The sequence below is a fragment of the Pseudomonas arsenicoxydans genome (assembly GCF_900103875.1).
Taxonomy (GTDB): Bacteria; Pseudomonadota; Gammaproteobacteria; order Pseudomonadales; family Pseudomonadaceae; genus Aquipseudomonas; species Aquipseudomonas arsenicoxydans.
In genome coordinates this window covers 4843056-4900726 of sequence record NZ_LT629705.1, presented here as the reverse complement: position 1 = coordinate 4900726, position 57671 = coordinate 4843056, and the positions used below count along the sequence as shown (strand labels likewise).

At 60.2% G+C, this 57671-nt stretch carries 39 protein-coding genes and 2 pseudogenes (2 of these 41 cut by a window edge); 18 read left to right on the top strand and 23 right to left on the bottom strand.

The features are described from left to right. Positions 1-188: the beginning of a cytochrome-c oxidase, cbb3-type subunit I gene (gene ccoN / locus BLQ41_RS22775; protein ID WP_090184668.1), read on the bottom strand. Its footprint begins 1240 nt before the window's first position; 188 of the gene's 1428 nt are visible here — the first part of the coding sequence; the start codon lies at positions 186-188; its stop codon lies off the left edge, out of view. Positions 189-567: 379 nt separating this feature from the next. On the opposite strand from ccoN, the gene BLQ41_RS22765 reads away from it, so the two are divergent. The 3 genes and pseudogenes from BLQ41_RS22765 (at position 568) to BLQ41_RS22755 (ending at position 3773) form a co-directional block, all read left to right on the top strand. Beyond that, positions 568-2241 carry a nitrite/sulfite reductase gene (locus tag BLQ41_RS22765; protein ID WP_090184665.1) on the top strand — a complete coding sequence of 558 codons (1674 nt, stop codon included), beginning with the start codon at positions 568-570 and terminating at the stop codon, positions 2239-2241. Next, positions 2238-2718: pseudogene (locus BLQ41_RS22760) on the top strand (DUF934 domain-containing protein). The gene BLQ41_RS22765 and the pseudogene BLQ41_RS22760 overlap by 4 nt, the downstream one beginning before the upstream one ends. A gap of 86 nt (positions 2719-2804) precedes the next feature. Beyond that, positions 2805-3773 carry a hypothetical protein gene (locus BLQ41_RS22755; protein ID WP_090184663.1) on the top strand — a complete coding sequence of 323 codons (969 nt, stop codon included), beginning with the start codon at positions 2805-2807 and terminating at the stop codon, positions 3771-3773. Between the two features lie 77 nt (positions 3774-3850). Here BLQ41_RS22755 and BLQ41_RS22750 read toward each other — a convergent pair whose 3' ends face one another. The 6 genes from BLQ41_RS22750 to BLQ41_RS22730 all read right to left on the bottom strand — a co-directional run bounded on the left by BLQ41_RS22750 (position 3851) and on the right by BLQ41_RS22730 (position 11352). Continuing rightward, complete coding sequence (locus BLQ41_RS22750) at positions 3851-6208, bottom strand: tetratricopeptide repeat protein (protein WP_090184660.1); 2358 nt, start codon at positions 6206-6208, stop codon at positions 3851-3853. 167 nt (positions 6209-6375) lie between these two features. After that, positions 6376-7371 carry a DUF3829 domain-containing protein gene (locus BLQ41_RS22745; RefSeq protein ID WP_090184656.1) on the bottom strand — a complete coding sequence of 332 codons (996 nt, stop codon included), beginning with the start codon at positions 7369-7371 and terminating at the stop codon, positions 6376-6378. Beyond that, a complete protein-coding gene (locus BLQ41_RS22740) occupies positions 7368-8741 on the bottom strand; it encodes a J domain-containing protein (RefSeq protein ID WP_090184654.1) in 1374 nt (457 codons plus the stop codon). Before BLQ41_RS22740 ends, BLQ41_RS22745 begins: the two co-directional genes overlap by 4 nt. A 170-nt stretch (positions 8742-8911) precedes the next feature. Then, on the bottom strand, positions 8912-10312 hold the full coding sequence (locus tag BLQ41_RS22735) for a DUF1254 domain-containing protein (RefSeq protein WP_090184651.1): 1401 nt from the start codon (positions 10310-10312) through the stop codon (positions 8912-8914). Positions 10313-10338: 26 nt separating this feature from the next. Next, entirely contained in the window at positions 10339-10512 is a 174-nt protein-coding gene (locus BLQ41_RS30560; protein WP_157695038.1) for a hypothetical protein, read from the bottom strand. Positions 10513-10926: 414 nt separating this feature from the next. Beyond that, positions 10927-11352 carry a YciI family protein gene (locus tag BLQ41_RS22730; RefSeq protein WP_090184648.1) on the bottom strand — a complete coding sequence of 142 codons (426 nt, stop codon included), beginning with the start codon at positions 11350-11352 and terminating at the stop codon, positions 10927-10929. Between the two features lie 222 nt (positions 11353-11574). Between BLQ41_RS22730 and BLQ41_RS22725 the strand changes: the two genes are divergently transcribed. The 11 genes and pseudogenes from BLQ41_RS22725 (at position 11575) to BLQ41_RS22675 (ending at position 29391) form a co-directional block, all read left to right on the top strand. Continuing rightward, on the top strand, positions 11575-14193 hold the full coding sequence (locus BLQ41_RS22725) for an S-type pyocin domain-containing protein (RefSeq protein WP_090184645.1): 2619 nt from the start codon (positions 11575-11577) through the stop codon (positions 14191-14193). Beyond that, positions 14183-14458 carry a bacteriocin immunity protein gene (locus BLQ41_RS22720; protein WP_090184642.1) on the top strand — a complete coding sequence of 92 codons (276 nt, stop codon included), beginning with the start codon at positions 14183-14185 and terminating at the stop codon, positions 14456-14458. The genes BLQ41_RS22725 and BLQ41_RS22720 overlap by 11 nt, the downstream gene beginning before the upstream one ends. A 99-nt stretch (positions 14459-14557) precedes the next feature. Next, the gene (locus BLQ41_RS22715) at positions 14558-16117 is read left to right on the top strand and encodes a bacteriocin immunity protein (protein WP_090184639.1); all 1560 of its coding nucleotides are present in this window, start codon (positions 14558-14560) and stop codon (positions 16115-16117) included. Between the two features lie 10 nt (positions 16118-16127). Further along, positions 16128-16249: pseudogene (locus BLQ41_RS31045) on the top strand (polyketide cyclase); the annotation flags it as partial. A 132-nt stretch (positions 16250-16381) separates the two neighbouring features. Further along, entirely contained in the window at positions 16382-16882 is a 501-nt protein-coding gene (gene tpx, locus BLQ41_RS22705; protein ID WP_090184636.1) for a thiol peroxidase, read from the top strand. A 179-nt stretch (positions 16883-17061) separates the two neighbouring features. Next, positions 17062-18381 (top strand): MdtA/MuxA family multidrug efflux RND transporter periplasmic adaptor subunit, encoded by a 1320-nt coding sequence (locus BLQ41_RS22700; protein ID WP_090184633.1) that lies wholly within the window; start codon positions 17062-17064, stop codon positions 18379-18381. Further along, entirely contained in the window at positions 18378-21473 is a 3096-nt protein-coding gene (locus BLQ41_RS22695) for an MdtB/MuxB family multidrug efflux RND transporter permease subunit (protein ID WP_090184631.1), read from the top strand. The genes BLQ41_RS22700 and BLQ41_RS22695 overlap by 4 nt, the downstream gene beginning before the upstream one ends. A 100-nt stretch (positions 21474-21573) precedes the next feature. Further along, a complete protein-coding gene (locus BLQ41_RS22690; protein WP_090184628.1) occupies positions 21574-24681 on the top strand; it encodes an efflux RND transporter permease subunit in 3108 nt (1035 codons plus the stop codon). Beyond that, a complete protein-coding gene (locus BLQ41_RS22685) occupies positions 24678-26159 on the top strand; it encodes an efflux transporter outer membrane subunit (RefSeq protein WP_090184625.1) in 1482 nt (493 codons plus the stop codon). The genes BLQ41_RS22690 and BLQ41_RS22685 overlap by 4 nt, the downstream gene beginning before the upstream one ends. Before the next feature lie 312 nt (positions 26160-26471). Next, complete coding sequence (locus BLQ41_RS22680; RefSeq protein ID WP_090184621.1) at positions 26472-28553, top strand: putative bifunctional diguanylate cyclase/phosphodiesterase; 2082 nt, start codon at positions 26472-26474, stop codon at positions 28551-28553. 91 nt (positions 28554-28644) lie between these two features. Then, positions 28645-29391 (top strand): SDR family oxidoreductase, encoded by a 747-nt coding sequence (locus BLQ41_RS22675; protein ID WP_090184618.1) that lies wholly within the window; start codon positions 28645-28647, stop codon positions 29389-29391. Positions 29392-29541: 150 nt separating this feature from the next. Here the strand turns inward: BLQ41_RS22675 and mapR are convergent, their stop codons facing one another. The 3 genes from mapR to BLQ41_RS22660 form a co-directional block, all read right to left on the bottom strand. After that, a complete protein-coding gene (gene mapR, locus BLQ41_RS22670) occupies positions 29542-30951 on the bottom strand; it encodes a GntR family transcriptional regulator MpaR (protein ID WP_090188774.1) in 1410 nt (469 codons plus the stop codon). 130 nt (positions 30952-31081) lie between these two features. Then, positions 31082-32512, bottom strand: a complete 1431-nt coding sequence (gene ccoG, locus BLQ41_RS22665) for a cytochrome c oxidase accessory protein CcoG (protein WP_090184615.1) — start codon at positions 32510-32512, stop codon at positions 31082-31084. Positions 32513-32706: 194 nt separating this feature from the next. Continuing rightward, the gene (locus BLQ41_RS22660) at positions 32707-32940 is read right to left on the bottom strand and encodes a DUF3203 family protein (protein ID WP_090184612.1); all 234 of its coding nucleotides are present in this window, start codon (positions 32938-32940) and stop codon (positions 32707-32709) included. 123 nt (positions 32941-33063) lie between these two features. On the opposite strand from BLQ41_RS22660, the gene BLQ41_RS22655 reads away from it, so the two are divergent. Continuing rightward, positions 33064-33567 (top strand): MgtC/SapB family protein, encoded by a 504-nt coding sequence (locus BLQ41_RS22655; RefSeq protein ID WP_090184609.1) that lies wholly within the window; start codon positions 33064-33066, stop codon positions 33565-33567. Positions 33568-33721: 154 nt separating this feature from the next. On the opposite strand, the gene BLQ41_RS30730 is transcribed toward BLQ41_RS22655, so the two are convergent. Then, positions 33722-33886: a hypothetical protein gene (locus BLQ41_RS30730; protein WP_167360501.1), complete on the bottom strand. Its 165-nt coding sequence runs from the start codon at positions 33884-33886 to the stop codon at positions 33722-33724. 207 nt (positions 33887-34093) lie between these two features. On the opposite strand from BLQ41_RS30730, the gene BLQ41_RS22650 reads away from it, so the two are divergent. From BLQ41_RS22650 to glgB, 3 genes are all read left to right on the top strand, one after another. Further along, complete coding sequence (locus BLQ41_RS22650; protein ID WP_090184606.1) at positions 34094-36091, top strand: alpha-1,4-glucan--maltose-1-phosphate maltosyltransferase; 1998 nt, start codon at positions 34094-34096, stop codon at positions 36089-36091. Between the two features lie 218 nt (positions 36092-36309). Next, a complete protein-coding gene (gene treS, locus BLQ41_RS22645; protein WP_090184604.1) occupies positions 36310-39651 on the top strand; it encodes a maltose alpha-D-glucosyltransferase in 3342 nt (1113 codons plus the stop codon). A 2-nt stretch (positions 39652-39653) separates the two neighbouring features. Then, positions 39654-41885 (top strand): 1,4-alpha-glucan branching protein GlgB, encoded by a 2232-nt coding sequence (gene glgB / locus BLQ41_RS22640; protein WP_090184601.1) that lies wholly within the window; start codon positions 39654-39656, stop codon positions 41883-41885. A gap of 229 nt (positions 41886-42114) precedes the next feature. On the opposite strand, the gene BLQ41_RS22635 is transcribed toward glgB, so the two are convergent. The 12 genes from BLQ41_RS22635 to treZ all read right to left on the bottom strand — a co-directional run. Continuing rightward, positions 42115-43188: an autotransporter domain-containing protein gene (locus BLQ41_RS22635; protein ID WP_090184598.1), complete on the bottom strand. Its 1074-nt coding sequence runs from the start codon at positions 43186-43188 to the stop codon at positions 42115-42117. A gap of 444 nt (positions 43189-43632) precedes the next feature. After that, complete coding sequence (locus BLQ41_RS22630) at positions 43633-44433, bottom strand: endonuclease/exonuclease/phosphatase family protein (protein WP_090184594.1); 801 nt, start codon at positions 44431-44433, stop codon at positions 43633-43635. A 119-nt stretch (positions 44434-44552) separates the two neighbouring features. After that, on the bottom strand, positions 44553-45311 hold the full coding sequence (locus BLQ41_RS22625; RefSeq protein ID WP_090184591.1) for a PIG-L deacetylase family protein: 759 nt from the start codon (positions 45309-45311) through the stop codon (positions 44553-44555). A gap of 124 nt (positions 45312-45435) precedes the next feature. Next, entirely contained in the window at positions 45436-46095 is a 660-nt protein-coding gene (locus BLQ41_RS22620) for a glycosyltransferase (protein WP_090184588.1), read from the bottom strand. Next, positions 46092-46691, bottom strand: coding sequence for an SAM-dependent methyltransferase (locus BLQ41_RS22615; protein WP_090184585.1), 600 nt, complete (start codon positions 46689-46691; stop codon positions 46092-46094). Before BLQ41_RS22615 ends, BLQ41_RS22620 begins: the two co-directional genes overlap by 4 nt. Continuing rightward, positions 46688-47446, bottom strand: a complete 759-nt coding sequence (locus BLQ41_RS22610; protein WP_090184582.1) for a PIG-L deacetylase family protein — start codon at positions 47444-47446, stop codon at positions 46688-46690. The genes BLQ41_RS22615 and BLQ41_RS22610 overlap by 4 nt, the downstream gene beginning before the upstream one ends. After that, positions 47443-48432 carry an acyl-CoA dehydrogenase family protein gene (locus BLQ41_RS22605; protein ID WP_090184579.1) on the bottom strand — a complete coding sequence of 330 codons (990 nt, stop codon included), beginning with the start codon at positions 48430-48432 and terminating at the stop codon, positions 47443-47445. The genes BLQ41_RS22610 and BLQ41_RS22605 overlap by 4 nt, the downstream gene beginning before the upstream one ends. A 1-nt stretch (position 48433) precedes the next feature. Further along, positions 48434-50593: a glycogen debranching protein GlgX gene (gene glgX / locus BLQ41_RS22600; RefSeq protein ID WP_090184575.1), complete on the bottom strand. Its 2160-nt coding sequence runs from the start codon at positions 50591-50593 to the stop codon at positions 48434-48436. Between the two features lie 244 nt (positions 50594-50837). Continuing rightward, entirely contained in the window at positions 50838-51164 is a 327-nt protein-coding gene (locus BLQ41_RS22595; RefSeq protein ID WP_090184572.1) for a DUF2934 domain-containing protein, read from the bottom strand. Positions 51165-51185: 21 nt separating this feature from the next. Further along, positions 51186-53963: a malto-oligosyltrehalose synthase gene (locus BLQ41_RS22590; protein ID WP_090184569.1), complete on the bottom strand. Its 2778-nt coding sequence runs from the start codon at positions 53961-53963 to the stop codon at positions 51186-51188. Continuing rightward, positions 53960-56038 (bottom strand): 4-alpha-glucanotransferase, encoded by a 2079-nt coding sequence (gene malQ / locus BLQ41_RS22585; RefSeq protein ID WP_090184565.1) that lies wholly within the window; start codon positions 56036-56038, stop codon positions 53960-53962. The genes BLQ41_RS22590 and malQ overlap by 4 nt, the downstream gene beginning before the upstream one ends. Next, positions 56035-57671, bottom strand: partial view of a malto-oligosyltrehalose trehalohydrolase gene (gene treZ, locus BLQ41_RS22580; protein ID WP_090184561.1) — the 3' portion only. The gene runs 160 nt beyond the window's last position; only the last 1637 of its 1797 coding nucleotides appear in the window; the start codon falls outside the window, past its right edge — the gene reads right to left on this strand; the stop codon is at positions 56035-56037. The genes malQ and treZ overlap by 4 nt, the downstream gene beginning before the upstream one ends.

Genomic DNA, 57671 nt, shown 5'->3' with positions numbered 1-57671 from the left:
CTGGTGTGCAGCGGACGCAAGCGGCCGAAGGTGGTCCACGGCAGGTCGAGGTTCATCTCGGGCCACACCAGTTGCGAGGCGATCCACACACCCATCGCCATCCCCACGACACCCCAGACGATGGTTGCCACGACGAATTGGCGCACGACCTTGTAGTTGTAGGCCTGTGTAATTGTTGCTGTGCTCATGGTCAATGCTTCCACGGTTGCAAAGTCTTGCCAGGCCACCCGGACTGGCATGCCGTCAACTGTAGAAACCCTGCCGGAAACAAAACAGGCTCAGAAAAACCGAGTTTATGCGGATCAGATATGAGCCGCGCCTGCGGTCTTCTGACGCAGCCTGATACGGTTTTTTCGTGTTCAGGTGAATCTGTAACGCGCTGCGCCGTGGGTTCATAGTCACTGCCTCAAACGAGCCGAAGAGCCCGATCCGCCACCACAATCCCTGTGGGAGCGGGCTTGCCCGCGAAGGCGGCGGCACAGCCAACAGTGATGTCGCCTGAGACACCGCTTTCGCGGGCAAGCCCGCTCCCACAGGTTCCATGCCAGACCCTGATGAGGTAGCCACATGTATCAGTACGACGACTATGACCGGGCCCTGGTCTTCGAGCGGGTTGCGCAGTTTCGCGATCAGGTCGAACGCTTCATGGCCGGCGAGCTGAGCGAAGAAGAGTTCCTGCCATTGCGTTTGCAGAACGGCCTGTACATGCAGAAGCACGCCTACATGCTGCGCGTGGCGATTCCCTACGGCACGCTCAATGCCGGGCAGATGCGCACGCTGGCGAACATCGCCCGCGACTACGATCGCGGTTATGGCCACTTCACCACCCGGCAGAACATGCAGTTCAACTGGATCGAGCTGGCTCAGGTACCGGACATTCTAGAACGCCTGGCACAGGTCGAGATGCACGCGATCCAGACCTCTGGCAATTGCGTGCGCAACATCACCACAGAAGCCTTTGCCGGGGTGGCGGCGGACGAGCTGATGGACCCGCGTCCGCTGGCGGAAATCCTGCGCCAGTGGTCAACCATCAACCCGGAGTTCCTGTTCCTGCCGCGCAAGTTCAAGATCGCCATCTGCTCGGCGGAGCAGGACCGCGCGGCGATCATGATGCATGACATCGGCCTCTACCTTTATCGCGATGACCACGGGCAAATGCTGCTGCGGGTCATCGTGGGCGGCGGGTTGGGGCGCACGCCGATCCTTGGTTTGCAGATTCGCGAGGGTTTGCCGTGGCAGCATTTGCTGTCCTATGTCGAGGCGGTGCTGCGGGTCTACAACCGCCACGGCCGGCGCGACAACAAGTACAAGGCGCGGATCAAGATTCTGGTCAAAGCCTTGGGTATCGAAGCGTTCGCCAAAGAAGTTGAAGAGGAGTGGCAGTACCTCAAGGACGGTCCGGCGCAATTAACCGACGCCGAGTATGAGCGCGTCGCCAGTGCCTTCGTGGCTCCGGACTACCGATCGCTGTCTGATACCGACCTGGAATTCGGCACTCGCCTTGCCGACAACCCGGCGTTCGCCCGCTGGGTCTCTCGCAATGTGCAGCCGCACAAGGTCGCGGGTTACACCAGCGTGGTGCTGTCGACCAAACCGGGCATCGCCTCGCCGCCGGGAGACGTCACGACCGAGCAGATGCAAGCCGTGGCCGAATGGTCGGAGCAGTTCGGTTTCGGCGAGATTCGCATCGCCCACGAGCAGAACATCGTCCTGCCGGATGTGCCCAAGGCCGATCTCTACACGCTGTGGCGCCTGGCCTGCGAACAGGGGCTGGGCTGTGCCAACATCGGGTTGCTGACCGACATCATCGCGTGCCCCGGCGGAGATTTCTGCGCCTTGGCCAACGCCAAATCGATCCCGATTGCGCAAGCGATCCAGGCACGCTTCGACGATCTCGATTACCTCCATGACCTGGGTGATATCAGCCTGAACATCTCCGGCTGCATGAACGCCTGCGGCCACCACCACATCGGCAACATAGGCATCCTGGGCGTCGATAAAAACGGCAGCGAGTGGTACCAGATCACCCTCGGCGGCAGCCAGGGCAAAAACAGCGCGCTGGGCAAGGTCATTGGCCCGTCCTTCAGTGCTGCCGAAGTGCCCGAAGTCATCGAGCGCCTCATCGCCACATTTGTCACTTACCGCGAGAGCGAAGAACTGTTCGTCGACACCTTGCAGCGCATCGGTCTTGAGCCGTTCAAGGAACAGGTTTATCCCAAGCTGCTGGAGGTGCCGGCATGAATAATCTGCTGCGACTGGAAGACGGTGTGGCGCGGATTGTCGCTGACGATCCGTGGGTGCTGGTCCGGGAGCCGGAAGGTGAGTTGCCCGCCGGCCCATTGATTCTGCCGCTGACCCGCTGGCTGCAAAATCCTGGGCAACATGCGGTATGGCTCGGGCCGGACGATGAGGTGGAAAGCCTCAAGCCATGGTTTGAGCAACTGCCCTTGATCGCCCTGGACTTCCCGAGTTTTCGTGACGGTCGCGGCTACAGCCAGGCGTACCTGCTACGCACTCGCCTGGGCTGGAGCGGCGAATTGCGCGCGGTGGGCGATGTGCTGCGCGACCAACTCAGCCAATATGCGCCAATGCGGTTTCGACAGTTTTGCCGTGCGCGAGGACAAATCCGCTGAGGACGCGCTGAAGGGGCTGGCGGGGATGAGCGTGTTGTATGGGCGTTCGGTGATTGAGCCGAGGCCGTTGTTTCGGCGGCGATAAGCCTCACGATCTTTTGCTTGGGCCACTGATGGCATTTTGGTAGAGTCCGCGCCTCATCAGGGAGCTGGTAAAGAAAGGAGTCTGGTTTGAGCGTGGCCAAAAGGATTTTGGGGCTGATCGCGTTGTCGCTGATGCTGGCCTTGTGGGGCAGTTACGTTTACCTGTTTCAGGAAAATCGCGACGGGCAACTTGGGGGCGCATTTGACAGCAGCGCCTGGTGCGGCACGCCGCCGGCCAGCGATGCCGCAGCGCTGGGCAAGGATCGTTTGACGTTGCGCATCACCAATAATGTACATGGCGATTTCATGCTCTCGGGTGTCGTCATCGTCTCCGAGCGAACCTTTGATCGCTATGACCTGGGCCGCAATGAATTGCGCCTGCGCCTGGAACCTTTGCCTTGGTCTTATGGCGTCACGCCGGTGTTCCTCGAGCAGGTCCGGATCAAGCCGCTGAGCCGCAATCCGGCATCCCCCGACAAGAGCGCCTACGCCGAGCTTGAACCGCGCCCGATCGGGGTTCAGGGCAGGGCGACAGACTTTCCGTTCGACAGCTACCGCTATGGCTACAAACCGGTGCTGTATTACCTCAAGGGCAACGAGCGCATTGACCTGAAGTTCAAACACATCACCACCAGCATGGAGATGTCGAACACCTTTACGCCGATCCAGAAGTACAACCGCGCCGAGTACATCGGTGAGAAAAGTGTGTTGGTGCGCGAGGAAGACTACAAGCCCTACGCCGCCAATGAATGCGCGTTCAGCGTCGAGCGCAAGGGCTCGTTCAAGGTGATCGTCTGGCTGTTACTGCTGGTGATCTGCCTGCCATTGCTGCACGTGTTTTACCGGGACGAACCCGGTATCGACTTCCTGGCAACGTTGGTGGGCGTTGGGGCGATTCGGGTGTTTTTGCTGGGGCCGCCGAATGACTTCCAGCTGTACAAGATCGACTTTTTGTTAGCCGCAGCGATTTTGCTGGTGGGCACGGTGTCGTTGATCAAGGCGATGCGGGCCAATAGTCGGCGCGAGTTGGCGATGAAGAGTGGTTCGTCGTGGTGATTCATATCTGAAAGCGCGTCGGCGCCATCGCGGACAAGTCGGATCGCCCGCGATGAGGCCTTCGGATCAGTCGCAGATTATTTCAGCGCCGGGTCCCCCGTGTTCATTTTCTTCCAGTCCTGCAACAACACTTGCGCCTTCGGCTCCTGCCCGCTGTGCAGGTAGTACTGGATCAGCGCCAACCGCGCATTGCGATTAGCAGGCTGTATTTTCAGCAATCGTTCCAACTCGGCGCACGCTTCATCAACCTTGCCGCTGTCATGCAGCGCCACCGCCAGCACGTAACCGTACTGGCCGTTCTGCGGCTCCAGTTGCGCCGCTTTGCGCAAGGACGGCATGGCTTGGGCCGATTTCCCCGCACGTACAAGGGACAAGCCTTGGGTATGCTGCAAAAGGGCGGCGTCGGGGTGTTCCTTGAGGCTCTGCGCCAACAGCGTTTGCGCCTCTTGACCGCGTCCGTTGGCTTCCAGCCATTGCACCAGCGTGACGAGAGCCGGGTAGAAATCCGGATCACGCTTGAGCGCGTTACGCAGCAGCGCTTCCACTTCTCCACTGCGACCGCTGGCCTGATACAGCATCGCCAGATTGAGGTTGGCCTCGGCGCGTTCCAGCAGGCTTTTTTGCACAACCTCGTACTCGGCGATGGCCGCTTCCCAGTTCGCCTGGGCGCTGCCAAGACCGTTACGGGCGGCGCCAAGCAGATCCCGAGCCGCGCCAATGCGTACAGCCTTCACCGGATCTTTCAGCAACGGCGCCAGCAACGGCGCACGTTCCGGTGGCGGCAGCAACGCGCTGATCGCCCGAACCGCGCTCTCACGCACTTGCGGTGCGGAGTTGCCAAGGTCTTTGGTCGCCAGTTTCAACGCCTGTTCGCTCGGGTACAGCGCCAGTTCACTGAGCAGCGTCGCGCGCTGGATCGCGGGCAGATTGCTGCGCTGCAATTGCTCGTACAAGGCTTGCGCTGCGCCGGGCTGGCCGTTGCGGATCAACCACAGGCTTTCGTCATAACGTGGGGCGGTTGGAACCTGCGAGCTGCTGCTCCACAGCTTGAACTGCTCGGTGACCTTGTCGCCGGCCTTGCCCTGGTGACAGGTCAGGCAAGCGTCCGGTGTACCGAGTTTTTTCGCCCGCACCGGGTTGGGGATGCTGAAGCTGTGGTCATGCCGAAAGTCGTTACCCATGTAGAACTTGCCGGGCATGTGGCAATCCACGCATTGCGAGCCGGGCTGGCCCATGGTGTGGCGGGTGTGTTCGATGGAATCGTAGTTCTTGGCTTGCAACCCCTTGCCGTCGACACCGGCCACCGAGGTCTTGCCGGCGCTGTTGTGGCATTGCAGGCAAACGCCGTTGCCCGGCGCCTTGAGCTGGGTGCTGTGGGGATTGTGGCAGTTGCTGCAGCGCACGCCCTTGTCGAACATTTTGCTTTGAGCGAAGGAGCCGTGCTCGAACACCTCGTCCTTGATCTTGCCGTCCAGCGCGTACAGCTCGCGGGTCAAGGGGCTTGGCAGGTAATCGTCCATCAGGCGTTTGCCGACGGTGTAACCATCGTCCAGCGGCGCGCGACGGGAGTGGCAGCGGGCGCAGGTTTCGATTTCGACGGTGGCGTCCTTGTCCTTGAGGTCCACCGCAAAACCCGCGTGGATCAAGTCAGTCTTTTTCGCCGTCCATTCCAGGTGATTGGAGGCCGGGCCGTGGCACGCCTGACAGCCGACACCGAGGCTGTTCCATTGACTGTCAAAGGTGTTTTTGGCGGCATCGAAATTGCGCTTGTAACCGGTGGTATGGCATTCGACGCACATGAAGTTGGCGTTCTGGCTCGGTTTGCTCCAGTGCAGCGGATTCTTGAAATTCACGCCCTGGCCTGGATAAAGGTGAAACCAGCGATGTTTCTCGGTATCCCAGGCCACGCCCAGCGCTTGCAAGCGTCCGTCACCGACCTCGATCAAGTATTGCTGCAACGGCGCGATACCGAAGGTATAGGCGACCTTGAAGTCGGCATTCTTGCCGTCGATGCCCGGCGTGTTGACCCAGAACCCGTCGCCTTTGCGCAAGAAACGGCTGGTTTCGTTTTCTGCCTTGAACGTGACGTTATTGAAATCACCCAGCATCGTTTCGGCATTGGCCGGCTGCATCGCCAATTGGTGATGGGAGCCTTGCCAGTCTTTCGTCTGCTGGCTGTGGCAGCCTTGGCATTGTTGCTCGTCGACCATCTTCGCCGGCGCCAGGGCGACGGGTTGTGGCTTGGCCGGTTGAGCGGCCGGCGCGCTGACGGGCACGGGTTTGAGCGGCACTGGCGAACTGCTGAGCAGAAACCAGCCGATCGCCGCCACCGCCACCAGCAATAGGCCGATGGTGACGGGAAACAGATAACGATTGATCTGGGGTGTTGGCGAATCAGGGGTCGGCTGTGCTGCTTTATTTTTATGTGTCGGCATTGCGACGTCCGTAGTCCAGGTGCGTTTGCCCTCAGGCGCGCGTTCAAGCCTATTGCAGCTTTGTCGCAGGATCGGTGTCTGTCAAATGGCGGCTATGAGTGAAACTGCGGCGAACAATGAATATTGTGTGTTTTCAACAACTACTCCAGTGTCGATAGACCCAATCCTCAATACTCAGCCCGTCCCAGTCGGTTGTAATAGCTGATCAGCGAGTCATACGCTCGTGTCACCGCAAAAAAGTCATCACTCAATCGCTGTGGTTCAGCCTTGTTCTGCCAGTCCTGGTGCAGAGCATTCAAGGCATCCAGATACGTCTGCGTCGGCCTGGCAATGTGCGACCAGAGATGACTGGGGACTTCGTTACGTTTTTGCGTTTCCGGCAACTGAGATTGGTTGAACTGCTGGCGATAATCCCAGGCCAGTTGCAGTTCAGCAGTGGTTTTGGCGAGGGCCTGTGGTGTCAGGGTTCGATTTTTCACGCCCTCGGTGACCAGGTTCAGGGTGTCTCTGGCCTGGATCATGTAAGCCAGCAAATACCAGTGAATGTCCTTGCCCAGACGCGCTTCGATCAGATTGAGTTGCGCACGTCGCTGTTCAAGGTCCAGCGCTTCGACATGTTGTCTGAGCAGCGTCGACGCCGTGAGGTAGTCCTCGGCCTTGGGTCTGAACTGGTCGGCGAACACAGGCTGCACCTCGGTGATGACTGTCGAAAAGCGCGCCTGCCGGTAAAACGTGATTTGCTGCGTCAGTGGCATCACTTGCTCCAATGCCTGCGCGTAGGCATCGGCTTTTAACCCCAACGGTGGGTCGTACTCGAGCAGCTTGAGTTTTTCGCTGATTTTGGGCGAGCAGATATCCCTTTGAAGGTAGGACGCATCACTGGCACCGTTGTCGTCGAAGTCATGCAGGCTACTAAGCCAGTCACGTACCGGTTGCTCAGATTGCTTCGGCGATTTGTACAGTTCGTATGCCACTCGCCAATGCACGTCGACACGATTGATGCAGTCGATCACCGGGCTTAGCGCATTAGCTTGAGCGGTGAGCGGCGCGTCGTGTTTATCCAGCCACAAGTCGATGCGGGCGACGAACTTTGAGGAGCCGGCCAGCCCCATCAAGATAAACATCACGACGGTGGCTATAGGGAACAGCCATTTCGGGTTCATGGCTGTTTCTCCTGGCCGTACCACTGCTCAACGGTGGCCGGTGCGTTGCATTCGCTGGCGGTAACCGGCATGCGGCTGCACAAGCGTTCGGTCCACTGTTGCAGGCCCTGGTTGCGATTGACCGTGCCTTGGCTTGAGATCACTTTGAACACGCCGAGTACTAAAACCAGGACCAATATGCCCGCGCCCATCAAGCAGCGTTTGAACAAGGGGCTGGCGTGCTGCCAGGAAACGAGCGGCTTGAGCTCTCGCCGGCGTATCAGCCCGACGGTTGCCAGCGTGGTCACGTAAACGAGGCTGCCAACCACGCCATAAACGTTGCCGATGCCTGCTGTCATGACTGCACAGGGAATCAGGTCGCGAAGCACGCCAAACGGCAGCGGCGCGCGCCAGGGCGAAAGGCGCGCACTCAATCGATCGTCCAGCAGCCAGAAGCGATAGGCGACTTGATCCGTCAGCCAGTTGAGCACCCAGCCGCCAGCGGCGAATATCATCGACCAGAACACCGTGACCCCGATCAATGCGCCCAGCCGCGTGCCCAACGGCGCAAATTGGATAAAGGAGCCGACCAGGCAGGCGAGGACAATGCCCAGGTACATCGGCCAACTGTTGTAGACGTATTCCCAGTCTCGCCAGAAGAACGGCGTGCCGCCGGGCAGATTGGCGCAGATATCAGGATGATTGGCGTGCAACGCAGAACTCAGCTTGCGGCATTGCACCCAGTCTTCGTCGCGCAAGCGTCGGGCCAGGGCACGGCGCTGAGTGAACGTCAGCGGTGCCAATAACAGGCGTGCGGCGCGATGCTGCGGCGTGGCGGCGGGTTCTGCAGCCAGGCACTGGTGCCAGGCCAGAAAGATCGGTGCTTCACGACGCTCGGCGATACGCTGAAGCTGTTGCTGCAACTGTTCGATCAGGACTTCATCCAGTTCCAGCCGCTGTTGAAAGCTGAACCAGTGAAAGGTCTCGACCGCCCACTCGATCAGGTCTTCGCAGGTGTCAGCGTGCTCGACGCAATGCCTTAGCAACGCATCTTCCAAGACATCGACGGCGCCATGTTCTACGGCGGTGGCATACCGTTGTTCGAGCTCGGCACGGCTGACGTTGTGCAATGGGCGCGTGACCACCTGCAGTGCATCAACCTCGACCACTGACAGGCCACTCAGGTCCCACGATTCCTCAACGCTGGAGTCTTCCTCGCTCAAGCGCTCCCATTCCTTGATGTTCAGCGCTTGTTCGTAGGCCTCACGCAGACGCTGAAAACCTTCCGGGTCTTCGTCTGGACGCGTCTGTTTGAGCAATGCCGCGTATTGGCGTTTGATTTGGCGCGTATCGGCGTCGGCCGACAGCCCAAGGACGGTCCAGCAACTCATTGCGTGTGCAACTCCATGAAAACCTGCGACGCGGCAACATCCCTGTAAATGGGGCGTAGTGGCAATTTGATTTTGCGCACACTACCTGTTTCGCGTCGAAAAGTCCTCGGGGCTCACCTTCAATCATTTAAAAACCAGCGTTCACAAGGCTTGGCCATGACTGGCTGCGCCTACTGTTCTTGTTTGACGAGTATCAGCGGCGGAATTTTCCACTGGCCACTGCTCACTTCCGGTTTTGGCAGGTACAGGCGCAAGACACCGTAGAACGGACCATTGGGTGCCGGCAGCCAATTGCTTTGCAGGTCGTTGGCCGGTGCCTTGTTCTGCAGGTACAGCGTCAGACCGCCGTCGGCGTCGCGCTTGAGATCGGGCAACATTCGCGAGTTGATCAGGTAGCGATTCAGCGGATTGGCCACCAGCAGCTTGTTCTTGCCGTCGTACATCGTCAGCGACCAGAACGCGTCGGTCGGGGGCAGGGCGCCCTTGTCGAAATGCAGGGTGTAATCGTGTTTCGAAGCGTCGACCGGTTGGTCGTCCTTGTCGACGAAATAACCGATGTAATCCGCCTCTTCGGCGGAGTTGCCGAAAATCCCCAGGTTGGCGCCGGCGTAGCGGTACAGGTAATTGCCGTTGAGGTGATCGCGGCTGCCGAAGAAGTCGCCGCTGCTGACCTGATGGGTATCGACCTTGTCTTTTTTGAATCGGGCGAATTCGGCCTTGGCATCGCTGATGCCGTCTTCCAGGGCCTGGCGCTGTTCAGCGGTGTAGTTGTGCAACTTGAAAGGCTTGCCGGCTTCGATGCCGATTTTCTTGAAGCGCGCGAGCAAGTCCTTCTCGGCGTCCTGCGCCGGGGCGAAAGCCAGCATGAAGTTCAGATAGCGGAACAGATCTGGAGTGTCGCTCATGGTCGGCGTCGGTTTCGGCCAGGCGATCTTCGGTGCCGACGGCGGGGCCTTATGTTTGACGTAGTGGCTGAGCGTCTCGATTTTGTAGCCCTTCTGGATCTGCTTGACCTTGGCCAGGTCCTTGTCATCGAACAGCTGCGTGCGATACAGGGCATAGGCGATGTTGGTTTCGCTGCGTAGCAAGCGGTCCATGTTCACCGGTTGCTGACCTTGCCAGTTGGGGCCGGCGATCATGAAATGGCCGCCGTTGTTGCCTGTGCTGCGCGTACCCAGATAAGCAAAGTTCTGCGTATGGGCGTCGATCAGCTGCACCGAGTAGTAACGGTTTTCGTCGACTTTCGGCAGGGTCAGCACCAGCGGTTCGGCGCGCAGGTCCATCCAGATGAACGAGTAGGGAGTGTCTGCGTTTGGCGTGACAAACGCGGTGTCCTGGGCGGTGAACGCCTTGGTAGTGTTGCCGATCTTGTTTAACGGCGCCTTGAAGTTCGAACTTTTCTTGTCCACGGCCTGGGTGTACAGGGTCTTGTACATCTCCACCACCGGGAAGCCGTACAGATAGGCTTCCTTGGCGATGCCCCGGGCTTCTTCGGGTGTGGCGGTGAAGTCGGCCCAGACGCTGGTGCTCAGGGTGAGCGAGAGTGCAGTGAGCAACAGGCGTTTATTCATAGAACATCCTTACTGAATCCTCGGCTTCATTCCACGGACGTGATGACGTCGAGTGCCCCGCTTTTGTCAACGTGAGCGTCGGCCGGGACGTATTGCTTCACCGAGATGTCGCTATTGTTTTTAGAATCCTGAGCTCCGACGCCGCAGCTGGCGAACATCGTCATCAGGCTGAAACCGACCACACGAATGAGAAGACGCATAGGAAACTCCTTATTTACCGAAGGTGATGTTGGTCGCGCAGAATCGTGGGAAGAGCGGCAGGCCGTCGCCTTTGTGCTCTCGTGGCTCATTGGACGACTCGGCACTTGGTGGCCGTTACTGCGTAATTTCTTTCCTATCAAGCCTGTAGGACACGTCTGATGAAGTTAGCAGCTAACACCGGGTTCGCCAGTCGAAGAGGGAGCTTCCTTGGTTTTTTGTGGAAGTTTTGGTTTTTTCTTGTGTGATAAAAAGTTAAAGAAAATCATGGGGTTGGGTGGTGGATGAGACAAAAGGCATGAAGATCAAGAGATCGCAGCCTCGTTTCACTCGACAGCTCCTACAGAAAGTACGCATTCCAATGTAGGAGCTGTCGAGTGAAGCGAGGCTGCGATCTTCTGATCTTATGAAAAAACTCAGGGCTTCTTCATTTGCGACCGCACCCACTCTTCCTGCTCGCGCAACTGCGGGGTGAACTCCGCGCCGAAATCATCGGCCTCGAAGATCTGGCGTATCTCGATTTCAGCTTCGGTGCCCGGCATCGGGTTGGGGCAGCGCTTGACCCATTCAATTGCTTCCTCCTTGGACTTCACTTTCCAGATCCAGTAGCCGGCAATCAGTTCCTTGGTTTCGGCGAACGGGCCGTCGATGACGGTGCGCTTGTCGCCCGAGAAGCGTACTCGGGCGCCTTTGCTGCTCGGTTGCAGGCCGTCGCAGTCAACGAGGATGCCGGCCTTGGCCAGTTCCTCGTTGTAGTTGCCCATCGCGCTCATCAGTTCTTCGCTGGGCATCACGCCGGCCTCGGAGTCCTGGCTGGCTTTAACAATGATCATGAATCGCATGGTCTTATCTCCGCTGGAGGGTGGGTGATTCACTGTGTAGTCGAATGACCGTTTGTTGAATCGACAACGCCGCTAAAGAAAGCAATCCGAATGTGCAGATTAGCTTTCGGCTCACCGCTCAGATAGCTGCCCACCTGGCTGGAAATCCCACGCGATAACTATGTACCGCACCAGACCACTGCTGCGCCGACATGCTGTGCCCTACAGACAAGGAGTGACTGTATGGCACCACAAATATTCAACGATGGATCCTCAGGAAGTGTCGTCATCAGGTCGGGACCGCCCGCCTCAAGCGGTGGTTCCGGTGGAGGGGCTGGCGGCGGAGGGGTTTCAGGCGGGTTTGGCAGAACCAACAAAAAACAGCAAAAGGCCCGAAAGCGCGCCATAGAAGCCGCTCGTCAGGCAAAGGAAAAAGAGCGTTTGCAGGCTGACGCCCAAGCTCAAGCAGCGGCGGCTCAGGCTCATGCCCAAGCAGCTCAAGCCCAAGCTCAAGCCGCCGCGGCGCAGGCTCAAGAGTTGTCTCGCCTCCAGGCTTTGCAGCAGTTTCTCGCTGGGCTGGCCCAGCGTCATGACGCCATCAGAGCCGAGGTAGACCGCAGCTTTGCGGCCAAGGCCGATCAACTCGCGCCATTCCTAGAGCATGAAATCGCGGGTGCTCGACGACCGCCTGAAACGGGTTCGAGCGAGCGTTGGCAGCTCTACACCATCACCAAGGGAAAAAACGAAATCGACGGGCTGATCGCCCGCAAAACCGCAGAGCTCAATGCAAAGAATGCGATTGCCAGATCCTTCGATGGGCACGATCCATTCACCCGTACTTCGAGCGATTACCTGACACGACTGGGGGCGTTCGGCCAAGCGCTCAATGACGGCCACCAGATTTGGGAAAACGCCTACAACGCGGCCCACGAAGCCCGGCTGCTATCCGCGCAGATAAACGCGCTCACGGCTAAATCCAATGCACTGGCCAGACACCATGCCGAGCAGACCGTTGTCTGGCGTGAAATAGAAGCAGCCTGGGAGCGTAACCGGCAGTATGCCGAGCAGCGTGAGGCGCGTGTTCGATTCAAGCAGCAGGCCGATGAAGACGCGCGCGTTGAGCGGATCAGGCAGGCCAACACACTGGATGTTCCGCTGTCGACAGCGGCCGCTGGCGGGATGTTCCTGACCCGCGAGGGTGTGCTCGTTGCTCAGGACGCGGCGGCGGTCATTGAGGCCGCGTCTAGAGCAGCAGGCAGGCTCCTTGGCGATTTTGTTCGCATCGCAGCCAGAACGGGACCGGTATTCGTTACCGCAATGGTCTACTCGCCGACGCTAGGCAATGGGGAGCTGACACCCGAGCAACGCAGGCGTTTGTTCCATTCGGTTGGCGTTCCGGCACAAGCACTGGGTCTTTCTGACAATAGCGTTCTGCAATCGATCGCTGATGCGGGTGGGTCGGTGGAAGTGGCCTATCGGCTCAGGCCCGAAACGGTGCCAGAAGGCACCGCGATCATTGCCGTCAGTACTGGAGGCGAGATTGGCGCACAGGTTCCGGTCGTCAATGCAGTACTCGAGCCACTGACAGGGACCTATAACGCCGAGATCCCCGGATACCCCGGCAGGCAATTGCAGTTCACCCCGCACGTTCCCTCTCCAGCGGCAACGGCGAGTCAAGGCGGGTTGGCGGTGATCACACCGCAGGTCCAGAACATCCCGGAGGGTGCCGACCTACGCATTCAGGATTGCATCGTGTGCGTGCCGGGTCTGCCGCCGACTTATTTCTCTTTCGGTTTGCCAGCGCTGGGGGCTGGCGTCGTCACCGGCACTGGTCAGCCCGCCGGCCTTGACTGGTGGAACGCCGCCAGCCAGGCGAGCGGCGCGGCCATTCCGGTACAGATCGGCGATCAGTTCCGAGGCCGGGAAATCAACTCGTTCGTGGCCTTCGATGAAGCGCTGTGGCGAACGGTTGGCGAGTACCCGGCGCTTGTCACCGAATTTGATGAGGTGAACAAAAAGCGCATCGAACAAGGCTTTGCACCCTATGCGCCCAAAAGTACCTGGGTGGGGGACAGGCGTGAGTTCGAACTGCGTTATCAAGAGTCCGCAGCGCTCGGTGAAAACCCCTTCAACCTCGACAAAATCAGTATCACCACGCCGCAAAGCGCCTTCGGACAACAAGGGATCCTGCCTGCCATCGAGGCCTGGCCAATTCGGCCTGTTGGCGTGGGTACCTGGACACCCCTCGTTCCGCCGGGTATCGATCACCTCGGTCCTACAACATTACCGCTCACTCCGCCGATTCCAGCAGTTTACCCCGGCACTCCGGTCATCCCGGTCCTACCGCAAAACGAGACGTTTCCGGCTGTTGACGAAGGGCAGATCGGTGCCAGTATTCCTGGGTATCCGGCGGATATGGAATTGCCTTCGCCGGATGTGCTGTTTCTTGATCGGCGGGATGATCCGGGTACGGCAACTGGATGGGGAGCTGATGCCTCGCAAGTTTGGCTCGGGGATGATGCGAGGGGAGCTGGCGCCCCCATTCCTTCGCACATCGCGGATCAATTGCGATGGAAGGAGTTCAGGAATTTTCATGGGTTCAGGCGGGCGTTTTGGAAGGCTGTTGCAGTGGATTTGGCCTTGAGCGATCAATTTAGTGTTCGCAATTTAAGAAGAATGCAAGCAGGCCTTTCTCCATACCCTCTGGGTGCTGATCAGGTCGGTGGTCGCAAAACGTTTGAGCTGCATCACCAAGTTGAAGTTGCAAACGGTGGGGAAGTTTACGGGATGGATAACATTGTAGTGATGACGCCTAAGCGGCACATTCAATTGCATATGGAGAAACGTGAAAATGATCTTTAAAAAGAAGTTGGAAGACTATACGGAAGCGGAGTTTTTGAACTTTCTAAAAGGGTTTACTGATTTTCCCGATGAACTGGAGGGAGAGGAGCTGGAGGCATATCTGGATAGTTTGTTGGTGCATTTCGTGGCGATCACCGAACATCCCGGCCGCTCAGACGTCATCTTCTACCCCAAGGAAGGTCAGGAAGACAGTCCCGAAGGCATCCTGAAAGAAGTCAAAGAATGGCGCGCACTCAATAACAAGCCCGGCTTCAAAGCGGAATGATGCACTTACCCCGCGCGTAGAAACTACCTGCTCATCGTCAATGAGCAGGTGCCTTTGTCCGGCAGCTGTCAAGTGTCACCTACACAAGGAAAACCAGGGATGGAACTTAAAGCAACACTCAAGGATTACACCGAGCCAGAATTCCAGGCGTTGGTAAACAGAATATGGGCTGTTGATCTACCCAAACAGGATCACGACCGACTGATCAACCACTTCGACCGGATTGTCGCCCACCCCAAAGGCGCAGACCTGTTGTTCTATCCTGCGGAGGACGATTACAACGGCCACAACACAGGCTCGGTTGTGTACTACGTCAAAGACTGGCACCACAAGCAAGGGCTGCCGGCATTCAAGGGCGAAGGCATTCCCGTGCCGACTTCCAATGCCAATTGGCCGTCCACACCGATGACGTTTGCGCAGGTGACGCAACTTCGAATCGCTCAAAGTCTGGCAGCGGTCCAAAAGGCCGCCGTAGACGTGATGACTTCGCAGCAAGATGTGGCAACGGCGTTCAGCCTTTTAGAACAACGTATCAATCATCTGCGCAATCGACAGAGCGCTGATGTAGACATCCGTGGGCGTGAGGCGGACATCCGTAGTCTCGAAACGGCCGAATTCGAATCGCGTCTGGCGATCAGGCGCTACGAATTCTGGGAAATGGGGCTCAAGTTCAAAAGGGAAGCTGCCCAGCGTGATTTGACTTACAGCCGCGCCGAGCAAGCACAGTGGCAAAGCATCGTCCAACTGATTACTACCACTGAGGCGCATTATTTGGCGACATTGAGCGTCACCAGCCAGCGTCTGCTTCGACTGCAAATCGAAGCTGAAACATTATTGATCAATGCACACACGCAACTGATACGCCAACGCTATCTGGAGGGGGTTGGACCGACCCAGACCCCGGGGTTGTTTGTGGCGTCTCTCGCCCATGTCAATTCGCGTCCCGGCGTGTGGATCGATGGAGAGCTGTCGCAGCCAATGGAAACTTACCGGGTGGCTCTACAAAAAGCGGTTCGTTCTACGGTGGCGGAGTTTACCTGGCAGATCCCCTCGGGAGCCCTGGCTCATCAGGGTCAGTACGCGGCGGTTCTGCGAATGGATTTTTCCAGTCGTGCCGAGGTTGGCAGGTATGGGGTGTGCGTTCCTCTGCACGAGTTTCAGCCCATCGAGGGGCATGATTGGCACCATCTGGCAGCTGCGGCGGCAGACGTGGACATTGCTTTCAGAATGTTCAGCGGCACGTACGACGTTCCCGCGGGGACGCTGTCTCGAGGCGTGAGAGCGATAAGCACACTGTTACAGGTGGCCATCACGCCAACGAATGGCGATACGTTGTCGTCCAGAGTGAGAGTGCGACCCGCAGTCTGGAAGGACTCGATGCAAGCGTACTGTTTTACCACCGATGGCCTCGCCCCGGTTACTGTCAGCTGGCGTGCACCTGCTGCGCTTGATACTACGTCGATCCAGGGTTCAGCCACTGAGTATCGCCTGGGATTCCTGCAATCTGCGCCTGTGCCGCTATTGGAATCATTTGTTGGCATGACCGAGATCAAGTTCGATGACTACATCGTTGTCTTCCCGGCAGGCTCCGGGCTCGACCCGCTCTATGTCATGTTTCGGGATCGGGATGAGTTTTCCGACATGGAAGCAATTAGCTGAGGCGATGCCCCTCCGCGAAGTGGGCGAGCATCATCTCATCGATAAAATGCTCGAGGGCCGACGGCTGCCTTTCGTCACGAACATCGGGTGGAAGCTGGGGAGGGCGGTACGCTGTACACCGACCGGGTCACTTAGGCGGCCCCGGTCCCACAGGATTTATGTTGTATACAAGTTTTGTATCGGGGATAGGTCGAAAGCCCTGTTTCGTGGTTAACTTCGGCCTCTTCAAAATTCTCTACAACAACGTTCAGAAGGACTCCGTTCATGGCTCAAGTCACTCTTAAAGGCAACCCGGTTCAAGTCAACGGCCAACTGCCACAAGCCGGTTCCAAGGCACCAGCCTTTTCCCTGGTTGCCGGCAATCTGTCTGACGTGACCCTGGCGAACTTCGCCGGCAAGCGCAAAATATTGAACATCTTCCCAAGCGTCGACACCCCGACCTGCGCGACTTCGGTTCGCAAGTTCAACGCCCAGGCCAACGATGTCGCCAACACCGTTGTGTTGTGCATCTCCGCCGACCTGCCGTTCGCTCAGGCACGCTTTTGCGGTGCTGAAGGTCTGGAAAACGTACAGAACCTGTCGACCCTGCGCGGTGCCGAGTTCATCGAGAACTACGGCGTGGCCATCGCTGACGGCCCGCTCAAAGGCCTGACTGCCCGTGCCGTTGTGGTTCTGGACGAGAACGACACCGTGCTGCACAGCGAACTGGTCAGCGAAATCGGCCAGGAGCCGAACTACGAAGCAGCCCTTGCCGTTCTGAAATAAGTAAAGCATTACAATTGTTAACGGCCTGGCCCTGTCCAGGCCGTTTTCATTTGTGCTTCAGTGTCTTAGATAAATCTCCTGTTACGTAAGCCAAAGGTAAATTGCCGGTAAAGGCGCTTTGCTTAATACCCGCCAGTGCTTATCGTTCAGCCTCCCGTAGAAAGAAGCTCACGCGCCCAATGGTTGATCACTCCATGCAATCCTCCGCTTCCCGTAATCCTCGTCGCTGGCTGCTCGGCCTGCTTGTCCTGTTGGTCATCGTTGGGCTGTGCTGGAAATTCTGGCCCGCCGGCAGCAGCCAGAAGGAAGGTGCAGCGCCGAAAGCCGTCGCCGGGCACACCGGCAAGGCGGGAGGCATGCGTCCGGGCTTTGGCGGGGCGACCGGACCGATCCCGGTGCGTGTGGCGCCGGCGGTCAAAGGTGATTTTCCGCTGTACTACAGGGCGTTGGGCACGGTCACCGCACTCAACACCATCAACGTGCGCAGTCGCGTTGGCGGCGAGCTGATGAGGATTGCCTTCGAAGAAGGGCAGATGGTCAAGGCTGGCGACCTGCTGGCTGAAATCGATCCGCGTCCTTACCAGAACGCCTTGCTCCAGGCCGAAGGCACGTTGCTGCAGAACCAGGCGCAGCTGAAAAACGCCCAGGTCGATGTCGAGCGTTATCGGGGCCTGTTCAAGGAAGACAGCATCGCCAAGCAAACCCTGGACACCGCCGAAGCGCTGGTCGGCCAGTACCAAGGCACGGTCAAGACCAATCAGGCGGCAGTCAACGACGCCAAACTCAATCTGGAATTCACCAAGATCCGCGCCCCGATTGCCGGGCGTGTGGGCCTGCGGCAGCTGGACGTCGGCAACCTGGTGGCCGCCAACGACACCACGGCGCTGGCGATCATCACCCAGACCCAACCGATCAGCGTCGCCTTCACCTTGCCGGAAAACAGCCTCGACGTCGTATTGGCGCGCTATCGCACCGGCGCCAAACTGATCGCCGAAGCCTGGGACCGTGGCGACACCCGGTTGCAGGCCACGGGCGTGTTGCAGAGCCTGGACAACCAGATCAACGTCACCACCGGCACCCTGAAATTCAAGGCGCGCTATGAGAACCGCGATCAGGTGTTATTCCCCAACCAGTTCGTCAACGTTCACTTGCTGGCCGACACCCTGAAAGACGTGGTGCTCGCACCGTCGGCCGCGATTCAGTTCGGCACCAACGGCACGTTCGTCTACGCAATGGACGGCGACAAGAAGGTCACGATCCGCCAGTTGAAAGTCGGTGCCAGTGACGGTCAGAACACCGTGGTCACCGAAGGCCTCGCGCCCGGGGATCGCGTGGTCCTGGAAGGCACCGACCGCCTGAAGGAAGGCAGCGAAGTCGAAGTGGTCAACGACACCAAGGACGTACCGACCACCCCGACCGGCCACTTGCAGGGCAAATCGGCGGCCAGCTCAACTGAGCCTGCTTCCACCACCGACAAGGCGAAAAAGGACGGCGCATGAACATCTCGCGGCTGTTCATCCTTCGCCCGGTCGCCACGATCCTGAGCATGCTGGCGATTATCCTGGCCGGTATGATCGCTTATCGGTTGCTGCCGGTGTCGGCATTGCCGCAGGTCGATTACCCGACCATTCGGGTGATGACGCTGTACCCCGGCGCCAGCCCGGACGTCATGACCAGTGCCGTGACCGCGCCGCTGGAGCGTCAATTCGGGCAGATGCCCGGCCTGACCCAGATGGCGTCGACCAGCTCCGGTGGCGCCTCGGTGCTGACCCTGCGTTTCAGCCTCGACATCAACATGGACGTCGCCGAGCAGCAGGTGCAGGCCGCGATCAACGCCGCCACCAATTTGCTGCCCAAGGATCTGCCGGCACCGCCGGTGTACAACAAGGTCAACCCGGCGGACACCCCGGTACTGACCCTCGCAATCACCTCCAAGACCATGCTGTTGCCCAAGCTCAATGACCTGGTCGACACCCGCATGGCGCAGAAGATCGCCCAGATCAGCGGTGTCGGCATGGTCAGCATTGCTGGCGGCCAGCGTCAGGCGGTGCGGATCAAGGTCAACCCCGAGGCCCTGGCGGCCAATGGCTTGAACCTGTCGGACGTGCGCACCTTGATCGGCGCGTCCAACGTCAACCAGCCCAAGGGCAACTTCGACGGCCCGACCCGGGTCTCGATGCTTGATGCAAACGATCAACTGACGTCGCCCAAGGACTACGCCAACCTGATTCTGGCCTACGCCAACGGCGCGCCGTTGCGGCTCAAGGATGTGGCGGAAATCGTCGACGGCGCCGAGAACGAACGTCTGGCGGCGTGGGCCAATGAAAACCAGGCCGTGCTGCTGAACATTCAGCGCCAGCCCGGCGCCAACGTCATCGAAGTGGTCGACCGGATCAAGGCCCTGTTGCCTAGCATCACCGACAACTTGCCGGCGGGCCTCGACGTCACGGTCCTCACTGACCGCACCCAGACCATTCGCGCCTCGGTCACCGACGTGCAACACGAGCTGCTGATCGCCATCGCGCTGGTGGTGATGGTCACGTTCCTGTTCCTGCGTCGAGCCAGCGCCACGATCATCCCGACGGTGGCCGTGCCTCTGTCGCTGATCGGTACGTTCGGCGTGATGTACCTGGCCGGGTTCTCGGTCAACAACCTGACCTTGATGGCCCTGACCATCGCCACCGGTTTTGTGGTGGACGATGCCATCGTGATGCTGGAGAACATCTCCCGGTTCATCGAAGAAGGCGACACGCCCCTTAATGCCGCGCTCAAGGGCGCCAAGCAGATCGGTTTTACCCTGATTTCCCTGACCCTGTCGCTGATCGCGGTGCTGATCCCGTTGCTGTTCATGGCCGACGTGGTGGGGCGGTTGTTCCGCGAGTTTGCGATCACCCTGGCGGTGGCGATCCTGATTTCCCTGGTTGTCTCCCTGACCCTGACGCCAATGATGTGCGCGCGATTGCTCAAGCGTGAGCCGAAGGAAGAAGAACAGGGGCGTTTCTACCGCGCCAGTGGCGCAGCAATTGACTGGATGATCGCAGGCTATGGGCGCAGGTTGCAGTGGGTGCTCAAGCACCAGCCGCTGACCTTGCTGGTGGCCATCGGCACACTGGCGCTGACCGTGTTCCTGTACATGGTCGTGCCCAAGGGTTTCTTCCCGGTGCAGGACACGGGCGTTATCCAGGGCATTTCCGAAGCACCGCAATCGATTTCCTTTGCGGCGATGAGCGAGCGCCAGCAGGAACTGGCCAAGGTGATCCTGGCCGATCCAGCGGTCGAAAGCCTGTCGTCCTACATCGGCGTCGACGGGGACAACTCGACGTTGAACAGCGGTCGCCTGCTGATCAACCTCAAATCCCACAGCAACCGCGATTTGGGCGCGACCCAGGTGATCGCTCGCCTGCAACCGGAATTGGACAAACTGGTCGGTATCCGGCTGTTCATGCAGCCGGTGCAGGACTTGACCATCGAAGACCGTGTCAGCCGCACGCAATACCAGTTCAGCATGTCATCGCCGGATTCGGAGTTGCTCAGCCTGTGGAGCGGGCGTCTGGTGCAGGCCCTTGCGCAACGGCCGGAACTGACGGACGTCGCCAGTGATTTGCAGGACAAGGGTTTGCAGGTTTACCTGGTGATCGACCGCGATGCGGCGTCACGGGTCGGGGTGTCGGTGTCGAACATCACCGACGCGCTGTATGACGCCTTCGGCCAGCGGCAGATTTCCACCATTTATACCCAGGCCAGCCAGTACCGCGTGGTGCTGCAATCGCAGTCCGGCGAGAAGATCGGCCCGGATGCGTTGAACCAGATTCACGTCAAGACCACCGACGGCGGGCAAGTGCGCCTGTCCAGCCTGGCGCACATCGAGGAGCGGCAGGCGCAGCTGGCGATCACTCACATCGGCCAGTTCCCGGCGGTGATGATGTCGTTCAACCTGGCGCCGGGCGTGGCGTTGGGGCATGCGGTCGAGATCATCGATCAGGTGCAGAAAGACATCGGCATGCAGATTGGCGTGCAGACGCAGTTCCAGGGCGCAGCCGAGGCGTTCCAGGCATCCTTGTCGAGCACCTTGCTGCTGATTCTGGCGGCGGTGGTGACGATGTACATCGTGCTTGGCGTGTTGTACGAGAGCTATATCCACCCGATCACCATCCTCTCGACCTTGCCCTCGGCAGCGGTCGGCGCCTTGCTGGCGCTGCTGTTGAGCGGCAATGACCTGGGGATGATCGCGATCATCGGCATCATTCTGCTGATCGGCATCGTGAAAAAGAACGCGATCATGATGATCGACTTCGCCCTCGACGCCGAGCGCAATCAGGGCATGGACCCGCAGACCGCGATCTATCAGGCGGCGTTGTTGCGCTTCCGGCCCATTCTGATGACCACGCTCGCCGCGTTGTTTGGCGCCGTGCCCTTGATGCTGGCCACCGGCTCCGGCGCGGAATTGCGCCAGCCTTTGGGTCTGGTGATGGTCGGCGGTTTGCTGGTGAGCCAGGTCCTGACGCTGTTCACAACGCCTGTCATTTATCTGTATTTCGATCGGTTGGGACGCCGCTTTGGCAAGACCGACTCGAAAGAGGTGGTGGTATGACGGCGAGCGACAAGCATCAAGCTGCGAGCTCCAAGCTAAAGCCATCGCAGGTCCCGCTTTTCACTTGCCGCTTGCCGCTTGCCGCTAGTGGTTGCCACTTATGAATCTTTCAGGACCGTTCATCAAGCGTCCCGTGGCAACCATGCTGCTCTCATTGGCAATCATGCTGCTGGGCGGTGTGTGCTTCGGCCTGTTGCCGGTGGCGCCATTGCCGCAGATGGATTTCCCGGTGATCGTGGTCCAGGCCAGCCTGCCTGGGGCGAGTCCCGAGGTCATGGCCTCGACCGTGGCCACGCCGCTGGAGCGCTCGTTCGGCGCGATTGCCGGCGTCAACACCATGAGCAGCCGCTCCAGCCAGGGCTCGACCCGGGTGATTTTGCAGTTTGACCTCGACCGCGACATCAACGGCGCGGCCCGAGAAGTGCAAGCGGCGATCAACGCCTCGCGCAACCTGCTGCCGAGCGGGATGCGCAGCATGCCGACCTACAAGAAGGTCAACCCGTCCCAGGCGCCGATCATGGTGCTGTCGCTGACCTCCGATGTGCTGGAAAAAGGCCAGCTCTACGACCTGGCCTCGACGATTCTGTCCCAGAGCCTGTCCCAGGTGCAGGGCGTGGGCGAAGTGCAGATCGGCGGCAGTTCGTTGCCGGCCGTGCGTATCGAACTCGAACCCCAGGCGCTCAATCAGTACGGTGTGGCCCTGGACGATGTGCGCAACACCATCGCCAACGCCAACGTGCGCAGGCCCAAAGGCTCGGTCGAGGACAGCCAGCGGCTGTGGCAGGTTCAGGCCAACGATCAGCTGGAAAAAGCCAAGGATTACGAATCGCTGATCATTCACTACGCCGACGGCGCGGCATTGCGCCTTAAGGACGTGGCCAAGGTCAGCGACGGCGTCGAGGACCGCTACAACAGCGGTTTCTTCAATAACGACGCGGCGGTATTGCTGGTGATCAACCGCCAGGCCGGCGCGAACATCATCGAGACGGTCAACGAGATCAAGGCCCAGCTCCCGGCGTTGCAAGCCGTGCTGCCGGCCAGCGTCAAACTGAACCTGGCGATGGACCGTTCGCCGGTGATCAAGGCGACGCTGCACGAAGCGGAAATGACCCTGCTGATCGCTGTGGCGCTGGTGATTCTGGTGGTGTTCCTGTTTCTCGGTAATTTCCGCGCTTCGCTGATTCCGACTCTGGCGGTGCCGGTGTCGCTGGTCGGCACCTTTGCGGTGATGTACCTCTACGGGTTCTCGCTGAACAACCTGTCGCTGATGGCGCTGATCCTGGCCACCGGGCTGGTGGTGGACGATGCCATCGTGGTGCTGGAAAACATCTCCCGGCATATCGATGAGGGCGTGCCGCCGATGAAGGCCGCGTACCTTGGAGCGCAGGAAGTCGGTTTTACCTTGCTGTCGATGAACGTCTCGCTGGTGGCGGTGTTCCTGTCGATCCTGTTCATGGGCGGGATCATCGAAAGCCTGTTTCGCGAGTTTTCCATCACGCTGGCGGCGTCCATCGTTGTGTCGCTGGTGGTTTCCCTGACGCTGACGCCGATGCTCTGTGCGCGTTGGTTGAAGCCGCACACGCCGGGCCAGGAGAACTGTTTGCAGCGCTGGAGCCAGCGTGCCAACGAGTGGATGGTCGGTAAATACGCGACCAGCCTCGACTGGGTGCTGCGTCATCGTCGACTGACCTTGCTCAGTTTGTTGTTGACGGTTGGCGTTAACATTGCGCTTTATGTTGTTGTTCCTAAAACCTTTATGCCTCAGCAGGATACCGGCCAACTGATCGGATTCGTGCGCGGCGATGACGGTTTGTCGTTCAGCGTCATGCAGCCGAAAATGGAAACCTTCCGCCGCGCCGTTCTCAAAGACGATGCGGTGGAAAGTGTCGCCGGCTTCATCGGCGGCACCAACGGCACCAACAACGCATTCATGCTGGTGCGTCTGAAACCGATCAAGGAGCGCAACATTTCCGCGCAGAAGGTGATTGAACGCCTGCGCAAGGAAATGCCCAAGGTGCCTGGCGCGCAACTGATGCTGATGGCCGATCAGGACCTGCAATTCGGCGGCGGTCGCGAGCAAACCACGTCGCAATATTCCTACATCCTGCAAAGCGCCGACCTCGGCGAGTTGCGCGAGTGGTATCCAAAAGTCGTGACAGCCTTGAAGGCGCTGCCGGAACTGACGGCGATTGACGCTCGCGAGGGGCGCGGCGCGCAACAGGTGACGCTGATTGTCGATCGCGATCAGGCCAAGCGCCTGGGCGTCGACATGAACATGGTCACCGCCGTGCTGAACAACGCCTACAGCCAGCGGCAGATTTCGACGATTTACGACAGCCTCAACCAGTATCAAGTGGTGATGGAGGTCAATCCGAAATACGCCCAAGACCCGATCACCCTCAAGCAGGTGCAGGTGATCACCGCTGACGGCGCGCGGATTCCGCTTTCAACCATCGCTCATTACGAAAACAGCCTGGAAGACGACCGCGTCAGCCACGAAGGCCAGTTCGCATCCGAGAGCATTGCCTTCGACATGGCTGAAGGCGTGACGGTGGAGCAGGGTACGGCGGCCATCGAGCGGGCGATTGCCCGGCTCGGCATGCCGGAAGACGTGATCGTGAAAATGGCTGGCACCGCCGACGCCTTCGCCGCCACCCAGAAGAGCCAGCCGTTCATGATTCTCGGCGCGCTGGTGGCGGTGTATCTGGTGTTGGGTGTGCTGTATGAAAGCTATATTCACCCGCTGACCATTCTGTCGACGTTGCCGTCGGCCGGGGTCGGCGCGTTGCTGTCGATCTATGCGCTGGGTGGCGAGTTCAGCCTGATTTCGCTGCTCGGGCTGTTCCTGCTGATCGGCGTGGTGAAGAAAAACGCCATTTTGATGATCGACCTGGCGCTGCAACTGGAACGGCACCAAGGCCTGACGCCGCTGGAATCGATCCGCAGCGCCTGCCTGCAACGTCTGCGACCGATTCTGATGACCACCCTGGCGGCGATCCTCGGCGCGTTGCCATTGCTGCTGAGCCGCGCCGAAGGTGCGGAAATGCGTCAGCCGCTGGGCCTGACCATCATTGGCGGGCTGATTTTCAGCCAGGTGTTGACCCTTTACACCACCCCGGTGGTTTACCTCTACCTCGACAAACTGCGCCATCGTTTCAACAAATGGCGTGGAGTGCGTACCGATGCTGCTCTGGAAACTCCGCTATGACTGACCGATCGCTTATCAATCTGGCCACCCCGTTGGCGGCGGCCCGGGGCTCGCGTTTGCTGAGCCTGACGCTGTGTGTGGCGATGCTCAGCGCTTGCGCTGTCGGCCCGGACTACCAGCGCCCGCCCGCCGCGACGCCGGTGCAATACAAGGAAGCGGCAGGCTGGCGTCAGGCCAAGCCCAGCGACTCCCTGGCCCGCGGCGCCTGGTGGGAGCTGTATGGCGATCAGCAGCTCAATGGCCTGATTGAAAAACTCAACAGTTCCAACCAGACCGTCGCCCAGTCCGAAGCCCAGTACCGTCAGGCCCAGGCGTTGGTGCGCAGTGCCCGGGGCGCGTTTTTTCCAACGGTGGACTTGACCGTCGGCAAAAACCGCTCCAGCCAGGGCACCGGCAGCAGCAATTCGAGCCTGACCAGTTCCTCCAGCGGCATTCGTGACACCTACACCGCGCAGGCCGGTGTCAGTTGGGAAGCCGACATCTGGGGCAAGTTGCGCCGGGGCCTCGAAGCTGACACGGCCAATGCCCAGGCCAGTTTTGCCGACCTGGCGGCGATGCGCCTGAGCCAGCAATCGGAGCTGGTGCAGAATTACCTGCAATTGCGGGTGATCGACGAGCAGAAGCGCCTGTTGGAAGCGACCGTCGAAGCCTATCAACGCTCGCTGAAAATGACCGAAAACCAGTACCGCGCCGGTGTCTCCGGCAAGGACGCGGTGGCCCAGGCGCAGACTCAGCTTAAAAGCACCCAGGCGGACATGGTCGACCTGATCTGGCAGCGTGCCCAGTTCGAGAACGCGATTGCCGTACTGATCGGGCTGCCGCCTGCGGAGTTCACCCTGGCCGAGACCAAGAACATCCCGGCGTTGCCCGAAGTGCCGTTGAGCCTGCCTTCGCAGTTGCTTGAACGCCGCCCGGACATCGCTGCCGCAGAGCGTTCGGTGATGGCGGCCAATGCCAACATCGGCGTGGCCAAGGCCGCGTACTACCCAGACCTGACGCTGAGCCTGAACGGTGGCTACAGCAGCAGCACCTATGCCAACTGGATCAGCTTGCCGAACCGCTTCTGGTCGGTCGGGCCGCAGTTGGCCATGACCCTGTTCGACGGCGGCCAGCGTTCCGCTGAAGTCGATCGCAGTGAAGCGGCCTACGACGAAACCGTGGCCAAGTACCGCCAGACCGTGCTCGATGGTTTCCGCGAGGTGGAAAACTATCTGGTACAGCTCAAGGTGCTGGAGGATGAAGCGGGCGTGCGTCAGGAAGCGCTGGATGCGGCGCGTGAATCACTGCGCCTGATCCAGAACCAGTACAAGGCCGGACTGATTGCGTATCTGGATGTGGTGGTGGTTCAGGCCACGGCGTTGAATAACGAACGCAGCGTGCTGACTTTGTTGCAGAGCCGCCTGATCGCCAGTGTGCAGTTGATCGCGGCGCTGGGCGGTGGCTGGGACGGGGCGCTGGAAGTGAGCAAAAACCCTTAACCGACAAACATGCCCCTGTAGGAGCTGTCGAGTGAAACGAGGCTGCGATCTTTTGACTTTGATTTTAAAAAAAACAAGATCAAAAGATCGCAGCCTCGTTTCACTCGACAGCTCCTACAATTCGACGGGCCTGCAGTGCTACCGGGCTGCGTGTTGTTTCAGAACCTTTGCGCTCAATCAAACAAGCGTTTCATCGGGTTGATGGCCATTTGACCATTATTGTCAGTGCGTTCTTTTGCGCAATCAGTACAATCGCCGGATTTGCCCCGCCGAGAACGGAAGCAGTACGGCAGAGCGATTACGAGAAGCCACATGCTCATCGGTAGCTATTCACCCACGCTGGTCGTCATTTCACTCTGTGTCGCGATTCTCGCCTCCTATACGGCGCTCGACCTGACGGAGCGCATTGCCACGGCCAAAGGCCGGGCCGTGTTCCTATGGACGGCGGGCGGCGCCTTGGCCATGGGCGTTGGCGTTTGGTCGATGCACTTTATCGGCATGCTCGCGTTCACATTACCCATCGATCTGGGGTACGACTTCACCCTGACGGCCCTGTCGCTGTTGACCGCAATCCTGTCCTGCGGCTTTGCCCTGTGGCTGGTCAGCCAGCCACTCTTGCCCGCCTGGCAACTGGGGTTCGGCGCGTTGATCATGGGCGCAGGGATCAGTGCCATGCATTACACCGGCATGGCCGCCATGCGCATGCAACCGGGTATCGATTACGACCCGACGCTGTTCAGTGCGTCGCTGCTGATCGCTGTCGGCGCATCTGGCGCGGCGTTGTGGATCGCCTTTCGCCTGCGTCAGCACACACCGTACGTAGGTCTGTTTCGCGCCGGCGCCGCGGTCATCATGGGCCTCGCCATCGTCGGCATGCATTACACCGCCATGGCGGCGGCGCGTTTCCCGGATGGCAGCTTCTGCGGTGCCGCGATCACGGGCCTGAACGGCAAAGGCCTCGACAACCTGGTGCTGATCACCACGCTGGCGGTGTTGAGCATCGCTTTGTTGACGTCGGTGCTCGATGCGCGTCTTGAAGCGCGCACCGCCGACCTCGCGCGCTCCCTGACAGAAGCCAATCGCGAGCTCACCCAATTGGCCCTGCACGACACCCTGACCGGTTTGCCCAATCGCATGTTGCTCGCCGACCGCATCGAGCAAGCCATGTCCAAGGTGCACGAGCAGGGCGGCTGTTTTGCGCTGATGTTCATCGACCTGGATGGTTTCAAACCGGTCAACGATGCCTTCGGCCATCACATGGGCGATCAGTTGCTGCGTGAGGTGGGCAAGCGCCTGCGTCAGGATTTGCGCAGCCAGGACACGCTGGCGCGCATCGGCGGCGATGAGTTTGTGCTGCTGGTGCGCCTCATTGAGCCCAACGACGCGTTGGATCTGGCAGCTCGGCAGGTTGCGTTGATCGGCAGTTCGTTTCGGGTCGCCGAACATGATCTGCAGATTTCCGCCAGTGTCGGCATTGCGCTGTTTCCGGGCAATGGCCAGACAGCCAAGGAATTGCTGATGAACGCCGACGCGGCGATGTACCACGCCAAGGGCGCCGGGAAAAACGGCTACAGCTTTTTCGATGCCTCGATGAACAGCAACGCGCGCATCCAGCTGCAATTGCTGCAGGATTTGCGCAACGCCCTCGAGCAGCAACAGTTCAGCCTCTATTACCAACCCAAGTTCGACGCCGGCAATCGTCGCCCGGTCGGCGCCGAGGCGCTGCTGCGCTGGGAGCACCCGACCCAGGGCATGCTGCTGCCGGACAGGTTCATCGACCTTGCGGAAAAGACCGGGCTGATCATTCCCATCGGTGAATGGGTGCTGAACGAAGCCTGCCGTCAGATGCGCGAGTGGTACGTGCAGGGCTACACCGACTGGCGCATCGCGGTGAATCTCTCGGCGTTGCAGTTCTGCCACAAGGGCCTGGTCAATAGCGTTTCCAAAGCCCTGGCCACCCATCAGCTGCCGGCGAACAGCCTGACCCTGGAAATCACTGAAACCACCGCCATGAGCGATGCCGACGCGAGCATGACGGTGCTTCAGGAACTCTCGGAAATGGGCGTCGACCTGTCGATCGATGACTTTGGCACCGGCTATTCGAGTTTGATGTACCTCAAGCGCCTGCCGGCCAACGAGCTGAAGATAGACCGTGGTTTTGTCCGCGATCTGGAACACGACAGCGACGATGCGGCCATTGTCTCGGCCATCGTCGCCCTCGGTCAGGCGTTGGGCCTGCGCATTGTTGCCGAAGGCGTGGAGACTGGTGTCCAGCAGGATTTCCTGACCCAGCTGGGGTGTGACTCGTTGCAGGGTTACCTGTTGGGGCACCCGCTGCCCGCAGATCGCTTCATGGCCGACATTCATCGCGGGGAACAACTGGCGGTAGGTTGAATCGCCATGGGATTGATGTGAGCCCATGCAAAAGCCGGCAATGGCGGTTATTCTTGGCCCCGACTGCTTAGGTTTGTTAGGGGACGCTCGCATGGACAAAGTCATTCTCATCACTGGCGGCAGCCGAGGCATCGGCGCCGCAACCGCGCTGTTGGCCGCCGCGCAGGGCTATCGGATCTGTATCAACTATCAGGCCGACGAAGCGGCTGCGCAACGTGTGCTGGAGCAAGTCCGCGCGCTGGGCGCCCAAGCCATTGCGGTCCGCGCCGACGTCAGCATCGAAGATGAAGTGATCGGCTTGTTCCACCGGGTGGACACCGAACTGGGCCGGGTCACGGCGCTGGTGAACAATGCCGGCACGGTGGGGCAAAAGTCCCGTGTCGACGAAATGTCCGAATTCCGCATTCTCAGAACCCTTAAGACCAACGTCCTGGCACCAATTCTCTGCGCCAAGCACGCGGTCCTGCGCATGTCGCCCAAGCATGGCGGGCAGGGCGGCAGCATCGTCAACGTGTCTTCGGTGGCCTCGCGCTTGGGCTCGCCCAACGAATACGTGGATTACGCGGCATCTAAAGGCGCGCTGGACAGCTTCACCATTGGCCTGTCCAAAGAGGTGGCGGGCGAGGGCATTCGCGTCAACGCGGTGCGACCGGGGTATATCTACACAGACTTCCATGCGCTAAGCGGTGATCCGGACCGGGTGAGCAAACTCGAATCAGGCATTCCGATGGCCCGGGGCGGACGGCCGGATGAAGTGGCGGAGGCGATTATCTGGTTGTTGTCGGACAAGGCGTCGTATGCGACCGGGACTTTTGTTGATCTTGGGGGCGGCCGTTAATTTCTGAGATTTGCGGTGCCGGCACTGGCCTCTTCGCGGGCAAGCCCGCTCCCACAGTGGAACGGGGTGAACAGAACATTACTGAGCACCAACAAACCCTGTGGGAGCGGGCTTGCCCGCGAAGGGGCCGGACCAGCCGGCATCCAATTGTCAGAACGACCGCACAATCCGCCCCAACGTCTCCATCGCCTTCTCCGATTCCTCGGTCCACGGGCTCCCGTAATTCAGTCGGATACAGTTCCTGAAGCGCTGGGTCGGTGAAAAGATCGGCCCTGGCGCGATGCTGATGCCCTGCGCCAGCGCCATCTGAAACAACTTCAACGAATCCATCTGCGGCGGCAGTTCCAGCCACAAGAAGTAGCCGCCGGCGGGTTGGCTGACGCGTGTCTGCGCCGGGAAGTAGCGGGCAATGGCGGCGAGCATGGCGCTTTGCTGTTCTTCCAGGGCATAACGCAGCTTGCGCAGGTGCCGGTCGTAGCCGCCGTGTTGCAGGTAGTCGGCGATGGCGGCCTGGGCCGGCATCGAAGCGCACAGCGACGTCATGAGTTTGAGCCGTTCGATTTTCTGCGCATAACGTCCGGCGGCGACCCAGCCGATGCGGTAGCCGGGGGCCAGGCTCTTGGCGAACGAACCGCAGTGCATCACCAGCCCTTCGGTATCAAACGCCTTGGCCGGTTTCGGCGCTTGCTGGCCGTAATAGAGTTCGGCGTAGACATCGTCCTCGATCAGCGGCACCTGGTGGCGGCGCAACAATTCAACCAGTTCCTGCTTCTTGGCCTCGGGCATGGTCGCGCCCATGGGATTCTGGAAACTGGTCATGCACCAGCACGCTTTGATCGGATGGCGTTCGAGGGTTTGCGCGAGCACGCCAAGGTCAATGCCGTCCCGTGGATGCACCGGAATTCCGACGGCTTTGAGCTTCAACCGTTCGAGTATTTGCAGGCAGGCATAGAACGCCGGTGCTTCGATGGCCACCAGGTCGCCGGGTTCGGTGACGGCTTGCAGGCACAGGTTCAGGGCTTCCAGCGCGCCGTTGGTGATCAGCAGTTCTTCCATGGGCAGCATCAGCCCGCCGACCATGTAGCGCAGGGCGATTTGTCGGCGCAGCTGTGGGTTGCCCGGCGACATGTCGGTGACGACCATGCGCGGGTCCATGTCCCGGGCGGCGCTGGCCAGGGAGCGCGACAGCCGTTGCAGCGGGAACAGGGTCGGGCTGGGAAAAGCCGAGCCGAAGGGCACCGTGGTCGGGTCCTTGATCGAGTCGAGCACCGAGAACACCAGCTCGCTGACGTCGACTTCGGTGGATTCGTTGACCTGGCTGCTGATCACCGGCTCCGAAAACGGGCTCGGCGCATGGGCGTTGACGAAGTAGCCCGAGCGCGGACGCGCGCGAATCAGGCCCCGGCGTTCGAGCAGGTAGTAGGCCTGGAACACCGTGGACGGGCTGACCCCGTAGGTCTGGCTGGCGTAGCGCACCGACGGCACGCGCTGGCCGGGGCCAAGGACGCCGGAGCGGATCAGTTCAGCGATGTCGTCAGCGAATTTTTCGTAGCGTTTCATCAAGTGCCCGATGGGTGTCATTCAGAGAAATCGAGGTGACTTCATCGCGAGCAAGCTTGTTCCCACAATTGACCGCATACCCCTGTGGGAGCGAGCCTGCTCGCGATTGGCAGCACCGCAGTCTAACGGTTCAACGGTTCATCGGTGCCACAAACCGGCTCTTCGCCACGCTATAAATCTGCGGCTCATCGCTGTCGACAACCTTGAAGCTGATCGTCTGCGAACTGCTGCTCGGACGTTCTGCGAGCAGGGCCACCGACACCGGCACATCGACAATCTCACCCGGCGCCAGGCTCAGTTCGGTCTTGCCTTGCAGCTGGAAGCCGTCGCCCTCCACCAGACTCAATTGATAGTCCTGGCGCGTCTGAGTCTTGTTGATGACCTTCAGGCTGTAGATGTTTTCGATCTGTCCCTGACTGTTCTCACGGAACAAGCCGCGATCCTTGCTGACATCCAGCGACACCATCGGCCGTTCGACCAGGGCGAGGACCAGGGCGCTGATCATCACCAGCAGCACGGCGGTGTAACCAATCAACCGTGGCCGTAACAGGCGGGTCTTGCCACCTTGCAACTCACGCTCCGAGGTATAGCTGATCAGGCCGGGGGCGTAGCCCATTTTGTCCATGATCGAATCACAGGCGTCGATGCACGCCGCGCAGCCGATGCATTCCATCTGCAAGCCGTCGCGGATGTCGATCCCGGTCGGGCAGACCTGCACGCACAACTGGCAGTCGATGCAATCTCCGAGGCCGACGTCGGCCGGTTTCACCTCACGTTTGCGAGGGCCACGGTTTTCGCCACGGGCCACGTCATAGGAAATGGTCAGGGTGTCCTTGTCGAACATCACACTCTGGAATCGCGCATACGGGCACATGTGCATGCACACCGCTTCACGCAGCCAGCCGGCATTGATGTACGTCGCCCCGGTAAAAAACAGCACCCAGAACAGGCTGACGCCGCCCATCTGCAAGGTCAGCAGTTCTTCGGCCAGGGGCCGGATCGGCGTGAAGTAGCCGACAAAGGTCAGGCCCGTCAGCAGGCTGATCGCCAGCCACAAGGTGTGTTTGGCCGAGCGGCGCAGCAGTTTGTTCAGGCCCCACGGCGCGGCCTGCAGTTTGATGCGCTGGTTGCGTTCGCCTTCGGTGATCTTCTCGCACCACATGAAAATCCACGTCCACGAGCTCTGCGGGCAGGTGTAGCCGCACCACACCCGGCCGGCGAACACGGTGATCGCGAACAGGCCGAACGCGGCAATGATCAGCAACGCCGAGAGCAGGATGAAGTCCTGCGGCCAGAAGGTCGCGCCGAAGATGTGGAATTTGCTTTCGGAAAGGTCCCAGAGCACCGCCTGACGATCGCCCCAGTTCAGCCACACGGTGCCGAAGAACAGCAAGAACAAGCAGCCGGCACCGCTCAGGCGCAGGGTACGGAACAGGCCGGTGAAGCTGCGGGTGTGAATCAGATTGTCGCTGGACTTGGCCTTCATCTTTGGACGCGAAGGCTCATAGGTCTTGACTGGCGGGATGCTTTCTACGGTTCGGACGGGGATTCTATCGCTCATGGTCTTTCGCTCATCAGCCTCCATCAGGCATGAGCACTATGACCAGCGATCTGTTTGCATAACAGACTCAGGTATTGCAATAAAAAGCGGATCAGATGGGGCTGATGCGCTGCCTGCGACAACTTGACGCACCCGGTTCAGCAGGACGCAGGCGCCTGTATCAGTCGCCTGCGAGGGGTGTTGATCCGGATCAGTCAAATCACCGAATCACTGTCGGTGGCCTTCAAATGCTTACGACCGTCCACGGCGCCTGCTACGGTCAATGCGTCGGCTTCTGCTTCGGTGATGTAAACGCGCTGGCCGTTGATTTCAACCGCGGACATGGCTTTATCCGAGTCAGTGATGATGGTGACGTCGGGGCACAAGCGAATCTCTTCACCATTTTCGGTGGTGAAAAAGCACGTCTGGTTTTCGATGCGCACAGTCATGAAGGTGTCCTTTTCTCTGTGGGTTCTACAGTGTTAGGGCACAGCCGGCGATCATCGTTCGGTGCAACCGATTAATGGTCGGTGCGGTCCATGCTCTAACGAGCAATCACAAGGATTTGCACCATGAACGCTTGGTGGCATGAGGTTTGGGTAACGCTGCAAGAGGAGTTCGCCGACATTGGCGATGCGTCGCAACTGACGCGCATCACCGTACGGTTGCTGATCGCTGCGTTGCTGGGCGGCATTCTTGGGTTTGAGCGTGAGCAAAAGGGCAAGGCTGCCGGGGTTCGCACGCACATGCTGGTGGCATTGGGCGCGGCATTGTTTGTACTGGTGCCGCAGATGTCGGGGTCCCAGGCTGATGCGATGAGTCGGGTGGTGCAGGGCGTGATCGCCGGGATAGGTTTTCTCGGCGCTGGCACTATCCTGAAAAACCAGGAGGGGGATGAGGGCCACGTCAAAGGCCTGACCACCGCCGCCGGATTGTGGATGACGGCGGCGATCGGGGTGTCGGCCGGCTTGGGGCGCGAGGCGACGGCGGTTTTCAGTACGTTGCTCGCGCTGGCGATTTTCAGTGTGATGCCCAAGGTCGTGAAAATGCTCGATAAAGATCAGGACCAACCATAGGACTGTAGGAGCTGTGTAGGAGCTGTCGAGTGAAACGAGGCTGCGATCTTTTGACTTTGATATTTAAAAAAACAAGATCAAAAGATCGCAGCCTCGTTTCACTCGACAGCTCCTACAGTCCGACCAGTCCGACCAGTCCGACCAGTTTTACGGTTCAGGGTTTGACGATTACCGGCGGCATGGTGTCCGGAGGGTCTTCCCGGGGCGGTGGCGTGGTTCCCGGTGGCTCTTGTTCGGGGACCGGTGCCGGGTCCGTCGGCGGGATGGTCGGCTGGTCGATGTTCGGATCCGGTGTCTCGGCGGGGATCGGGATACTCATGATTGAAGCCTCCTTGTGGTACATGGCGTAAGTCGTGCTTAAGTTTGTTGACCCACAGGTCACGGATTTGATTCCCGGAAAATGGGCGTGAACTTTTCCCCGCGCCTGTCGCTCGGAACCTAAGTGAGTTCATTCCGGAGCAGATAATTGCGTGTGAATGACAACCAGACACATGAGCGTCCATGGGGCGTAAAGGAGAGATGCTCGATGACTGCTGAAAAACCGACTGAGTTGAACTACAACCCGCACATGCCGCTGTCGCAGGCGTTATTGCTGCCGCGCATTGCCATTGAAAACGTCATGCCGACCCTCGATGGAGGCCAATTCGCCGTCAAAGCGGTGGTGGGGCAAGACGTCGTGGTGACCAGCAAAGTGTTCGCCGACGGTCACGACAAACTGGCCGTCAGGGTGCGCTGGCAGGCCGATGGTGACGATGTCTGGCACAGCGAGACCATGACTGAGCTGGGCAATAACGGCTGGCAAGGCCAGTTCCGTGTTGAGCAACAGGGTCGCTATGTGTTTTGCATCGAAGCCTGGATCGATCAGTACGCCAGCTTCTGTTATGAAATCGAGAAAAAGCACGTGGCCGGTGTGCCCATCAGCCTGGAGTTGCAGGAAGGGCGGCATCAGGTTCAGCACGCGGCTGAGCGTTCCGAAGGGCCGCTGAGCGAAGAGCTGGCGGCGTTGCACCATGAATTGTCCGGTCTGCTCGAAGCCGAGCAGGTTGCGCTGTTTCTGCACCAACATAGCGCCGACCTGATGGCGCAGGCCGATCATCGCGCGTACTTGAGCCTCAGCCCCGAGTACCCGGTGGATGTCGAGCGAGAACTGGCCCAGTTCGCCAGTTGGTATGAGCTGTTTCCGCGCTCGATCACTGACGACCCAGCGCGCCACGGCACCTTCAATGACGTGCACTCGCGGCTGGCGATGATCCAGGACATGGGTTTCGACGTGCTGTATTTCCCGCCGATCCACCCGATTGGCCGCAGCTTCCGTAAAGGCCCGAACAATTCCCTGACTGCCGGCCCCGATGATCCGGGTAGCCCGTATGCCATTGGCAGCGAGGAGGGCGGGCACGAGGCGATTCATTCCGAACTCGGCACCCGTGAAGACTTCCGCCGATTGGTCGCGGCGGCGGCTGGCCACGGGCTGGAAATCGCCCTGGACTTCGCCATCCAGTGTTCCCAGGACCATCCATGGCTCAAGCAGCATCCGGGCTGGTTTAACTGGCGCCCGGACGGCACGATCAAATACGCCGAGAACCCACCGAAGAAATACCAGGACATCGTCAACGTCGACTTCTATGCCACCGACGCGATTCCCAGTTTGTGGGTCGAATTGCGTGACATCGTTGTCGGTTGGGTCGAAGAGGGTGTGAAGATCTTTCGCGTGGACAACCCTCACACCAAACCGCTGCCGTTCTGGCAATGGTTGATCGCCGATGTGCGGGCGTTGTACCCCGAGGTGATTTTCCTCGCCGAAGCCTTTACCACCCCGGCGATGATGGCGCGATTGGGCAAGGTGGGTTATTCCCAGAGCTACACCTACTTCACCTGGCGCAATACCAAGACAGAGCTGGCGACCTATTTCACCGAGCTCAATGAGTCGCCATGGCGCGAATGCTACCGGCCGAACTTCTTCGTCAATACCCCGGACATCAACCCGGCATTTCTGCATGAGTCCGGCCGTGCCGGTTTTCTCATTCGTGCTGCGCTGGCCACCATGGGCTCCGGCTTGTGGGGCATGTATTCGGGCTTTGAACTGTGTGAGGCCGCGCCGGTACCAGGCAAGGAGGAATACCTCAATTCCGAGAAGTACGAGATTCGCCCTCGGGACTTCAATGCCCCCGGCAACATCATTGCCGAGATCGCCCAGCTCAACCGCATCCGCCGACAGAATCCGGCGCTGCACACGCACCTGGGCTTGAAGGTCTACAACGCGTGGAACGACAACATCCTGTATTTCGGCAAGCGCAGTGCGGACGGCAGCAACTTCATTCTGGTGGCCGTCAGCCTCGATCCGCATAACGTGCAGGAGGCGAACTTCGAGTTGCCGCTGTGGGAAATGGGCTTGCCGGACGACGCCATCACCCAGGGCGAAGACTTGATGAGCGGCCACCGCTGGACCTGGCACGGCAAGTATCAGTTCATGCGGATCGACCCCGCTCATCAGCCATTCGGCATCTGGCGCATCACCATTTCTTAAAGGCATCGCTGTAACGACACACGTGCTGACAGATGAATCACCTGTAGGAGCTGACGAGTGAAACGAGGCTGCGATCTTTTGATCTTTGGCGCCTCTGCAGGCGCTGAAGATCACGATCAAAAGATCGCAGCCTCGTTTCACTCGTCAGCTCCTACAGTGGGGTGTGCGGTTTTCGAGGTTCAGCAGGTGTGGCTATCCGAATTCAACAGGAGTTTCAAATGGCGAAGAAACCCAAGGCTGCCACCTTTATCAAAGACCCGCTCTGGTACAAGGATGCGGTGATTTACCAGGTTCACGTTAAGTCTTTTTTCGACTCCAACAATGACGGGATCGGCGACTTTCCCGGTCTTATCGCCAAACTCGATTACATTGCCGACCTGGGCGTCAACACCATCTGGCTGTTGCCGTTCTATCCCTCGCCACGGCGCGACGATGGTTACGACATTGCCGAATACCGTGGCGTGCATCCTGACTACGGCACCCTGGCCGACGCCAAGCGGTTCATCTCCGAGGCCCACAAACGCGGGCTGCGGGTGATCACCGAGCTGGTCATCAACCACACCTCCGACCAACACGCCTGGTTCCAGCGCGCCCGTAAGGCCAAACCCGGTTCGGCGGCGCGGGACTTCTATGTCTGGTCCGATGACGATCAAAAATACGACGGCACCCGCATCATCTTTCTCGACACCGAGAAGTCCAACTGGACCTGGGACCCGGTCGCCGGCCAGTATTTCTGGCACCGCTTCTACTCCCACCAGCCGGACCTGAATTTCGACAACCCGCAAGTCATGAAAGCCGTGCTGTCGGTGATGCGCTACTGGCTCGACATGGGCATCGACGGCTTGCGGCTGGACGCCATTCCGTACCTGATCGAACGCGACGGCACCAACAACGAAAACCTGCCAGAGACCCACGACGTCCTCAAGCAGATCCGTGCCGAAATCGACGCCAATTACCCCGACCGCATGCTGCTGGCCGAGGCCAATCAGTGGCCGGAAGACACCCAGCTGTATTTCGGTGACACCGATAAGAAAGGCCTGAACGGCGATGAATGCCACATGGCCTTTCACTTCCCGTTGATGCCGCGCATGTACATGGCGCTGGCCCAGGAAGATCGCTTCCCGATCACCGACATCCTGCGTCAGACCCCGGAAATTCCAGCCAACTGCCAGTGGGCGATTTTCCTGCGCAACCACGATGAGCTGACCCTGGAAATGGTCACCGACAAAGAGCGCGATTACCTGTGGAATTACTACGCGGCCGACCGTCGGGCGCGGATTAACCTGGGCATTCGCCGTCGCCTGGCTCCGTTGATGGAGCGCGATCGTCGTCGTGTGGAATTGCTCAACAGCTTGCTGCTATCGATGCCTGGCACGCCGACGATGTATTACGGCGATGAAATCGGCATGGGCGACAACATCTACCTCGGTGACCGCGACGGCGTACGCACGCCGATGCAGTGGTCGATCGACCGTAACGGCGGCTTCTCCCGCGCCGACCCGGCCAGCCTGGTGTTGCCGCCGATCATGGACCCGCAATACGGCTACCTGTCGGTCAACGTCGAAACCCAGGCCGGCGATCCGCATTCACTGCTGAACTGGACGCGGCGCATGCTCGCGGTGCGCAAGCAATCCAAGGCGTTCGGTCGCGGCACCCTGAAAATGCTTTCGCCGACCAACCGGCGGATTCTGGCCTACACCCGGGAATTCACCGGGCCGGACGGCAAGCACGAAATCATCCTCTGCGTGGCCAACGTGTCGCGTAGCGCGCAAGCGGCGGAGCTGGACCTGTCGGCTTATGTCGGGATGGTGCCGGTGGAGATGCTTGGCGGTAATGCTTTCCCGCCAATTGGTCAGCTGAATTTCCTGCTGACCCTGGCGCCTTACGGTTTCTATTGGTTCGGACTCGCTGCGGAGAATCAAATGCCTAGCTGGCACGTTGAACCGGCACAAAGCCTGCCGGATTTCACCACCCTGGTGTTGAAGAAACGCATGGAAGAACTGCTCGAAGCGCCGTCACGCGGCACGCTGGAGCAAAGCATCTTGCCTAACTGGTTGCAGAACCGTCGCTGGTTTGCCGGCAAGGATGCAGCCATCGAGAAGGTCAACCTCGCTTACGGCGTGCGCTTCGGTGATGCGCAGCATCCGGTGTTGCTGAGCGAGATCGAGGTCACCAGTGGTGGCCAGACCAGCCGCTATCAACTGCCGTTCGGCTTCATCGCTGATGATCAGGTCGGACCGGCACTGCCGCAGCAACTGGCGCTGTCACGGGTGCGTCGCGGGCCGCAAGTGGGCTTGATCACCGATGCGTTCAGCCTGGAAAGTTTTATCCGCGCGGTGGTGCTGGGCATGCAAGACAGCACCGTATTGCCGTCGGATGGCGGCGAGATCCGCTTCGAGCCGACCGCCGAGCTGAGCAAGCTGGGCCTGACGGCCGAGTCGGAAGTGCGCTACCTGTCTGCCGAGCAATCCAACAGTTCGGTGGTGGTGGGCAAAAGCATGGTGCTCAAGCTGATCCGTAAAATCGCCACGGGCGTGCACCCGGAATTGGAGATGAGCGCCTATCTGACCCAGGCCGGGTTCGCCAACATCTCGCCGCTGCTGGGCTCGGTGATTCGCCGCGATGCAAACGGTGAAGACAATTTGCTGATGATTGCCCAAGGTTATCTGAGTAATCAGGGTGATGCCTGGGAATGGACCCAGAACAACCTCGAACGGGCGCTGCGCGATGAACTGGCCGATGCCATGTCGGAGCAGGAGCAGCATTACAACGCGCTGGGCGAGCTCAAGGACTTCGCCGGCATGCTCGGCCAACGACTCGGTGAGATGCACCAGGTGCTGGCTGCGCCTACCGACAACCGGGAATTCGCTCCGCAAGTCACCACGCAAAAAGAGGCTCTGGCTTCGGCCAAGGACGTGGCGGCGCAGGTGGAACACGCGCTGAAACTGCTCAAAGAGCATCAAAACGAACTGAACCCTGCGGACAAAACCTTGGTCAGTCGTTTACTGGACAACAAAAAAACCATCCTCAGCCATGTTCAGGAGCTGGGCAAAAAAGCAGTGGGTGGTTTGCGTATTCGTGTCCACGGTGATTTGCACCTGGGGCAAGTGCTGGTGATCAAGGGCGACGCTTACTTGATCGACTTTGAGGGTGAACCGGCGCGGCCGTTGAGCGAACGACGCGGCAAGCACAGCCCCTATAAAGATGTGAGCGGTGTGTTGCGCTCCTTCGATTACGCCGCGGCGATGGCGATCAATGTGCAAAACGTCGACAACACCGTCGAAGCCCGTGCGGCACGTCAACGGGTAGCCGACCGTTATTTGAATGATGCAAAACTGGCATTTGTCGACGCTTATCGGCTGGCGGCAGCTAGTCTTGCTCATGCATGGCAAGATCCGGAAGGCGAGGACGCCTCGCTGGCGTTGTTCGGTCTGGAGAAGGCGGCCTATGAGGTGGCGTATGAGGCTGAAAATCGCCCCACTTGGTTGCCGGTGCCATTGCATGGATTGTTTGGATTATTGAGTGGGCTTAAACCCTTTTCCGATCTTGGTGGAGAGTAGTTATGAGTTTCTCGAACAAGGAACAGGGTCACGCTAAAGAGGCGCTGCTGCCCAGATCGCGGGATATCGACGCGCTGGTGCGCGCTGAACATCACGACCCCTTTGCAATTCTTGGCCCCCACGGCGATGGCGCCGGTGGGCAATTCATTCGTGCTTACCTGCCGGACGCGCTCAGCGTGCACGTACTGGCCAAGGACACCGGCGAAGAGCTCGGTATCCTTGAGGCCACGCAGACGCCGGGCCTGTTTGTCGGGCATTTCGACCGGGCTCAGCCGTACATGCTGCGAACCCGTTGGGCGGGCGGCGAGCAGGTCTCTGAAGACCCCTACAGCTTCGGCGCGTTGCTTGGCGAGATGGACTTGTATCTGTTCGCCGAAGGCAATCACCGCGACCTGAGCGCGTGCCTAGGCGCGCAGCTGAAGAACGTCGACGGTGTCGATGGCGTGCGTTTCGCCGTGTGGGCGCCGAACGCCAAGCGCGTGTCGGTGGTGGGCGACTTCAACAATTGGGACGGTCGCCGCCATCCGATGCGCCTGCGTCATCCGACCGGGGTCTGGGAGCTGTTCATTCCGCGCATGCAGGCCGGGGAGGCCTACAAGTACGAGATCCTGGGCGCCAACGGCATCCTGCCGCTCAAGGCAGATCCGATGGCCCTGGCCACCTCACTGCCGCCGGACACGGCCTCGAAAGTCGCATCGCCGTTGACCGTCGACTGGCAGGATCAGGCCTGGATGGAGTCGCGTGTGGAGCGCTCACGTCCGAGTGCGCCGCTGTCGATCTACGAATTGCACGCCGGCTCCTGGCAGTGCGAGCTGGATGATCTGGGCGAAGTGGCCCGCCAGTACACTTGGCATGAACTTGGCGAACGGTTGATTCCGTACGTGAAGGAGCTGGGATTCACCCACATCGAACTGATGCCGATCATGGAACACCCGTTCGGCGGTTCGTGGGGATATCAGCTGCTGTCGCAATTCGCCCCAAGCGCTCGTTATGGTTCGCCGGATGACTTCGCAGCCTTCGTCAACGCCTGCCACTTGGCCGACATTGGTGTGATCCTCGATTGGGTGCCGGCGCATTTCCCTACCGACACTCATGGCCTGGCGCAATTCGATGGCACCGCGCTGTACGAATATGGCAACCCGATGGAAGGTTTCCATCAGGATTGGGACACGCTGATCTACAACCTCGGCCGCACCGAAGTGCACGGCTACATGCTGGCTTCGGCGCTGCACTGGCTCAAGCATTTCCACATCGACGGCTTGCGGGTCGATGCCGTGGCCTCGATGCTTTATCGCGATTACTCGCGCAAGGCCGGCGAGTGGGTGCCGAACCGTCATGGCGGTCGCGAGAACCTCGAAGCCATCGACTTCCTGCGCCACCTCAACGATGTGGTCAACCTCGAAGCCCCCGGCGCAATGGTGATTGCCGAAGAATCCACCGCGTGGCCCGGCGTGAGCCAGAGCACGCAACAGGGTGGCCTGGGTTTCGACTACAAATGGAACATGGGCTGGATGCACGATTCGCTGCATTACATCCAGCAAGACCCGGTATACCGCGCCCATCATCACAACGAGCTGAGTTTCGGCCTGGTGTATGCCTGGTCCGAGCGTTTCATCCTGCCGATTTCCCACGATGAAGTGGTGCACGGCAAGCACTCGCTGATCGACAAGATGCCCGGCGATCGCTGGCAGAAATTCGCCAACCTGCGTGCCTATCTGAGTTTCATGTGGGCGCATCCGGGCAAGAAACTGTTGTTCATGGGTTGCGAATTCGGTCAGTGGCGCGAGTGGAATCACGATCAGCAACTGGACTGGTACTTGCTGCAGTACTCGGAGCACAAAGGTGTGCAGAAGCTGGTCGGCGACCTCAATCGCTTGTACCGCGAAGAACCGGCGATGCATGAGCAGGACGATGCGCCGCAAGGCTTCCAGTGGTTGATTGGCGACGACGCAATCAACAGCGTCTACGCATTCATGCGTTGGAGCAAGGATGGCCGGCCGGCGCTGGTGGTGGCGAACTTCACGCCGGTGCCGCGTGAGGCCTATCGCATTGGCGTGCCGATTGCCGGACGCTGGAGCGAGGTGATCAACAGCGATGCCGCGATGTATGCCGGTTCCAATTACGGCAACAGCGGCGGCGCGTTCACTGAAGAAGAGCCGAGCCACGGGCAACCGCTTTCGCTGGTGTTGAATTTGCCGCCACTGGCGGTATTGATTCTGCGCCCGGAAGGCTGATCTAAAGCCGCGTCGCGCCCATCGCGAGCAGGCTCACTCCCACACCGGTTCTGTGTACGACACAAATCCACTGTGGGAGCTAGCCTGCTAGCGATGGCGTCCGCCCAGGCAACACATTTCTTAAAACTGCCCCACCCATTGATCTCATGCCTTACACAAATCCAATTGTGGGAGCTAGCCTGCTAGCGATGGCACCAGCCCAAGCACCACATTTCTCGAAACCTGCCCCTCACCAACGCATCCGCACACCCAGACTCGCAATCAGCCCGTTCAAATCATTTTCGTCCACGACACTGCTGTAATCGGCGCTGACGTACAGGCTCACCGCAGGCGTAACCCGCGCCACCAGCCCCAAGCCCACGTCAACGGTCGATGAATTGCGACTGCTGCTGATTTTGTCGACTTGATCGAGGGTCACGGTATTGCCGGTATAAACGGTGTGCCACAAGTTGGTCCGCACATAGGGCTCGACCGGCAGGCCATGGAGATCGTAGCTACCTTTCAAGCGTGCGCCGACCCGGCCGCTCCAGGACGTCACATCTGTCGACGACACATTGTCCGAGCCTGCATAAGGCGTATCGAGCGTGATGCGCTGGTTGATCAACTGTGCTTGCGGTTCGACCACCCAGTTATCGCCCAGACCGATCGGGTAACCGCCTTCCACCGACAACGTCACCGCGCTGCCTTCAGTCGCCTGCCGCTGACCCTGGTCGTTGCGGCTGTAGCCGTTGACACGGCCACCACTGGCGGTCAAATCCACATGCCAGCCTTGTTGGCCCGTCAGGCTCCAGTAGGCGCCGAAGCTCTGGCCTTGAAGGTTAAGGGTGTCATTGGCAGGGTCGGACAGCGCCCGGCTGGTGAACAGTCTGTTGTTGTTGCCTTGTACGAACGTTATGCCGCCGATCAGCCCGATCTGCTGGGAATGGCCGTTATCGCTTTGCAGGGTCAGGATCGCCGGTCCTTTGAGTTCGGAACTGCCGGGGACGGAAAAATCCTGAGCCATAAAATCGGTTTGCGCTTGGCGTGACGCCTGTCCATACACCTGATCCCACGCCGCTGGAGCGGCGTCTTCGATGGTCAGGTGTGAGCTTCGGGTATCGGAGCCGGCGCTGAAGTGGCCGGGGTAGAGCGCGGAGAGCGAGGTGGCGGGCAAGCTCAGGACCGGAACATCCTGGCGATACCAGGGTGTGGAGTCATCCTCGGCGGGGCCCGCCTGAACTTCGAGGGATGAGCACAACAGCAGTGAGCTGGAGACAGTGCAAAAAGTAACTTTGATCTCTTGTCGGGTGAATGAAGTTTTCATGGAGGTCTACCTTGCAATCGCATGCCGTATCTCGCTTTGGCGTCTCTCCTACCCCGAATGAGGGGCGACCGAATGGATTGAGGCAAGCCGCTGGCCGCCCGATTTCGCGGGTGTCTTTGGGTTGCCCCTGGTGGTATTTCCGGGGGTAGTAACGTGAAGCTAAGAAGACCCCAGGCATTGCGTCAAGAAAATGGACGATGAGTGGTATGCCTAAATCAGGGGTCGCAACTAATTGTTTTTCGGTGCTTATCTAAGTTCTTGTTTGTACGAAAATTCATCGTGCGAACCGCGAGCCAGAGGTCTCGAACAGCCGACAATCGGTGTTTCAGTCCTCGGGTCTTTACCAATCTGCCCGTGGTTCTTTGCTGTCAATTCTGCCGCAGCCCGGACTCTTCACCTTAAGTCCGGGCAAGGCTCACGTGGCGACTGCAGTTCAACGAGGACTCAGAGGTGCACTTCTACCGCCAATGGCAAATGGTCCGACAAATGTGTCCACGGACGATGACCAAGGATGCGCGGGTTATGGCTACTGGCGTTACGCAGATAGATCCGGTCCAGGCGCAACAGTGGAAACCGCGCCGGGTAGGTTTTCGCCGGTCGGCCATTGTGGCGTTCGAACGCTTCGTGCAGGTAATCGCGACGGGCGAGGGCGGTGTTGCCATGCAACTGCCAGTCGTTGAAGTCGCCGGCAATGATCACGGGTGCGTCGTCGGGCAGGGATTCGAGCAGTTGGCAGAGCAATTGGAGCTGCAACTGGCGATGGCTTTCCAGCAGGCTCAGGTGAACGCAGATGGCGTGAACTTCAACGTGCCCCGGCACATCCAGGACGCAGTGCAATAAACCACGTCGTTCGGGGCCGGTGATCGAGACGTCGAGGTTGCGGTGTTCGCGGATCGGGTATTTGGACAGCAACGCGTTGCCGTGATGGCCATTGGGATAAACGGCGTTGCGCCCATAGGCGAAATCGCTCCACATGCTGTCGGCCAGGAACTCGTATTGCGAGGTCTGTGGCCAGTCGTTGTAGCGGGAAGAATGGCGCTCGTGTTCACCGACCACTTCCTGCAGGAACACCAGGTCCGCCGAGGTACTGCGCACGGCTTCTCGCAGTTCGGGAAGGATGAAACGCCGGTTGAGGGCGGTAAATCCCTTGTGTGTGTTGACGGTCAGAACCCGCAATCGATGAATCGCCGAGGGCGTGTTCAAGGGCGCGGATTCGACGGCTCGCTGCTCGGAATCGCTGGTCACGGTCACTCCTCTGAATCTGGGCTGCATCTCTATGCGACTGATGCAGCGCCAGGCAGTTCAGAGTGATTGGTCGCCAGCGGTCTTCCCGACAGCAAGTAACAGCCGGTGAGAAGGTGCTGTCAGACGAAGACGATTTCGTAAGGCAAGCGCATGCGTTCGAGAATCACCCGGGGCAGCAGCGGCGCAATGCCGAGGGCGGGTTCGCCGTCGAGTTGACTGGCGTAGGCATGGGTGGCGTGGCTTTTGCGCGCGACGGTCCAGGTGTCGAGGCGCAGTTTGCGGGCACGGTGCCACGGCATCAGCCCTTGATCGCGACTCGGCCAGTGCCAGGCCCAGACCGGTACTTCGTTGAACGTCGCGCCGACCATGCTTGCCGCATTGGCGCTGGCGCGGCCGACGGCGTCATGGTCGCTGGTGCCGTCTTCGCGCCAGGTGCTGAACACCGCGTCGCCGGGACGCAGATAACGGGCGATGAATTGGGTCAGTTGAGTCTCCCGCTCGGCCAGGGCGTTATCGGTGAAGCCGCCGCGAATCCATTTCAGGCTGTGCATCGGCAAGCCGAGGCGGCGCAAGGCTTCGACGCTTTCCTGGCCGCGAAACACGCTCAGGCGCTTCTCCGACCATTGTTGCGAACCGGGGTGACTGGCGCTGCCGTCGGTGATGGAGATCAATTGCAGGGGATGTCCAAGGGTGGACAACAACTGAAGCAGCCCGCCGCACATGACCACTTCATCGCCGGGGTGCGGCGCGATGACCACGGCGCGCGCGCCGACGGGAATCAGGGTCTGGGTGTTGATGACGGGGATGTTGTCCAGTTGCAGGGCGCTGTTCCAGATCTGTCCTGGCAGGCTGCTTTCGATGATGGAAACGGGTTTCATCGGGCTACGTCCTTGTTCTGTTTAATAGCGATGTGCCGCGCTCCATACCCTGGATTGCCGCGCAGAGAGTATTGCTCAAGACACGCTATTCGTCGCCTCGCCGTTTCATCCGAAGCGTTTTTTTTTAATCGGTTTGTACCAGGTCTCGCAAATAATCACCGAAACCGCCGCGGGCACGACTGTCCAGGCGGGCGCTGGTGAGCACTTGCGGGCGATGACTCCAGGCAATATTGGCGCCGCAGCGTTCAAGTTGTCGCACCAGTTGCACATCTTCATCACAGGCCAGCGGTTCGAATCCACCGGCACGCTGATAGGCCTCGGCGCTGATGCCCAGGTTGGCGCCGTGAATATGCCGATGGCCGTCACGGGCCTGATAGTGCTGGTGATAGCGAATCTGCGCCGACTCGTCGAACGACTCGTGCCACGCCTCGACCGTCACCGTGCCGCAGACCGCGTCGACATCAAGCGCCAGTTGTGCCACCAGCCAGTCATGGGCGACACGGCTGTCGGCATCGGAGCAGGAAATCCAGCGCGCACCACGCTCCAGCAGAAAGTGCGCGCCAGCGGCACGGGCCTGACCGACATTGCGCGCCTCGATTGCCAGGCAGTGCACTGGAAAACTACTGACGATCTCTGATGAGCGATCGGTGCAGCTGTCGAGTACCACCAGTATCTCGACGGTTTCGCCGTCCAGTCGTTCGTGTTGCGCGGCGAGCAGCGCCGCTTGCAGACAATCTTCGAGCAGGTCTTCTTCGTTATGCGCCGGGATCAGGATGCCGATCATCGCAAACCCTCCAGCGCCGCCACAGAACGGGGTTCGCGACTCCAGAGTTCAAGCAGGAAATCCGCTTCCTGATGCAGGACCAGACGCGGTAAATGCAGATGTTCGTGGAGCATGTCATGGACTTGCCGCGCATTGAGCGGGCAGCCGTCGATGGGCGGACGCCAGTGGCAGGCCAGGAGCTGGCCGTCGGCGGTCAATGACTGCTCGGCCTGTACGATCAGCTGCTTCAGGTCCTCGGCGTCGAGGTAATAGCCGATTTCGCTGATCACGATCAGGTCGAATTTCTCGTCTGGCCAATCCTCGGGCAATCGGCTTTGGCGAACCTCGGCGTGATCGAACGGCCCGAGCCGCGTACGGGCGAGCGCTACGGCAGCCGCCGCTGTATCGCAGCACAGCAAGCGATCGCAGCGACTGGCCAGTTCAAAGCTCAGCTCAGCGTTGGCGCAGCCGGGCTCGAAGATCGCGCGGTAGCGGGGGCGAGGCAGGGCGGCGAGGGTGACTGCGCGTTTGCGCTGTTCATACCAGCGTTGACGGAACGACCATGGATCATCGTTGCCGGCAAACAAACCGTCGAAATAGCGATCCTCGACGCTCATAGAAACACCACTTCGAACGGTTGCAGTAGTCGCTCCAGCACAAAAGGCGCCAGCACCGGCGGCAAGCCGATGTGCGGGTCGCCTTCCAGTTGGCTGGCAAAGGCGTGGATGGCGTGGCGTTTGCGCGCGACCAGCGCCGGGTCGAGGAGGATTTTGCGTGCGCGCTGCCATGGCACGAAGCTGTCTTCGGGCGCGGCCCAATGCCAGGTCCACACGGGCAGCTCATGCAGGGTCGCGCCGACGCGGGTTGCCGCTTCGGCGCTGGCTCGGCCTACCGCCTCGTGATCGCAATGACCGTCTTCGCGCCACGTGGTAAAGACCACATCGTTGGGCCGTAGATGCCGTTCGATGAACGTGCTCAACTCGTCTTCGCGGTCGGCCACATGGCTGTCAGTGAAGCCGCCGCGCAACCATTTCAGGCTGTGCAGTGGCAGGCCGAGGCGGCGCAAGGCTTCGACTGACTCTTGCGGGCGAACCGCGCTCAGTCGTTCCACCGGCCAGCGCTTTGAGCCTGGGTGACTGGCGCTGCCATCGGTGACCGAGATCAGTTGCAAGGGGCGACCGGCAGCGGCGAGCAATTGCAGCAATCCACCGCAGCCGAGCACTTCGTCATCCGGGTGCGGAGCGATGATGACGGCACGGGCGCCTTCGGGCACCAGGTCAAGAATGTCGATCACCGGCAGTTGCGCCAAGTGATGGGAGGTTTGCCATAAATGCAGGGGCGTGCCCTGGCCGACAATGGGGTTTGCTTTCATAACGTCCATGTTCCGTTGAGGACCTGTTTGCCAAGCGCCGCGAGATCTCGCTCAGCGTGGCTTTGACGCAGGAACACCGGTAAATCGGCGATCAATCGCGCGAACTGTCGGTCCTTGCAATAAGGTCCGGCACCCAAGGCGTGACCGACGTGCTGGATGACTTGTTCGACCGCGTGTTCCACCACTGCGCGAACGCGCCGGGCGAGCATTTCCGCGTCGTCCAGTGGCGCGGCGTCGATGGCCAGCGCGCTGACCCGCAACACCTCGGCTGCAGCGTGCAGCGCGCTGTCGACTGCACCCAGGTGGGCGAGGGCATGGGGTTCTTCACGTTGAGCACAATGAGTTCGCAGGCGTTCGGCGAGGCTTTGTGCTGCACCGTACCAGCAGGCGGCAATGCCGATGCCGCCTTGCCAGAAACCGGGCCGTTGCAGGTAGTCGCCAGGGTTGCCGATGGCCTGCGCTTCAGCACCGTCGAACGTTACCTCTACGCTGCCGGTGGCGCCCATGCCGACCGCTTGCCAGCCCTCGTCGGTAACGGTCACACCGGGTTGATCCAGTGCCACCGCGACCAATTGCTGACGGTCTTGTTCGTCCCAGGCGGTGAGCAAGGCATGACTCAACACCGCCGAACCCGAACACCAGGCCTTGCGCCCGTTCAGCGCCACCATCTGGCCCTGAGGGCTGACCCGAACCTTGGCTTGCGGCGGTTCCGCGGCCCACATGCCCCACGTACTGCCCGGCGTTGGCGAGCCACCGAGTTGCTGGATGATCGCCAGCGCATCGGTATGGCCTTCGTACAATTTGCACAACCCCAAATCGTGGGCGCCGACCTCGGCCAAACGCTGCAACCGCTCCAGCGTCCGGCCGCTACCCGGCAGCGGCAGCTGATCGAGACTGGCCTCGACCAGCGCCCACAGGCACCGGCCTAACGCCCGAGTATCGGCGTAGTCCGGTGGCTGGCGACTGAGAAACGCCTGTAGGTCCATTTCACTCTTCTTCCTCATGCTGCAATTCGAACAGCAGCAGCGAACGTCCGGTGACGGAATATTCGACACCGAAATCGAAGCGTTCCTGGCCGCGAATCGACGGTTGATTGGTGTCGATCATGCAGGTCCAGTGACCGCCATCAGGCACTTCGGGCAAGGTGAAGTTGACGATGTCGTGGTGTGCGTTGACCACCAGCAACAGGGTCGCGTCACCGCCCTTGCGGCGGATGCCGGTTTCCTGGGCGCGACCGTCGAGCAGCATGCCGAGGCATTTGCCGTGGGCTTCTTCCCATTGTTCGGAGGACATTTCACTGCCATCCGGCGCAAGCCAGGTGACGTCCTTGACGCCGATGTCCTCGTTGTAATTGCCCACCAGGAAGCGTCCGCGACGCAGGATCGGATAAGCCAGGCGCAGCTTGATCAGGCGTTTGACGAACTTGAGCAGGGCCTTGCCGTCTTCGCTGAGGTCCCAATTGACCCAGCCGATTTCACTGTCCTGGCAATACGCGTTGTTGTTGCCTCCCTGGGTCCGGGCAAATTCGTCACCGGCCACCAGCATCGGCGTGCCTTGGGACAGCAGCAACGTGGCGAAGAAATTGCGCATCTGCCGCTGGCGCAGTTCGTTGATCTCGGGATCGTCGGTCGGGCCTTCGACGCCGTGGTTCCAGGACAGGTTGTTGTTGCTGCCGTCCTGATTGTTTTCGTCGTTGGCTTCGTTGTGCTTGTCGTTGTACGACACGAGGTCATTGAGGGTGAAACCGTCGTGCGCCGTGATGAAGTTCATCGATGCATACGGGCGACGGCCACGCTGGTTGAACATCTCGCCGGAGGCGGTCATGCGGCTGGCGAAGTCGGCCAGTTGACCTTCATCGCCTTTCCAGAAGGCACGCACGGTGTCGCGGAACTTGTCGTTCCACTCGACCCAGCCCGGTGGAAAGCCACCGACCTGATAACCGCCGGGACCACAATCCCAAGGCTCGGCGATCATTTTCACCTGGCGCAACACCGGGTCCTGACGGCAGGCGACGAGGAAGCTGTGACGTTCGTCGAAGCCTTCGTGGTAACGGCCGAGGATGGTCGCCAGGTCAAAGCGGAAACCGTCCACGTGCATTTCCGTGGCCCAGTAGCGCAGGGAGTCGGTGACCATTTGCAGCACGCACGGGTGACTCAGGTCCAGGGTGTTGCCGGTGCCGGAATCGTTGATGTAGTAGCGTTTGTCGTCCGGCATCAAGCGATAGTATGAGGCGTTGTCGATGCCGCGCATGGACAGGGTCGGGCCTTGCTCGTTGCCCTCGGCGGTGTGGTTGTAGACCACATCGAGGATCACTTCCAGATTGGCTTCGTGCAGGTGCGCGACCATCTCCTTGAACTCGGCGATCTTGCCGCTGGCCAGGTAGCGTGGGTCCGGGGCGAAGAACGCGATGCTGTTGTAGCCCCAGTAATTGGTCATGCCTTTGTGCAGCAGATGCTGGTCGTTGACGAAGGCGTGAATGGGCAGCAATTCCACCGACGACACGCCGAGCTTGCGAATGTGTTCCAGCACGTCATCGACCATCAGCCCGCCGAAGGTGCCACGCAAGTTCTCGGGGACGGAAGGGTGACGCATGCTGATACCGCGCACGTGGGTCTCATAGATGATCGTCTTGTCCCACGGCACGCTGACGCGCTGGTCGTTGCCCCAGGTGTGAGCCGGATCGATCACCTTGCACTTGGGCACGAACGGCGCGCTGTCGCGTTCATCGAAGCTGAGGTCGGCGTCGGGGTGGCCGATGGTGTAGCCGAACAAGGCTTCGGACCATTTCAATTCGCCAACCAGCTGCTTGGCGTACGGGTCGATCAGCAGTTTGTTGTGGTTGAAGCGATGACCGTTGGCCGGGTCATAGGCACCATAAACGCGGTAGCCATAGATCAAGCCAGGATGGGCGTCGGGCAAGTAACCGTGGTAAATCTCGTCGGTGTATTCAGGCAGTTCGATACGCTCGATTTCCACCTCGCCGGCATCGTCGAAGATGCACAGCTCGACCTTGGTCGCGTTGGCGGAAAACAAGGCAAAGTTGACCCCCAGACCATCCCAGGTTGCGCCCAGCGGGAAGGGCAGGCCTTCACGAATTCGCGAGGCCTCGACGTGAGGTTCTGGCGCGGCTTTTTTTGGACTGGTCATACATGCTCCTGCAAATAGGGGTGACGCAAATAGTGTGGTGTCCACCGGCCCTCTGTAGGAGCTGTCGAGTGAAACGAGGCTGCGATCTTTGGATGTTGCTTAAAGATCAAGATCAAAAGATCGCAGCCTCGTTTCACTCGACAGCTCCTACAGGGAACGGGGTGTTCCGGTTTTTTATGGGCGAACGCGCCCAATGTGGCGAGGGGGCTCGCCACGAGGTCAATCAATTCAATGTCGGGAAGCGTCAGACCGCAGGCGGTTTACGCGGCGCCTTAGGCTTTTTGTCAGCGGCTTTTTCGCCCGGCGGAATCACTTTTGAGGCCGCGGCAGGCTTGGCTTTGGCGCTGGCCTTTGGCGGCGCAGCCTTGCCATTGGCGCTTTTAGCCGCAGGGGATTTGGTGCCCGCAGTTTTGCTGCCAGCGGCCTTCGGCGACTTGCTCGGCGCCAGGGCTTCTGCTTCAGCCAGTTTGCGAGCCATTTCCCAATGCCGGGCGTCCTGGCCCTCAGGTTTCCCTTCCGATTCCCAGATTTGATAGGCAAATTCGCGAACGCGTTTATCGTCGGTACTCATCGCAATACTCCTGAACTGAACTCAAGCTTTGGTAAACGTTTGAATAAAGAGATTGACCGGGAAATCCCCCAGCGCGGCGCTGATGTTCAGCTCCTTGTGGTGTGTGACTGCGGTGCTGGAAAAAAGTCCCTTCAGATTTTCTTCAGAGGCGGCGAACGGTAATTTGACCCGCGTATCGCCCCAGCGCAGCGCCTCTACCTGAGGTTCTGCACTGTTTTCCAGCAACGCGGCGCAACGTATCGGAACGATCACGATGGCGCGTTTTCCCTCATGTTCTCGAGCAAAGGCCAACACACGGTGAGCCTGGCTGCCGACCACCTCAAGGGCTTGATACGTCCCTCGCTGGAACAGCTCGGCATGCTCCGCCCGCAGGTTCAACGTCTGGGCGATCAAGGATTGCTTGATGCGCCCGTCACGCCAGCGGGTCAGTAGATCGGGCAGATTCACGGACGCCTGCATGGCCTGTTGGCGGCTGGCGTAATCCACGGGCCGGCGGTTGTCCGGATCGACCAGTGAGAAGTCCCAGTACTCGTTGCCCTGATACAGGTCCGGCACCCCTGGCACGGTCATTCGCAGCAAGGTTTGCGCCAAACCATTGAGGGCGCCAGGGACGGCGATTGTTTTCGCCGCGTTACCCAGTGCTGCGCGCAGCAGTTGACCTTCGGGGCTCAACAGCAGGCGCTGCAGGAATTGCTGAGCGGCTTGTTCGTAAGCCTCGTTCGGCGCACTCCAGCTGCTTTGCAACTTGGCTTCGCGCAGGGCTTTTTGTTGCCACTGCCACACACGCTGATTGTAGTCCTCCAGCGCCGATTGATCGTCGTCGCGCAAATCCAGCGGCCAACTGCCGAGGATTGCCTGGTAGAGGATCAGCTCATCGCCGGCCGACGGCATCTGCTCGTCGTCACGCAAGGGGCTGGCGAGGGTTCTCCAGTGCGCAACCTGCTCGGCGTACCAGGCGCTGCGTTCGCTCAGCACCGCGAGCCGCGCTCGGGTGTCTTCGCCGCGTTTGTGGTCGTGGGTCGCGGTGGCCAGCAGGTTGTCTGGAAATTCGGCGAGACGGTTGGCGCAGACCGCATGAAAATCCGCCACGGGGGCGCTGAACTGCTCCGTGCTGAAGCCCACGTCGTTGCGCGACAGCAGAACCGCCGAGCGATAGAACGCGGTGTCTTCCACGGCCTTGGCCGCGGCCGGGGAGGTCAATTGCTGGAAACGCACGCAGGCATGCTTGAGGATCTTGCGCTGGCGACCAACCGGCCGGTGGCGCCACGGTTCACCACCGAGCCATCCGGCCAGGCAGTCAAGCACGGGCCAATCGGCTTCGCTGAGGGCCTGCCGGGCCCCGTCCATGGCTTGCTGGAAAAACACATCGTCTTCGCCAGAGCGACCCCGCGCACTGATGTAGGTGCGGTACACCGGGAAATGCACGATCAGTTCCTGCAACGCCCGGCGGATCGCACCGAGTGTCAGGTCGCGGGTCATCAGGTCATCGCGGGCCACTTGCAGCAACGCTTGGGCAACGCTTTCGAAATCCCCGGCAAGTGAGCCGTTGAGGATTTGCTGGCGTGCCAATTGCGCTTCCTGACGGAAGTCGGCGGGCCGTTCGCTGTAGAGATTCCACAAGTTGCCCAGGTTCTCGGCACCTTGCGGATCATGCTGCAGCAGCGACAACTGGTTCATGAATTCATAACCGGTGGTGCCGTCCACCGACCAGTCGCGGTGCAGGGTTTCGCCTTCACCAAGGATCTTCTCGACGAAGATCGGCAGGTGCCGGTCGGGCGACAGGGTATCGACCCGACGCCGCAGTTTACGGCAATAGCCGCGCGGGTCGGCGAGGCCGTCGATGTGGTCGATACGCAGACCGTCGACCAGGCCTTGCGCCACCAGCTCGAAAATTTTTGCATGCGTCGCTTCGAACACCGCCGGCCGTTCGACCCGCAGGCCGCCCAGTTCGTTGATATCGAAAAAGCGCCGCCAGTTGATGTCATCGGCTGCCGTACGCCAGCTCGCCAGACGATAGCTCTGGCGTTCGAGCAGGTTGTGAAGTCGCTGAAAACCCTCGGGCGTCAGCGAATCGAATTGGCTGATATTGTCCTGGATGCACTGCAGGATCGCGGGGTTGCTGGCGAGCTCGCGCAACTCGGCTTTCAGCGGTATTGCCAGGCCATAAGCGTCCGTCTGGTAGCTCAAGGCACTGAAGCGGTCCGCGAGAAACTTCAGCGCTTCGTCGTCGCTTCTGAGCAGTTCGCCATAACTGGACGGACAGATCGGGAAGTGATGCTCGTAGTGCTCGACATAAAAGGCACCGCGCTGCGCATCGAAGCGCAAGGGCAGGGTGCCGTCCTGCAAGGCGACGCCGTAATCGCTGCCGAGGAAAGGCAGCAGCAACTGGCCTTCCATCAACGGGTCGGGCGAGTGCCATTGAATGTCGAAGAACTCGCCGTAAGGGCTCAGGCGACCCCATTCAAGCAAGTCCAGCCACCACGGATTGTCACTGCCGCCGACGGCCATGTGGTTGGACACGATGTCGAGGATCAGCCCCATCTTGTGCTCGCGCAACGCAGCCACCAGACGGTGCAACGCCGCTTCGCCACCCAGCTCGGGGTTGACGGTGGTGGGGTCCACCACGTCGTAGCCATGCATGGAACCGGCACGGGCCGCGAGCAGCGGCGAGGCATAGAGGTGACTGATGCCCAGGCTGGCAAAGTACGGGACCAGCGGGACAGCCTGGTCCAGTGTGAAGCCTTTATGAAATTGCAGCCGCAGGGTCGCCCGCAGCGGCTGGAGGTCCGAATGATTCATTGGTCACGCTCGCCGGCCTGAAGTCGCGCACAGGCGAGTAATTCCAGGCGCCGGGCGGCGTCCGGGTGATCAAGCAACGCCTCGCTGGCACCGGGCAGACGCCGCGACCAGTTGGGATGCGTGTCGATGGTGCCGGGCAGGTTGGCCTGTTGTTCGATGCCCAGGGCATCTTCCAGCGGCAACAAGACCAGTGGCGCCCGGGTGTGACCGAGGAAGCGGATGGCCGCGTCGAGCACCTGATCGGTTTCATGGGACTCTTCGCGAAAGTTCTGCGGGTCCTCGCTCAACACACGGCGCAGGCCTTCACGCTCGCGCTCACGGTGTTGGCGCCATTCGATTTCACCCGTGGCATCGACCAGGCCCAGTCGGGCGTTCCAGTCGATATCACGGCCATGCCACCAACCATTGAGGGTCGGCAGATCATGGGTGCTGGTGGTCGCCAGGGCATTGTCCGGCCACTCAAGCATTGGCTTGAAGTGCGTGTTGTCCTGTTCAAACAACAGCACGCGCATGCCGAGGATCGAGCGGGCAATGAGTTTTTCCCGCAGGCCTTCCGCCACGGTCCCGAGGTCTTCGCCCAGCACAATCGCCTGATGGCGATGGGATTCCAGGGCAAGCAACCGCAGCAGGTCGTCTACCGGGTAATAAAGGTAGGCGCCGTCGGCCGGCGGTGAACCGTTGGGGATCACCCACAGCCGCTGCAGGCCCATGACGTGATCGATGCGCAATCCGCCGGCGTGGGCAAAGTTGGCGCGCAGCATTTCGATGAATGCGCGAAAGCCGTTACGCACCAGGCCTTCAGGGGAAAACGCCGAAATGCCCCAGCCCTGGCCCGTGCGATTGAGAATGTCTGGCGGTGCGCCGACCGTCAGCGAGGCGAGCAGTTCGTCCTGGCGACTCCAGGCCTGGCTGCCACCGCCGTCGGCACCCACCGCCAAATCGGCGATCAGCCCGATGCTCATGCCCGCGCCACGGGCGGCGGATTGCGCGCGCTCCAGGCAGCGGGCAATCAGCCATTGGCAAAAGGCGAAGAAGCCGATGCGTCCGGCGTTCTCTTCGGCAAATTCGGCGAGGGCGGCGCTGCGCGGGTTGCGCCATTGTTCCGGCCACTCGCGCCAGTCGAGGCTTTCGCCCTTGGCCAGGCGTGCTTCCTGAATGGCTTCGAAGCGGCAGTGATTTTCCAACGCTTCACCGGCTGCGTGGCGAAAACTGCTGAAGTCGGCGTGCAGCGGGTGTTCGCCTTGCACAAACCCTTCGTACAGGGCTTGCAGCAAGCGGTGCTTGGCGGCGGCGGCCACGGGCCAGTCAATCAGCGCCTGTTCTTCCAGCTGTTGCAGTTCGCCGGCCAGCCCGGTTGCATCAATCGCGGCACGCCAGGCGCGTTCGCCGAGAATGGCGCCCGGGGCGGCGTACAGGCTGTTGAGGAACAATCGGCTGGACGGGGAATACGGGCTGTAACGGTGGGTGTCGCTGCCGAACATGGCATGCAACGGACTGATCGCCAGGGCTTCGGCGCCCCGTTCACCGGCAACCCGGGCGAGGTCTTCCAGCGCCTGGGTATCACCGAAACCGCCATCACCGGGACGACGCAGCGAATACAGCTGGACACTCAGGCCCCATGTCCGCGGGATCGGAGTGTCGACCGCATCGCCGACGCTGTAGCAGCGCTCGGGTGCTACCGCCAGGGTGAATGACTGTCCATCGATGCTGACATGCTGATAGCCGACCGGGATCAGCCCCGGCAGAACCGCCTGCGCGTCGAGCTTGAGGTTCAGCCGGGAGCCGTCTTCAAGGTGGACTTCGCAAGGGGTTTCGGGCTCGAAGTAATGCGCCAGGTCCAGGCCGACACCGACATCGCAGGTGAGCAGCGGTGGCAGGTGGCGCGTCTGTTGGACTTCTTGCAGTTGCAACAGGCTGGCGTCGATTTCCTGGGCGCTGCTGGCTGGGTGGCCGAGGCCGGTCAGGACGGCGCGTAGCACCGACGGGGCGACTTTTTGCGGGCGACCGTTGGCATCGATCCAGTCAACGGCCAGGCCAGCACGGCCGGCCAGTATTTCAAGTTGCGCGTCGCTCATTGGCGCTCTCCATCAGAGGGTAGCAAAGGGGCTGCAGCGGTGAGGCTGACTAGCGCGCAATACGGGGCAAGCGTGCCCTGATCCAACAGGTCGGCAGAATGCGGCGGATATTCGAACAGCAACGCAGCGTCGACCTGTGGGGTGTGGACCACAGGCGTGTTGCCGAGGTTCAGGTCAATACGCAGCTCACTGCCGTCGCCCATACGCCAGCGTGCGCTGACCGCGCCTTTGGCCAGGACGTCGGCCCCCAAGGCTTGGGCCCCGGGAAGGCGCGGGATGATGTGCTGGTGGCGCAAGTGCAGCAGTCGGCGATACAGCGCGTACACCGACGATTGCTCAATCGATGATAGCTTCGGGCGCGATGCTTCAAACGTCTGCGGTGCGTTCGGATCGGGAATCTGTTCGCGCTTGTGCGGGTCGGCAAAGGCGCTGAATGCGGCAAATTCATTGCGTCGACCTTCGCGCACCAGTTCCGCCAGTTCGCCGTGATGGCTGGTGAAGAACAGGAACGGCTCCTCGGCGGCGAATTCATCGCCCATGAACATCAGCGGGATCATCGGCGACAGCAACAGCAACGCGGTGGCCGCTTTCAGCGCGTCGGGAGGGGCCAGTTGATGCAGGCGCTCGCCGAACGCGCGGTTGCCGATCTGGTCGTGATTTTGCAGAAACAGCACGAAAGCGCTGGGGGGCAAGTGACCGCTGGGCTCGCCCCGGGGCGTGCCGTGGCGCGTCATATGGCCCTGAAACACGAACCCCTGGCTCAGGCATCGCGCCAGTTGTTCGGTCGGTTGTTCGGCATAGTCGGCGTAGTAGGCGTCAGTTTCGCCGGTCAGCAGAACGTGCAGGGCATTGTGCCCGTCGTCGTTCCACTGTGCGTCGAACCCTTCCTCCAGCAGGCTGGCCTGGTTGTGCTCGTTCTCAACCATGAGCCAGACGTTTCGCACCGGGTCGGTCTGCTGACGCACCCGTTGTGCCAGTTCCTGGAGAAAGTCCGGGCTCTCGATGGCGTGCACGGCGTCCAGGCGCAAACCATCGAAGCGGTACTCGAGCAGCCACATCAGCGCGTTGTCGATGAAGAAGTCACGGACCTCGCGCCGTCGGAAGTCGATCGCCGCGCCCCACGGGGTGTGCTTGTCTTCGCGAAAGAAGCCTTTGGCGTAATGATGCAGGTAATTGCCATCGGGGCCGAAGTGGTTGTAGACCACGTCCAGTATCACCGCCAGGCCCAAGCCGTGCGCGGTGTCTATCAGGTGTTTGAGTTGTTCCGGGGAACCGTAGGAAGCCTGGGGCGCATACGGCAGCACCCCGTCGTAACCCCAGTTGCGGTCACCGGGGAACTGCGCCAGCGGCATCAGTTCGATCGCGGTGATGCCTATCTCGATCAGTCGCGCCAGGTGCTGCTCGACACCACTGAAGCCGCCGAGCGTACCGACGTGCAGTTCGTAGATGACGGCCTCGTTCCAGGGGCGGCCTGTCCAGGCGCTGTTTTGCCATTGATAGGCGAGGGGATCGACCACCACGCTGTGGTCGCCGATATCGCCTGCCTGCGCGCGGGAGGCCGGGTCCGGCACCTCCAGCTCGCCATCAATGTTGTAACGGTAACGCGTACCCGCGGGGCAGCGGGTCTTGATCA

Excerpts from the sequence above, each read along its gene's own strand:
- BLQ41_RS22650 (WP_090184606.1), top strand. The coding sequence starts at position 34,094 with ATGACTGCTGAAAAACCGACTGAGTTGAACTACAACCCGCACATGCCG.
- BLQ41_RS22615 (WP_090184585.1), bottom strand. The coding sequence starts at position 46,691 with ATGAGCGTCGAGGATCGCTATTTCGACGGTTTGTTTGCCGGCAACGAT.
- BLQ41_RS22750 (WP_090184660.1), bottom strand. The coding sequence starts at position 6,208 with ATGCCGACACATAAAAATAAAGCAGCACAGCCGACCCCTGATTCGCCA.
- glgX (WP_090184575.1), bottom strand. The coding sequence starts at position 50,593 with ATGACCAGTCCAAAAAAAGCCGCGCCAGAACCTCACGTCGAGGCCTCG.
- BLQ41_RS22690 (WP_090184628.1), top strand. The coding sequence starts at position 21,574 with ATGAATCTTTCAGGACCGTTCATCAAGCGTCCCGTGGCAACCATGCTG.
- BLQ41_RS22720 (WP_090184642.1), top strand. The coding sequence starts at position 14,183 with ATGATCTTTAAAAAGAAGTTGGAAGACTATACGGAAGCGGAGTTTTTG.
- glgB (WP_090184601.1), top strand. The coding sequence starts at position 39,654 with ATGAGTTTCTCGAACAAGGAACAGGGTCACGCTAAAGAGGCGCTGCTG.
- BLQ41_RS22730 (WP_090184648.1), bottom strand. The coding sequence starts at position 11,352 with ATGCGATTCATGATCATTGTTAAAGCCAGCCAGGACTCCGAGGCCGGC.
- BLQ41_RS22735 (WP_090184651.1), bottom strand. The coding sequence starts at position 10,312 with ATGAATAAACGCCTGTTGCTCACTGCACTCTCGCTCACCCTGAGCACC.
- tpx (WP_090184636.1), top strand. The coding sequence starts at position 16,382 with ATGGCTCAAGTCACTCTTAAAGGCAACCCGGTTCAAGTCAACGGCCAA.
- BLQ41_RS22610 (WP_090184582.1), bottom strand. The coding sequence starts at position 47,446 with ATGAAAGCAAACCCCATTGTCGGCCAGGGCACGCCCCTGCATTTATGG.
- BLQ41_RS22625 (WP_090184591.1), bottom strand. The coding sequence starts at position 45,311 with ATGAAACCCGTTTCCATCATCGAAAGCAGCCTGCCAGGACAGATCTGG.
- treS (WP_090184604.1), top strand. The coding sequence starts at position 36,310 with ATGGCGAAGAAACCCAAGGCTGCCACCTTTATCAAAGACCCGCTCTGG.
- BLQ41_RS30560 (WP_157695038.1), bottom strand. The coding sequence starts at position 10,512 with ATGCGTCTTCTCATTCGTGTGGTCGGTTTCAGCCTGATGACGATGTTC.
- BLQ41_RS22590 (WP_090184569.1), bottom strand. The coding sequence starts at position 53,963 with ATGAATCATTCGGACCTCCAGCCGCTGCGGGCGACCCTGCGGCTGCAA.
- BLQ41_RS30730 (WP_167360501.1), bottom strand. The coding sequence starts at position 33,886 with ATGAGTATCCCGATCCCCGCCGAGACACCGGATCCGAACATCGACCAG.
- BLQ41_RS22725 (WP_090184645.1), top strand. The coding sequence starts at position 11,575 with ATGGCACCACAAATATTCAACGATGGATCCTCAGGAAGTGTCGTCATC.
- BLQ41_RS22620 (WP_090184588.1), bottom strand. The coding sequence starts at position 46,095 with ATGATCGGCATCCTGATCCCGGCGCATAACGAAGAAGACCTGCTCGAA.
- malQ (WP_090184565.1), bottom strand. The coding sequence starts at position 56,038 with ATGAGCGACGCGCAACTTGAAATACTGGCCGGCCGTGCTGGCCTGGCC.
- BLQ41_RS22680 (WP_090184621.1), top strand. The coding sequence starts at position 26,472 with ATGCTCATCGGTAGCTATTCACCCACGCTGGTCGTCATTTCACTCTGT.
- BLQ41_RS22635 (WP_090184598.1), bottom strand. The coding sequence starts at position 43,188 with ATGAAAACTTCATTCACCCGACAAGAGATCAAAGTTACTTTTTGCACT.
- BLQ41_RS22740 (WP_090184654.1), bottom strand. The coding sequence starts at position 8,741 with ATGAGTTGCTGGACCGTCCTTGGGCTGTCGGCCGACGCCGATACGCGC.
- BLQ41_RS22660 (WP_090184612.1), bottom strand. The coding sequence starts at position 32,940 with ATGACTGTGCGCATCGAAAACCAGACGTGCTTTTTCACCACCGAAAAT.
- BLQ41_RS22685 (WP_090184625.1), top strand. The coding sequence starts at position 24,678 with ATGACTGACCGATCGCTTATCAATCTGGCCACCCCGTTGGCGGCGGCC.
- BLQ41_RS22595 (WP_090184572.1), bottom strand. The coding sequence starts at position 51,164 with ATGAGTACCGACGATAAACGCGTTCGCGAATTTGCCTATCAAATCTGG.
- BLQ41_RS22745 (WP_090184656.1), bottom strand. The coding sequence starts at position 7,371 with ATGAACCCGAAATGGCTGTTCCCTATAGCCACCGTCGTGATGTTTATC.
- BLQ41_RS22675 (WP_090184618.1), top strand. The coding sequence starts at position 28,645 with ATGGACAAAGTCATTCTCATCACTGGCGGCAGCCGAGGCATCGGCGCC.
- BLQ41_RS22695 (WP_090184631.1), top strand. The coding sequence starts at position 18,378 with ATGAACATCTCGCGGCTGTTCATCCTTCGCCCGGTCGCCACGATCCTG.
- BLQ41_RS22700 (WP_090184633.1), top strand. The coding sequence starts at position 17,062 with ATGGTTGATCACTCCATGCAATCCTCCGCTTCCCGTAATCCTCGTCGC.
- mapR (WP_090188774.1), bottom strand. The coding sequence starts at position 30,951 with ATGAAACGCTACGAAAAATTCGCTGACGACATCGCTGAACTGATCCGC.
- ccoG (WP_090184615.1), bottom strand. The coding sequence starts at position 32,512 with ATGAGCGATAGAATCCCCGTCCGAACCGTAGAAAGCATCCCGCCAGTC.
- BLQ41_RS22715 (WP_090184639.1), top strand. The coding sequence starts at position 14,558 with ATGGAACTTAAAGCAACACTCAAGGATTACACCGAGCCAGAATTCCAG.
- BLQ41_RS22765 (WP_090184665.1), top strand. The coding sequence starts at position 568 with ATGTATCAGTACGACGACTATGACCGGGCCCTGGTCTTCGAGCGGGTT.
- BLQ41_RS22605 (WP_090184579.1), bottom strand. The coding sequence starts at position 48,432 with ATGGACCTACAGGCGTTTCTCAGTCGCCAGCCACCGGACTACGCCGAT.
- BLQ41_RS22655 (WP_090184609.1), top strand. The coding sequence starts at position 33,064 with ATGAACGCTTGGTGGCATGAGGTTTGGGTAACGCTGCAAGAGGAGTTC.